The following is a 56,183-nucleotide window of genomic DNA, read 5'->3' as shown; positions in this document are numbered from 1 at the left end:
AACCAGAGCCAGGTCGTCAAGATCGACAAGGACGTGCCTTTCGAACTCGCCGCCCTCGTCGGATGCGGTGTCCCGACCGGCTGGGGTTCGGCCACCCACATCGCCGACGTCAAGCCGGGCGATTCGGTTGCGATCATCGGCGTCGGCGGCGTGGGCATGAGTGCGCTGCAGGGTGCGGTCGCGTCCGGTGCCCGCCACATTTTCGCCATCGATCCGGTGCCGTGGAAGCGCGAGCAGGCGATGAAATTCGGTGCCACCCACACCTATGCCTCGATCGAAGAAGCAATCGTGCCGATCATGGAGGTCACCTGGGGACGCATGTGCCAGGAGACGATCATCACTGTCGGCGAGATGAAGGGTGACCTCGTCGATCCGGCGCTCACGCTCACCGCAAAGGGCGGCAAGTGTGTCGTCACGGCCATGGGCTTCATGTCCGACATGGACGTCAAGCTGAACTCGTTCCTCTTCTCCATGCTGCAGAAGGACCTCAAGGGCAACATCTTCGGTGGCTGCAATGCACGCGTCGACATCCCGCAGCTGTTGGACCTCTACAAGTCCGGTCAGCTCAACCTGGCCGACATGGTGACGCGCACCTACACGCTCGAGCAGATCAATGACGGTTACCGGGACATGCTCGACGGCAAGAACATCCGCGGCGTGATCCGCTACACAGAGGCCGACTGGTGACCTCGGGTCATCCGGCATCTCGTACCCTGGATCGGTGCGCAGTCTGGAATTGATCTCCGAATGGCCCGTCGATCACGCCGCCGCCGCAATCGTCACCCGCGGGGGTGGCGTGATCGCGTCCGAGGGGGAGCAGACAGCGGTCTACGAGCTGGCCTCGGTGACCAAGCCCCTCGTCGCGTACGCGGCGCTCGTGGCGATCGAGGAGGGGGCGATCGAGCTGGATCAGCCCGCCGGACCACCCGGCTCGACCGTGCGGCATCTGCTCGCCCACGCGTCGGGTCTTGCCTTCGGCGACCGCACAGTGAAAGCCGAACCGGGCCGCAAGCGGATCTACTCGAGCGCCGGATTCGAGATCCTCGCCGAGTTCATCGCCGGCGAGACCGACATCCCGTTCCCGGAGTACCTGGCGCAGGCCGTCTTCGAGCCACTCGGGATGCGCGACTCCAGCCTGCCCGGACCGGCGGGCCACGGTGGCCGTTCGTCGGCGGCCGACCTCGCGGTGTTCGCGGGAGAGTTGCTGACCCCTACGCTCGTCTCCGACCCCCTCTTCGCGGAAGCTACCGGAGTGCAGTTTCCGGGCTTGAACGGACTGGTGCCCGGCTACGGAATGTTCAAGCCCAACGACTGGGGTTTGGGATTCGAAATTCGCGGCGAGAAGAATCCACATTGGACCGGGACGACGAATTCACCGCGAACATTCGGGCATTTCGGCCAATCCGGAACATTTCTCTGGGTAGATCCCGAATTCGGTGGCGCATGTGTCGTACTCACCGACAAGGGCTTCGGAGACTGGGCAAAACCGCTCTGGCCTGCACTGAGTGACGCGGTGCTGACCGAAATCACATAAACCTCTTTCGTTTCCCGGCGAAACACTGGCAACAGGCGCACACTTGTTACCACGCCGCATGTAGACACCTTTCGGACAGAGGTCGTTGGGGAAGACGTCCTCGTCGAATCGGAGGTGAATGTATGCGCGTATCCAATCAGTTCGCGGATGCGACAACCGGGGTGATCTATATCCACTCTTCGCCCGCCGCGGTCTGTCCACATATCGAATGGGCGCTGGCTGCCACACTGAACAGTCGCCCGGAACTGACGTGGACGGGGCAGCCCGCCGACGTGGGTGTGCTGCGAACCTCCGTCGACTGGGTCGGTCCTGTGGGCACCGCCGGTCGCCTCGCGGACGCCCTGCTCGTCTGGCCCATGCTGCGTTTCGAGATCACCGAGAACCCCAGCGAGGGTGTCGACGGCGAACGCTACAGCTATGTGCCACGGCTGGGACTCTGGCGCGGTTGCACCAGCGCCAACGGCGACATCGTCGTCGGCGAAATGCGGCTGCGCGCGATGCTCGCGTCCTCCGACACCGCAGCCGACCTTCATCGTGCCCTCGGCACCGCATGGGACGAAGAACTCGAGCCCTACCGCAGCGGCGACGAGGGGGCCGAGGTGACGTGGCTCCGGCGCGACGTCGGCTGATCCACCCGCGACGCCCCGCACGAACCGAATACCGTACGCGCTGACCTCCGCACGACGCCGGCGCCGCCACCTTTGAGGAAAGGTGGCGGCGCCGGCGTCGTCGATGGAAGGGCCGGTCAGCCCGTCACAACGGGATGTTCTTGTGGCGCCCACGTGTCGCGGGCGCTGCGGCCAGTGCGGCCGCGAGAGTGCTGCGTGTCTGCGCCGGGTCGATCATCTCGTCGACCACACCGATCGAGATGGCCCGCCCGACGCCTCCCGCGATGGCCTCGTGCTCGGACGCGAGCCGGTCGTGGAGAGCTTCGCGCTCCTCCTCCGGTGCCGCGGCCAGAGCGCGTTTGTGCAGGATCCCGACGGCGGCCTTCGCTCCCATCACCGCGACCTCGGACTCGGGCCACGCGAACACCGCTGTCGCCCCGAGAGCACGCGAGTTCATCGCGATGTACGCGCCGCCGTAGATCTTGCGGGTCACGAGGGTCACGCGCGGAACGCGGGCCTCGGCGAAGGCGTGGAGCAGTTTCGCGCCTCGCCGCACGACGCCTTCCCACTCCTGGCTGACGCCGGGAAGATAGCCGGGTACGTCGACGATCACCACGAGCGGAACACCGAAGGCATTGCACATGCGCACGAAACGTGCGGCTTTCTCCGCACTCTCGGAATTCAGGCACCCGCCGAGACGAAGGGGATTGTTGGCGATGACGCCGACGGTGCGGCCACCGAGACGGCCGAAACCGGTGACGATGTTGCGGGCCCACCCGCCCTGGAGTTCCTCGAAGCTGGAGTCGCCTTCGACGTTGTCGAGCAACTCGTGGACGATCGGACGCACGTCGTAGGCGCGGCGCGGCGATTCCGGCATGAGCGCGCGCAAGTCGGTGTCGCCGAGAGCGGCGGCAGCGACGTCGAACTCACCCTGCTCGGCGAGCATCGACACCAGGCGTCGCGCGCGATACAGAGCGTCGTCCTCGTCGTGGGCGGCGATGTGGGCGACACCCGACTTCTTGGTGTGGGTGTCCGGTCCGCCGAGGGACTCCATGTCCACCTGCTCGCCGGTGACGCTGCGCACCACGTCGGGGCCGGTGACGAACACGCGTCCTTCGGGGGCCATGATCACGATGTCGGTGAGGGCGGGGCCGTAGGCCGCACCGCCCGCGGCGAACCCGAGGACGACGGAGATCTGGGGGATGGTGCCGGATGCACGCACCATCGCCTCGAAGACGAGGCCGACGGCGTGCAGGGCTTCGACACCCTCTGCGAGGCGGGCTCCACCGGAGTGGAAGAGCCCGATGATGGGGGCCTCGAGTTCGAGGGCGGTATCGATGGCCGCGACGATGTGCCTGCAACCCTCGACGCCCATCGCGCCACCCATGACGGTCGCGTCGGAGCAGTAGGCGACCGTGCGCACTCCGTCGATGGATCCGATCGCGGCGAGAACGCCCGACTTGTCGCGGGGATGGAGCAATTCCGTGCTGCCCGAGTCGAAGAGTGCCTCGAGTCGGCGCAGGGGATCGCGCGGATCCGCCGCGAGACCGCGTTGTTTTGCCGGATCCAGGATGGTCATCGAGTGCTCCTCGGTCGAGCGCGGTGGTGGTGGGCTGCGGTGGAGGCTCCGGGGAGCCTCCACCGCAACGGTGGGATGAGCGTGTCGGCTCAGGCCCGACCGAACGCGAGTGCCACGTTGTGCCCACCGAAACCGAACGAGTTGTTCAGCGCGAAATCGATCTGTCCGTAGCGGGCTTCGCCCTTGACCACGTCGAGGTCGATCTCTGGATCCTGGTTCTCGAGATTCAGCGTGGGCGGAACGACTCCGTCACGCAGACTCAGGACCGTGAGTACTGCTTCGAGCGCACCGACAGCGCCGATCGAATGTCCGAGTGCGGACTTCGGGGCGTAGATCGCTGCATGGTTGCCCACAGCGGCGTTGATCGCCCTCGCCTCGGCGATGTCGCCGATGGGAGTGGCCGTCGCGTGTGCGTTGACGTGCCCGATGTCGGCCTTGGTGAGGCCGGCACTTTCGATCGCCCGCGTCATCGCGCGGGCCGCGCCTGTGCCTTCCGGATGCGGCGCCACGATGTGGTAGCCGTCGGAGGTGATACCCGCGCCGAGGATCCGGGCGTGGATGGTCGCCCCACGCGCCTTGGCGTGTTCTTCGGACTCGAGGACCATCAAGGCCCCGGCCTCGCCGAAGACGAATCCGTCCCGGTCCTTGTCGAACGGCCGCGACGCACCCTGGGGATCGTCGTTGCGAGTGCTCAACGCCCGCATCATTGCGAAGCTCGCGAGACCGACCGCCTCGAGCTGACTCTCGACACCGCCGGTGACAGCGATGTCGGCGTCACCGTTCGAGATCATGCGGAACGCGTTGGCGATCGCCTCGGAGCCGGACGAGCATGCCGAGACCGGCGTGATGACACCGGCGCGTGCGCCGAGTTCGAGGCCCACCGTGGCCGCCGGGCCGTTCGGCATGATCATCTGCACCGCGAACGGCGACACCTTGCGGTAGCCGCCGCTGCGCAGCTTGTCGACCGAGTCGATGAGCGTCTCGCCGCCGCCGAGTCCGGTGCCGATGACGACGGCGAGCCGGTCCTTGTCGACCTCCGGGCTACCGGCGTTCTCCCACACCGTGCGGCCGAGAGTGAGGGCGAGGCGCTCGGCGAAGCTCATCCGCCGGACCTCGACCCGGCTCAGAAACTCGTCGGGACTCACCTTCAGCTTGCCGCCGATACGGACCGGCAGGTCGAATTCGTCGACGAAGCCGTCGAGCACTCCGATCCCACTCTCACCGGCCAGCAGTGCCTTCCAGCTGGCATCCACATCGCCGGCGATCGACGTCGAAGCCGCAAGGCTCGTGACGACGACGTTGCGCAACGTCCGAGGAGAAGGGGAGGTCACGGTTGAGCTCACTCGTTGTCGTTCGTGGCCTGAACGCCCTCGGCCTCGAGCTTCTGGATGTAGTTCACGGCGTCGCCGACGGTGCGCAGGCTGGCGAGATCCTCGTCGGGGATCTTCACGCCGTACTTGTCCTCGGTCTGCACAGCGATCTCGACCATGGACAGCGAGTCGATGTCGAGGTCGTCGACGAAGGACTTGTCGACGGTCACCTCGGAGGGCTCGATGCCGGTGACTTCTTCGATGATCTCCGCGAGACCGGCGATGATTTCTTCCTGAGTGGCCACGTCGTGGCTCCCTTCGTGATGTACCGACTATGTCGTGTGAAACCGGCCGAATGTTTCCGGCCGGGCCCGGAATGTTCCCGGGATGTGCCCGTGCTACGCGACGGATGCGCGCAGCAACCTAACCGAGTTCGAGTGTTTCGGCCAGAGCGGAGATATCCGCGGGTGTTTTGAGGGCCGCGGTGGGCGTGCCGCGCATCTCGCGCTTGGCGATGCCCACGAGCGTGCCGGCGGGGGGAAGTTCCACCACGGTCGAAACCGGGGCGGAACGCAGGTGTGCCGTGCACAGGTCCCACCGCACAGGGCGGGTGACCTGCGCCGCGAGCCGCTCGAGCGCCTCGGCGCCCGAGGTGGCCGGTGCACCGTCGAAGTTGGACAACAGGGTGCGGGTGGGATCGCTCGGGGCGATCTTCGCCGCGGCAGCGGCCACCGCATCCTGCGCGGGGGCCATGAACCGGGTGTGGAACGCGCCTGCGACCGGCAGGGCGCGGACACGAGCCTTGGCGGGCGCGTCCGCGGCGAGTGCCGCGAGCGCGTCGAGACGTCCGGCAGCAACGATCTGGCCGGCCGCGTTCATGTTGGCCGGCGTCAGGTCGAGTTCTTCGAGGCGCGCGAGCACCTCGTCCTCTGCGCCGCCGAGCACTGCGGACATGCCGGTGGGTTCGAGGGCGCACGCCTTCGCCATTTCGCGGCCGCGAATCGCCGCCAGGCTCACGGCCTCGTCGGTGCTGATGACTCCTGCCATTGCGGCGGCGGCCAGTTCGCCGACCGAGTGGCCCGCGACGATCACGTCTGCGGGCACGAGGCCCAGCCGCTCGAGTTCTTCGAAGGCGAGCAGCGCGGTCGCCACCACCAGTGGCTGGGTGACGGAGGTATCGGTGATCTCGTCTGCGGTGGCGACGGTGCCGAGGCGCTCGAGGTCGAGACCGGAAGCCTTCGACCACAGCGCTATGCGGTCGGCAGCACCGGCCTGCTCCAGCCACGGAGCAAGCATGCCGGGTGTCTGGGATCCCTGGCCGGGGGCAAGCAGCGCAATCACGAAGATCAGCGAACACCCTGTGAGCACCCTTGCGAGATGTCGGTGGGAATGAAAGGTCGCGCCAGGATTTGTAGGGTTCTTACAAATTCCCACGTCGTCGTCCGCCATCGGTCGAGCATCCCGCCGTGTTACATGTCCGATTCGCGGATTGTGAACCGTGTGACCGGTGGTGCTGGAGATTTCAGTTCGTTATGGCTTCGAGCCAGACGACCTACCGTTGCCGCGATGCGCAACACGTACGCATCGCGCGGATTTGTGGGATCCCGACCGGTGACTTCTGTGATCCGCTTGAGCCGATACCGCACGGTATTTGGATGAACAAACAGCTTCCTTGCACACGCCTCGACCGCTCCTCCGCTGTCGAGATACGCGTCGAGAGTGTCCGCGAGTGCCGATCCGGCCGCCGCGAGAGGCGCGACGATGTAGTCGTCGAGCGCGGTGATCGCCGCCGGATCGCCCAGCAGCGCCCGCTCGGGTAGGAGTTCGGCCGCGTGGACCGGTCGGGGCGCACCGGGCCAGCCGCCGACCGCTTCCATGCCTGCCAGTGCTTCGACAGCGGAGACGTGGGCCGCACCGAGGGTGGCGGTAGTCGGACCGATCACCACGGGATCGTCCGAAAACGCCCGCATCAGTTCTTCGAGAAAACCCGCAGCCTCGGTCGTGCCGTGCAGATCGCCGCTGACGACCATCACCAGACGCTCACCCTGCACCACGGCGAGCGCAGCACGCCCGTGTCGCTGCGCGATCGTATGGACCGTCGTCACCACCGACACACCCTCTTCGGGCGGGGGCGTGCCCACCACGACCGTCGCGGGAGCCGTGGCGACCCAATTGAGGGTCGCGGCCCGCGACTGCATGTCGGCACCTGTGTCACCGCGCACCACCGCGTCGACGACCAGCGCCTCGAGCCGGGTATCCCACGCGCCGCGGGACTCGGCTGCCGTCGCGTACACCGCCGCCGCCGCGAAGCCCAGCTCGCGGCCGTAGCGCAGGATGGCCTCGGTCAGCGCGACAAGTTGCTCCTCGTTCCGCGCCAGAGCAGGCAGCCACTGCTCGAAGAACTCCATGGCCGCCCGCACCATGTCGACCGTCTGGAGAAGTGTCAGACGGTTCGCCAGATCCTGAGGGATCATCTGGAACGCGTCGAGGCTGAACCTCGGATCGTTGTCGGGGTTGCGCACCCATTCGAGGAAGTCCACCACCGACGTCTGGATCACCAGCTGAACCGTCGCGCGCTGTGAGGCGTCGAGGTCGGAGAAGAAAGGCAGTTGTTCCTGCAGGACGTGCACGGCCTCGGTGGACATACGCCCCGAGAACTGCTTGACGCGACGCAGGAGCGCGTCGGGCAGGGGTGCGCGGTCGGGCCGCGCAGGCGGTACCGGGCGCCCCGATGGGACGCCCGGTACCCGCGATTTCGGACCCGATGAGGGCTCGTCGACCATGCCAACGAACCTACCCGGGGATCACCCGGTCACCGTGACCGAACCGCATGAGCTGCCGCGATCAGGCGACGCCCGGGTCCGAGGTCTGCTCGGGAGCCGCGGTCACGTCGTCGATCCGGTACATCTTCGCCGCCTCGACGGCGCGTGCACGATCGATCGTGCCCTCGCGGCCGAGCGCTTCGAGCACCGCGACCACCGTGGACTCGGCATCGATGTTGAACACCCGGCGTGCGGCCGGGCGGGTGTCGGAGAACCCGAACCCGTCGGCGCCGAGGACGGTGTAGTCGCCCGGCACCCACTTGCGGATCTGATCGGGCACCGCGCGCATCCAGTCGGACACGGCGACGAACGGTCCGGCGGCGTCGTTGAGCACCGATGCGACGTACGGAACCTTCGGTTCGGCGCCCGGATCGAGCAGAGCCTGACGGTCGCACTCGACGCCGTCGCGGCGGAGTTCGCCCCACGAGGTGACCGACCACAGGTCGGCCGACACGCCCCACTCCTCTTCGAGCAGTTGCTGTGCGCGCAGGGCCTCCGTCATGATCACGCCGGAGACGAGGATCTGCGCCTTCGGGCCGGACTGCGGACCCGGCTTGTACAGGTACAGGCCCTTGAGCAGTCCCTCCACGTCGAGGTTTTCGGGTTCGGCCGGCTGTGCGTACGGCTCGTTGTAGACGGTGATGTAGTAGAAGATGTTCTCTCCACCGAATCCGTCTTCGCCCTCGGTTCCGCCGTACATCCGGCGAAGACCGTCGCGGAAGATGTGCGCGATCTCGTAGGAGAAGGCGGGGTCGTATGTCACCACAGCCGGGTTGGTCGACGCGAGGAGCAGCGAGTGCCCGTCGGCGTGCTGCAGTCCCTCACCGGTGAGCGTGGTGCGGCCGGCGGTCGCGCCGAGCAGGAATCCGCGGGCCATCTGGTCCGCGGCGGCCCACAGGCCGTCGCCGGTGCGCTGGAACCCGAACATCGAATAGAAGATGTAGACGGGGATCATCGGCTCGCCGTGAGTGGCATACGACGTACCGACCGCGGTGAACGACGCGGTCGAGCCCGCTTCGTTGATCCCTTCATGCAGGATCTGGCCGACAGAACTCTCCTTGTAGGCGAGCATCAGTTCGGCGTCGACGGACGTGTACAACTGGCCGTTGCGGTTGTAGATCTTCAGCGACGGGAACCACGAGTCCATACCGAACGTGCGAGCCTCGTCGGGGATGATCGGCACGATGCGCTTGCCGATCTCCTTGTCGCGCAACAGTTCCTTGAGCACACGCACCGCAGCCATGGTGGTGGCGACTTCCTGCTTGCCCGACCCCTTGCGGACCACGTCGTACGTCTTCTCCGGTGGCAGTGCGAGCGGCTTGGCGGTGGCGCGACGTTCCGGCAGGAAGCCTCCCAGCGCGCGACGGCGCTCGAGCATGTACTCGATTTCGGGGGCATCGAAGCCGGGGTGGTAGTACGGCGGCATCTTCGGGTTCTTCTCGAGCTCGGCGTCCGAGATGGGGATGCGCTGGATATCGCGGAAGTACTTGAGATCCTCGAGGGTGAGCTTCTTCATCTGGTGGGTCGCGTTGCGGCCCTCGAAGTGCTTACCCAGGGTGTAGCCCTTGATGGTGTGGGCGAGGATCACTGTGGGCTGGCCCTTGTGCTCCATCGCGGCCCGGTAGGCGGCGTGGATCTTGCGGTAGTCGTGGCCACCGCGCTTGAGGTTCCAGATCTCCTGGTCGCTGAGATTCTTGACCAGTTCCTTCGTCCGGGGGTCGCGGCCGAAGAAGTGCTCGCGGACGAACGCGCCGTCGTTCGCCTTGTACGTCTGGTAGTCGCCGTCCGGGGTGACGTTCATCAGGTTGACGAGCGCACCGTCTTTGTCTGCGTGGAGCAGGGAATCCCACTCGCGACCCCACACGACCTTGATGACGTTCCAACCGGCACCGCGGAAGAACGACTCGAGTTCCTGGATGATCTTGCCGTTGCCGCGGACGGGCCCGTCGAGACGCTGCAGGTTGCAGTTGATCACGAAGGTGAGGTTGTCGAGACCCTCGGTCGCCGCGACGTGCGCCAGACCACGCGACTCCGGCTCGTCCATCTCGCCGTCACCGAGGAACGCCCACACGTGCTGGTCCGACGTGTCCTTGATGCCGCGATCGTGCAGGTAATGGTTGAACCTGGCCTGATAGATGGCGTTCATGGGTCCGAGACCCATGGAGACCGTGGGGAACTCCCAGAAGTTCGGAAGCAGGCGCGGGTGCGGGTACGACGGCAGACCGCCGCCCTTCGTGGCATGGCTGTGCTCCTGGCGGAACCCGTCGAGCTGTTCCGCGGGGATGCGGCCCTCGAGGTACGCGCGGGCATAGATGCCGGGGGAGGCGTGGCCCTGGATGAAGACCTGGTCGCCGCCGCCGGGATGGTCCTTGCCGCGGAAGAAGTGGTTGAAGCCCACCTCGTAGAGGGCAGCGGACGACGCATAGGTGGAGATGTGGCCACCGACGCCGACACCGGGGCGCTGCGCACGGGTGACCATGATCGCGGCGTTCCAGCGGATGTATGCGCGGAAGCGGCGCTCGACCTCTTCGTCACCGGGGAACCACGGTTCGTTCTCGGTCGGGATGGTGTTGACGTAGTCGGTGGACGTCAATGCCGGGAGCGACACCTTGCGCTCGTTCGCGCGCTCCAGCATGCGGAGCAGCAGGTAACGGGCGCGGGTCGGACCCGCAGCTTCGAGCATGCCGTCGAACGATTCGAGCCATTCGTCGGTTTCTGCCGGATCGATGTCGGGCAGGTAGGAAGCCACGCCCTCGCGGATGACCCGGACACGGTTGTCCTTGGTCGATGCCGTTTCATTCGAGGGGCCCTTACCCGCGGAGCCTTGTGCGGCGTCCTTTTGCGAGTCGGGTCCGTGGATCAGGTCTGTCAACGTCTGCTCCTCATCGTGGTAGAGCGCGCAGGTGGGGCGCCCATTCAGAAGGTCGGCTCTTGTGGGGGCCGGCCCAATCGACATCTGAACATGATGCTGGTCTCATTCTCCCCCATCTTGTGGCGGAAGAGGCGAGATGCCCTCTGATCGGGACCTGCGAGAGTGTGTGCTGCGGCACCGCACCGCGGGTATCCGGCGGTGACCGCGTAGCGTCCGGGGAAAGATTCTTGCTGTTTCCCAGCGATTCGGGTTGCGTTGAGCCTCCCGACCATGTTCGCTTTGACCATTGATCGTCACACACCGGTACGCCGAAGCGATTCGCGCACCACTACCGTTAGGAGGAGCCACCGTGGTCGCCGCGGCGGATGCCAAGAACTACGTTTCCAAGCTCGGTATCACTCACGACCATGTGGTGCAGGAACTCGGGTGGGACGAGGACACCGACGACGAGCTGAGGTCGGCGATCGAAGAGATCACCGGAACCGAGCTCCTCGACGAAGAGTCCGACGAAGTCGTCGATGTCGTGCTGCTGTGGTGGCGCGAGAGCGACGGTGACCTGGTGGACACGCTGATGGATGCGGTGAGCCCTCTTGCCGACGACGGTGTCGTCTGGGTCCTGACCCCGAAGAACGGTCGCGTCGACCACGTCGAGCCCAGTGAGATCGCCGAGTCCGCCACCACCGCCGGATTGACCCAGACCTCGGCGGCGAACCTCGGGGACTGGATCGGTAGCCGTCTCGTGCAGCCGAAGACCGGCCGTCCGCGTCGCTGACCGGCTCTCCCGAACGAAGGACCAGTACCGCATGGCGATCGCAGTGGGCACCGAGGCGCCCGACTTCACCCTCAAGGATCAGAACAACCAGGAAGTCTCTCTCTCGAGCTTCCGGGGCAAGAAGAACGTTCTGCTGATCTTCTACCCCCTCGCGTTCACGGGCGTATGCCAGGGCGAGTTGTGCGCGGTGCGCGACGACCTGCCGACCTTCGACAACGACGACACCGCGATCCTCGCGGTGTCGGTCGGGCCGTCGCCCACGCACAAGATCTGGGCGGCCGAGCAGGGATACCTGTTCCCCCTGCTGTCGGATTTCTGGCCGCACGGTGAAGTGGCTCAGGCGTACGGCGTCTTCAACGACAAGTTCGGGTTCGCGAATCGCGGCACCTTCGTTATCGACAAGGCCGGCATCGTGCAATTCGCTGAGGAGAACCAGCCCGGAGAGCCCCGTGACCAGGGAGCTTGGGTCAGAGCGCTCGCCGCGCTAGAGTCCTGATGCGACGTCGGCGGCTTCGGCCGCCGACTTTCGGGCGTGTAGCTCAGTGGTAGAGCTCTGGTTTTACACACCAGCGGTCGGGGGTTCGAAACCCTCCGCGCCCACCATGTAGGTGGCGGTGAAAGTCCTGGTCAGGGCTTTCCTGCTCGCCTGTTTGATGCGTTCTTTGCCCACATTTTGCCCACACTGGCTTTCGCTCGAGCTTCCGAAAGGGCATTGGCCACCGCATCAAGATCCTCATCGAAGAGGTCGGCGTAGGTGTCGAGAGTCATCGCAGCGCTCGCGTGCCCGAGCATCCGTTGCAACGCCTTCACATTGACTCCCGCGGAGACCGCCAGGCTCGTGCGCGGTAATCGATCTCCACCACTGGGCGCAGTCCCCCTCCACTACGACCTCGAGGTCGAGCCGGTCGTCGGCGCACATGTTCTGAATCGATGTGCCCTGGAAGTACAGTCGGCCCCACGCTCGAACGAGCCGTTGAAGATTCGGCGAATGATCGGCGTGCGCAGCCTCCGACCGCGGTGAAGGATTCGTAGGTCGGTAAGGCTCTCATTGATCCGCAGGACGTCGCGCCGCATCGCCTCGGTCGCGATGGTGTCGAGGTAGTCGAGCAGCTTTTTGCCGCCGCTGTCGCGGAGCACGATCGTCTCGGAGCGTGCCTCGAGCGCTCGACCTTCCGAGACATCGATATGGGAACCGACCAGGGCCATCAACTCATCGGTCGCATACGCCACGGACTGCCTGCTCGAGGATTGAAGTGGTTCTTCCTCCGCTGTCGCGCCGAGCTTGCGCACTCGGGTTTGTGTCTGATGAAGCTGTCTGCAGCGGCACCGAGCCTCGTCGCCGAACTGCAACACTGAGCACCTGCCCCTCCGCTCTTATGTGACAGGGCTCAGGGAGCCGGCATGTATTGCTGGACTGTGATCGTCACATCGGTAAGGGTCGATCCGTCGGCGTTCTCGAGGAGCTGGAATGCGGGGGTGTGGCACTGGTCGAGGTCCATCCAGCCGGCGTTTCCGGTGACCTGCATCCCCGGCGTGCCGACGGCATCGACGTAGGTAGCGACGAGCTGGCTGTTGTCGTTGACGGCTCGCCAACGCACCAGGAACCGGCTCGAGTCGCAACCGTTCATCGTGGCGGGGAAAGCTGCATAGTCCGGGCCAGGAGCTTTCGCCCATGGCGAGTCGGTGAAGTAGCGGGGCAGCACAGTCCATGACCTCGTCGAAGTCCACCGTGGCAGTGAAGTCGGAAACTCCGGTGACGGCGCGAGTCCCACAGAGTTCGGCCCAGGCCACTCCGATCGATTGTCTTCCGGCGATGCCTCTTCCGTCACCGGCGTAGAGGTGGTGGGTCCGGTCGCCGCGGGTAGCGGGGTAGTCGCTCGAGCGCCGTCGAGTGGGGCGGGCACCACCTGTGTCGTACTGGCCTCGCCGCCCCCGGCTCGGGGAGTTGCCGCGGTCTCGGAGGCGCGGTCTTGACTGCGGAGCAGGAACAGGCTGAGCACCACGATGAGCACACCGGCCAACACCGCTACAGCGGTCCCCAGCATCCAGATCGTGCGGGTGCGTGGGTCCGGGCTTTGTTGAGGAGAATGCGGCTCGCGGGGGTCAGGGACCTCAGGATCCATACTGCTCTACTCCGATCGGTCAGATGGTATTGGCGGCGTATCACCGAATTAGATCCAGACAACCATAAGAGTCACGTCGAGGGCGATAACGGTGTCGCGTGGTTGTGCAGGGTCGCCGGCTTGTCGCCGAGAGCAGGGCGTCGCATGCAGGGCGAGGTTGTGGCGGTCGACGATTGAGTTCCTGTGCCTTCGGAGGGCTCAGGTGAGGGGTCCCGCAGAAGCTGTCGCGCGACGCGGTGAGGTCATCGGGTGGCCGGTGCGATAGTCGACGAGGGACGGCACCCGTTCTTAGTGCCCAGTTTCACTGCAGGAGATATCGACGCGACGTCCTCCGCCTCTGTGAAACGCTCGGGGTCGTATGCAGGCCAGCCGGAATGTGAACCGACGAGACCCGAGTTCACAAGCGCCGTATGGGTTCACCCGCACTAGATGACCGTGATTGATGAGCGTGATCGATCGAGGGCAACGGAGCGCCGTTCGCGGTGCCTCGATGCGACTGCGCCAGTGATCTGATGACCTCGGACGCGACGACGGCGTGTCCGGCCATCGTCAGGTGGATGTGGTCTTGGCTCAGCCAGTTCTGCCGGAATCTGGCCGGGTGATCCCACAGGTCGGTGAGGATCGCGTCGTGGCGTGCGGCCACCCGTCGTACGGCCTCCGCGAAAGCAATGAAGCGGGGACGCAGTGCGCGCAGCCGACCGGTGAATGCATCGGCCAGGGTGAACATCGACAACTGCGCTCCGCTCGTGGCGATGGTGGTGCAGAGTTCCTCGAGGTCGCGCTCGACCGATCGAGGGTCGGCGTCGAAGAGGAACAGATCGTTGCCGCCGCAACTGATGTGCACCAGGTCCGGCTCGAAGTCGAGGGCGGAGCGCGCCTGCTCGGCGCGGACCTGGCCGATCGTGGCGCCGATCTTGCCCGTATTGAGATAGGCGAAATCCGGGTGCGTCGCCGTCATGGTTGCCGCAAGCCGGTCGGCCCACGGCACCTCGTCGTATCCCGGCCACGGATCACCGGTGCCTGCGGCGGTCGAATCGCCGATCACCGCGAACCGGCGCCAGGGTGTGCCGGCCAGCAATTCCCGTGCTGTCGCGGGAGGCAGCAGCATCGGATCGGTTGCTTCTGTATGTCCCTCGGTGTCGCGAATATCGTTGTCGGTCATCGAAGAACCCTCCTGGGGCGAGGTGGGGTGGTCGCGCATGCCACGAGTGCGATCCCGGCGCGTACGGGTCTGTCATGGGCTGCCCGCGGGTGTATGCGGGGAAGCCGACTCGGGAAAAGCGAACGGACGATCGTGCGTGTTCTTATGAAAGTACGACCGATCGTTCGTCTTTGCAAGACTTCAATGCCAGAATGAGCGGGTGGCTGAGATAGAGCAGATTTCGGATCAGCGGTTGATCAAGGGCGCGCGCGCTCGGGCGACGATCGCGCGCCGTGCCGCCGATGTGGCATCGGTCGAGGGTCTGACGGGCTTGAGTCTCGGTCGGCTCGCCGGCGATCTGGGCCTGAGCAAGAGCGGGGTCGCCACGCTGTTCGGCACCAAGGAGAATCTGCAGCTCGCTGCGGTGCGTGCGGCTCGGGAGATATTCGTCGAGCATGTCGTGAAGCCGGCGCTGGCCGAGCCGGAGGGTATGGCGCGGCTGCGTGCGATCGTCGACAACTGGTTCGACTACATCAGCGAACCGGTCCTGCCGGGCGGTTGTTTTCGAGTCGCCACCACCGCGGAGTTCGACAGCCGGCCCGGTCCGATTCGTGACGCGATCGACGCCGACCGCCGGGATTGGTTCGCCCTGCTGGAGAAGGAAATCTCTCGCGCTCAGAGTCAGGGCCGACTCGCCGGAGGCGACGCACGTGCCTTGGCCTTCCAGCTGGATGCCATCGTGGCTGCGGCGAACACGGGGGCCCGGCTGGGCGACGAGGCTGCGGTGCCAACCGCGCGAACGATCGTCGAAGGCCTGCTGGGTTGACGGCAGACGCGCGGCTGCGTCGACAGCGCGGCGTGCGCGTCGCGAAGCTGTCGGCATGCGGGGGTGGGATGAGCCCTGCCCGCACGTGCTGGTTATTATGAAAGCCTAACCTTAGTCCTGACTATGCTGACGAGCGTCCCGCGCTCTCCGAACCGGAAGAGTCCTGTGCCAGCACCAGACCCCTCTCTAGTTTCCATGCCTACCCCCCGCGACGGTGGGCTGCCCTCGGTCGTCGCTCCCGCTCTGCACGTCACCATGGGCGCCGAGGGGCCCACCGAAGATCCGCGCCTCGCACGTGTCGACATCTACCGTCTTCCCGACACGGACCTCTCCGCGATCCGCGGACTCATTATCGGCGGCGGCGCCGACCAGATCTTCCTCGAGCGCAACAAAGATCTGCTCACCGAGTTCGTCACCTCCGGCGGACGGATCGCGGTGATGGGCCACGTGCTCACAGATTTCCTTCCGGGACTTGGCGTATGGCGCAAGCTCGCCTACACCGGACCCAAGGACCTGGCGATCACCCTCGGTGACCCGCATCCGGTGTGGGAGGGCGTCGAACCGGTCGACCTGAGCACCCGCAAGGGTGTCACGGGCTTCTACGGCCGTGGATACATCGACAAGATCCCGGAAGATGCCATCGTGACGACCCGCATCGGGCGACACGCTCTTCCGTTCGACTACGTCTACCCGCTCGGAGAAGGCCAGGTGCTCGCCCACGGCGGCAACGATCTCCTCGGCTGGAAAAACGATCCGAATACTTCCTCGTTGCTGGCCGTCCAGCTCGTCGATTGGTTGGTGCAGCGATGACGATCGTCGAACCGTTCACCCGTTCAGACCGCGCACCCAAGCGCGCTCGCACGCTCGCCATCGTCCACGGCGGCACGTACTTTCACCTCCAGATGATGAAGGACCCGGCGGTCCTCGCCCACCAGCCGGACTTTCTCTACCTACCGGACCTGCTGCCCGGCGACCTGGACGGGTACGACACCGTCATCGTCGGCGACCGCCTGCACCCCGACCTGGTTGCCAAGAATGCGGCGCAGTTCTACTCCGTCGCCCAGCGTGGTGGCACCGTGGTCGCGCTTGGCGAAAGCGGCGCCCACACCTGGCTTCCCGGCGTCACGTGGGAACCGCGACCGACGAACTTCTGGTGGTGGCTCACCAAGGAGGATCCGATGATCCGGACCCGCAGCCACGACCACGAATCCTGGCAGTACCTCACCACGAAGGCCGTGATCTGGCACCACCACGGCATCTACAACATCGACGCCGACGTAGTGCCTCTGCTGGTGTCGGAAGAGCCTGACTCCGAAGGTGTTCCGCGCGACGCCGGCATGATGCTGTACGAGGACACCGTCACCACCCCCGGACGGATCATCGCGACCACACTGGACCCGATGTACCACCACGGCAGCAACTTCATGCCGGGAGCGACCCGCTTCCTGTATGCGCTGCTGCGCTGGATAGACAACACCTGACGGAGTGCGTTCCGCACCGTAGCGGCCCGGCGCGTGAATGTTGCCACGCGCCGGGCTCAGCTCGCGGCGTCTTCCTTCAGGGTGTGAGCCACAATCGCATTGGCGTGCCCGTGGCCCATTCCGTTCCTGTGGTCCCTGCGCCTGTCACCCATGATCGAAAAGCAGCAGTGACCGCCGACATGTCGGTTGGGCTTGTCGTCGCTCAGGCGCGTCGACGGAGGACCGCGTCCCGCACGAGCCGGGTCAGTACCGCGACGACGGCCAACCCGGCAACCGCGCCGACCACCAGGAAGACCAGCCCTACTGCCCACAATCCGGTCTCGTCCCGGGACGCCGCATCCCGTGCCCATACCGCCGCGAAGGAGACGGTCGCACAGGCGATCACGGCTGCGCTTGTGCGCGCCGCGCAACGCAGTGTGAGACATCCCGCGACGACGATGCCGGCGATCGTCACGGCGCAGCCGACGACTTGCACCGTCGAATACGGACCCGTGACCGTGCCGTCCGGCAGCGTCCGGTACCCCGCCTCCCACCCGAGCCACCCGAACCAGGCGACGACCGTCGTCGCAGCAACGGCGAGCAGAACGAGGGCGGTGCGTGCGGGACTCGGCATGGAGGCACCCTACGGCTAGCCGACGATGTCGTAGACCTCGGTGGCCGGAGCAGCGAGGAGCCGATCCGCCATTTCCTGCTTGAGGGCGGTCAGCCGCTCGTCCTCGTCCTCGGTGCGATCGGCTTTGCGGCCGAGGGCGATGAATTCGTCGGTGACGAACCCTTCGCGGATCTCGAGCCTGACCGTCTTTCCCCGATAGGTGAGTTCGAATACGTACCGCTCGAGCGTCTCTCCTCGCTCGGGGCGTTCCAGGGCCGAGTCGACGGTGAAGCGACCTTCCGTGACGCCACGGGTGACGGCCTCGAACGTGTCGCGGACCCCCGGCCCGCGGTGGGCGGTGACCGCCGAGATGTCCCGGCGCTCGGCCGGTGCATCGGGGCTCAGGACCGGCAGGGCACGTTCGAGCACCTTGACGGCGTGCGCGACGCCACCGGGAAACCCGGGGCCGTGGTACTTCATGATGTCGTCGATGTCGAAACCGATGACGGTTCCGTTGTCGACGACCTCGAGCAGTGCAGACATGATCGATCCTCCTGTATTACAACTGTTTCCGTGTTCGGTCAGTGGGCGCCGGACGCCGCCGCGACAAGCGCTGCGGTGTAGGCGTGGCGGGGACGTGCGAGAACCTCTTTCGCACAACCTGTTTCCACGATGCGTCCGGCCTGCATCACGGCGATGTTCTCGCAACTCCGCTCTGCGAGAGCCAGATCGTGCGTGATGTGCACGACCGCGAGATGTGCGGTGCCGGCGAGTTCGGTCATCAGGTCGACGATCCCGATGCGGAGCGACGCGTCGAGGCCGCTGGTCGGTTCGTCGGCGAGCAAGAGGCGCGGACGCGTCACCAGCGCCCGCGCGAAGGCCACTCGCTGGCGCTGGCCACCGGACAACTCGTGAGGAAATCGGTCCAGGTACCGGTCCGTGGGAGTCAGGTGCACGGCGTCGAGAGCAGCGACTGTCGCATCTCGTCGCTCGGCACGGTCACCGAGTCCGTGGATCACCATGGGTTCGGCGACGATGTCCCGCACCCGCAGTCCGGGTGGCAGCGACGCGTACGGGTCCTGGAAGACCATGTGCATGTCGCGGCGGACCTGGCGCCGTTGCCGTCCGCGAGCAGTCGTCACGTCGATACCGTCGAATACGATGCTGCCGGCTGTCGGGGTGACCAGCCCGGCCACCGCCCGCGCCACCGTGGACTTACCGGCACCGGAACCGCCCACCAGCGCGATGGATTCGCCTGCCTCGACCCGCAGGGACACGTCCGACACTGCGGGCACACCGTCGAACGCAACCGACAGCGAACGGATGTCGAGCAGCGGGTTCACCGTGCGACCTCGAGCAGCGCGGGCCGGAGCCTCGGAGCGGACTCGACGAGGTGGCGGGTGTAGGGATGCTCGGGTGCTCCGGTGATCTGCGTGACCGGGCCGATCTCCACCAATTCTCCGTCCTTCATCACCGCGATACGGTCGGCGATCCGCTCGATGACCGGGAGGTTGTGGGTGACGACCAGCAGTGCGAGCGAATAACGGGTCCGCAGGTCGTCGAGCAGTGCGAGCACTTCGGCTTCGCGGAGCACGTCGAGACCGCTGGTGGGCTCGTCGGCGATCAGAACGTCCGGATCGTTCGCCAATGCCATCGCGATGACGACACGCTGGCGCATACCGCCGGACAGTTGGTGCGGGTAGGCGTCGGCCCGATCGGCACCGAGATCCACCTGGGCCAGCAGGTCGAGCGTGCGTGCCCGCGCGTCGGCACGGCTGCAGGAACGGTGCGCTCTGACGGCTTCGTCCAGTTGGGAGCCGATGGTCATCACCGGGTTCAGTGCGCTGAGAGCCTCCTGCGGAACGAGAGCGATGCGGTTGCCGCGCATGGCGCGCAGTTCCGCCGGCGTCATGGCCGCGACGTCCCGGCCGGACACCATCACGCGTCCGGACGCGATCTGCGCCGCGGGCGGCAGCAAACCCACTGCGGCAGCGGCGACGGTGGACTTGCCGCTGCCCGATTCCCCGACCAGTCCGACGAGTTCGCCCGGTGCGACCGAGAAAGACACGCCGGTCGCTCCGCGTCCGTCCGTGCCATAGCGGACGGTGAGATCGTCGATCACCAGGGGGTGCTGCACGTCGCCGGTCACCGTTTCGGAGTTGGTGCGCAGACGCGTCCGGCGAGAAAGTGTGCGCGGCAGAAGAATCGGTCGGGATCGCTCTTCGATCGCGTTGCCGAGCAAAGCGAACCCGAGCACCGTGACGGCGATCGCGATGCCGGGCGGAAGGACCCACCACAGCCACGCATCGGTGAGGAACGCATTGCGCGCGTGTGCCATCGACAGCATCGACCCCCAGCTGGCCGCCGAGATGTCGCCGAGGCCGAGGAACGACAGAGATGCTTCGAGGAGGATCGCGGTCTTGACGGTGAGGACGAATTGCGGGACGACGAGGGGGAGCATCGCGGGTGCGATGTGGCGGCGCAGCACATGGATCGAGCTCGCTCCCATCGCGCGCTCGGCCTGGATGTGGTCGCGTTCGCGCAGGGTCAGTACCTGCGCGCGCAGTTCACGGGCCATGCCTGCCCAGAGGACGGCGGAGATGACCAGGATCTGGGTGCGCAGACCGGGGCCGGCGAACACACCGATCACGATCGTCAGCGGCAGCACCGGGAGCGAGAGCACGACGTCGACCACACGCATGAGCACGGTGCCGACGACACCACGTGCGTACCCCGCGACGACACCGACGAGCGTGCCGATCGCGGTGGCGACGCTTGCGGCGACGACACCGACGAACAGCGAGACGCGAGCACCGTGCAGCAGCATCGAGAACAGGTCGTGCCCGACGTCGTCGGCGCCGAGCCAGTGCTGCCAGGACGGCGACGCGAACGGTCGTGTCGCGCGCTCGGCAGGATCGAACGGGGACAACCACGGTGCGGCGAGTGCGCACACCAGCAAGATCCCGAGGATTACAGCCCCGGCGAGCGCGAGGCGTTGCGACCGTGTCTTCGTGCCGATGATGCTCACACGGTCACCTCTTCGCGGGTCGTGGTGGAGGTCCGATCGCGGCGGACCCGGGGGTCGAGCAGGGGATACGTCAGGTCGGCGACGATGTTCGCCGCGACGATGCCGACGGTGGCGAGCAGGAACGCGCCCTGCAGCAGCGGGTAGTCCCGCGCGGTGACCGCGTCGAAGGTGAGCTTGCCCAACCCGGGGTAGGCGAAGACGGACTCGACGACCACCGCACCGGATAGCAGCGCGCCGACGGTCAAGCTGAGCGTGGTGTAGACGGGCAACAGGGCGTTGCGCAGGGCGTGTCCGACGGCGACGCGGAACTCGCTCGCCCCTTTCGCGCGGGCGAGGCGCACGAACGGCTCGTCGAGCACCCCGACCATCGACGCCCGGGTCATGAGGAAGAACCCGCCGACACCGGCGATCGTGAGCGTGGCGACTGGAAGGGCCATGCGCGAGACGACTTCGAGCAACCATTCCCCACCGGTGGAGGTGATGGCCGCTGCCCCGTAGGACGGGAACCATCCCAGGGTCACGGAGAACACCGCGATGAGGATCATTCCGATGAAGAAACCGGGCATGGAATCGAGAACGAGAACGCCGACGACAGTTCCGGTTTCCTTGGCCGTGCCGCGGCGCCAAGCCGCCCAGGCTCCGAGCAGGGTTCCGATGCAGAACGCCAGGAGAGTGCCGATACCCACCAGCGCGACCGTCCAGGGCAGCTTGTCCCACAGGACATCGACCACGGGCCGGTTGTGCTGCACGGAGATTCCGAGATCTCCGTGCAGCAGACCGGACCAGAACGAAAGGTATTGCTCGAGGATCGGCCGGTCGAGTCCGTACTCGGCGCGCATCTGCGCGATGTACTTCGGATCGAGGGCCTGCTGGTCGCCTCCATAGAGGTATTCGACGGGATCGCCGGGCGCCAAGTAGGGCAACGCGAAGTTCAGCGTCACCGCCGCCCACAACACGAGCGCGTATTGCCCTGCTCGACGCACGACGGTCATGGATCAGTCCTGCGGCGCTTGTGCGTTGGCGGCCTCGACGACATCCGCGGGCAGGAACGACCACTTGTGGACGATGCCGTAACCGGGAGTTTCGATCCATCCACCGAACGTGTCGGCGCGGAAGGCCCAGTACTCGTCCGGGTAGTACAGCGCGATCGCGGTGGGCTGGCGGTTGAACAGCTTCTGCATGTCCTGCATGGCGGCGATGCGAGCGTCGTTGGTCTCGGTGACCTTCCACGCGTCGTACAGGGCGTCGAATTCCGGGTAGGCGATGTCGGGGTGCTTCCACAGATTGCCGGAGCGGTGCGACATGATGAACTGCGTCGAATCGGCCACTGCGTGTGGGCTGTTCGTGGTGACCATCATGTCGTAGGTCTTCTTGGACGCCGCATCGGAGAACGATCCGGAGTCGAGCGGAGTCACGGTGACGGCGATGCCGATCTCGGCGAAGTCTTCGACGAGCAGTTCGGCGGCGCGGACCTGCGGTGCGTTGCCCCCGTTGACGGCCAGGGTGAAGGTAGCCGGTTCACCGGCAGGGTTTTCCCGGGTGCCGTCGCCGTCGCGGTCGGCCCAGCCGAGGCGGTCGAGCAGCGCCGTGGCCTGCTCGGCGTCGTAGGGGGTCGAAGCGTCGGGGTCGGCGAACGGTGCGTCCGGGTGGATATAGCCCTGGGTGCCGGGACGGCCCTGGCCGAGTCCGACGACCTCGAGCAGCTCGTCGCGATCAACGGCGAGGTTCAGTGCCGCGCGGAAGTCGGCCTGTGCGAACGGTTCCCGGGTGAAGTTCAGTTTGAGTTCCGGGTAGCTCAGCGGCGCGACAGTGATCACGCCGATGTCGTTCGAGGCGGTGAACCGGTCGACGAGTTCGGGTGTGAGCGCGCGGTCGGCGGCGTCGATCTGGCCGGAGCTGAGCGCGGTGAAGGCGGCGGCGTTGTCCTCGATGACCGGCATGACGAGTTCGTCGACGGTCGGGGTGCCTGCGAAGTAGTCGGCGTTCGCCTCGAAGCGGTACCCGCTGGTGGGGCTGTAGTCGACGAGCACGAAGGGGCCGGTGCCGATCGGAAGGTCGGTGACCGCCTTGGCCTCGGCAGGGTCGACCTTCGACCACACGTGCTCGGGAATGATCGGGAGGTCTGCGAGTGTGACCGGACCCAGTTCGGGGCACGAGTAGTCGCACACGAAGCGGACCGAGTCCTCACCCACGGCGTCGACCGTGGAGATGGACGGTGTGTCGTTGACGTGGTGGGTGTATCGACCGGTGGGGGCGGCGTGCATGTAATGGAAGCTGAAGACGACGTCGTCCGCTGTGAACGCCTCACCGTCGTGCCAGGTGACGTCGTCGCGGAGGTCGACCTCCCACGTGGTCGCGTCGACCTGGCGGACATCGGTGGCCAGCCAGGGCTGCGGGTCGGCGACGTACGGGGACGGCGACAGGAGCTTGTCGTAGATCAGCTCGGTCATCTGGTCGGTCTGCCCGGCGAAGATGTTGAGGGGGCCGGAGTCCTTGGAGGCGGCAACGGTCAGCGATCGGGCGGTCGAGGGTCCCGAAGCCGAGTCCGTCGTGTCGCCCGAACCGCCGCATGCTGCAACGAGGAGTACCGGCGCGAGGACCAGGGGTACGACGTGAGAACGCCGGAGTATGCGCGTCAACTGAGTTCACATTCTGCTGAGAGGGTGCACGGCACTGCCCAAAGAACAAGAGGTTAGGCAATCCTTATTGCGGTAAGGCTACCTTAATACGAACTCCCGCATAAACGGCAAACCACCCCTCGGAGAGGGGTGGTTTCGCAGTGGAGAGGGTGACTCGAGAGTGGACTAGCGGCGCGGCTCCGCGGCCGTCGCGTACGCCTCGTGCAGCAGTTCCGTCAGGTGGTCGTCGAAGTCGTCGGCCGCGACGAGACTCAAGCGATGCGTAGTGATGGGCCCGGTCGGGAAGGCTTCACGCAGCGCCGCGTGATGGACGCGCCGGGGAAGATCGAGAGCCACCTCGAGCTTCGATGCGTACACGAACGCGGCCGCGAATACGCGGTCACGGCTCCACGAGACCTCCGACGCGTGAACGCGTTCCTCGACGTCGTCGCCGAGCGCAAGCACCATGGTTCGGAACCGCAGGAACGCGTCGACCGCGGCCGGATCCTTGTCCGCCAGGTAGTCGTCGACCGTGGCGTACATCAGGGCTCCTCGGAAGTACGGTCCGCGCAGCCCGTCACCGGGAACGTCCGTAGCGGTCGGCGAGCTTGTCCGCGGGAGACGGCGACGCAGCGCGCGGTGCCTGCGCGTCGCTGCCGGGCACGGTTCCGTCGGAAAGAGCGCTGTCGGGCACCCGGGTGTCCGGCACACCGTCGCCCGGGGCGTCGGCGTCCGGCGCGGCGGAGTTCACGGCCTTCGTCTTCCGGCGTTCGCGGATTTCCGCCCACGCGAAGTAGCCGAGGCCGAGCGGCGCCATGATGCCGAACGCGAGCCACTGGAGACCGTAGGAAAGGTACGGACCCGCATCGAGCTGAGGCAGCGGGATGGTGCCGAGCCCGCCCGGCTGCCCGTCGTCGAGCTGCAGGTACACGTCCTCGAGGGGGAGCCCGGTGACCTGAGCGACCTGCGGGGCGTCGATGAAGTAGACCTGCTGGTAGCCCGCGTCGGTGAACGGATCCTTGCCGGCGACCGTGCCCTCCGACATCCGGATCCGGGCATCGAGGGAGACCTCCCCGGTCGGTGCAGCGGGAACCTCGGGAACCGCGGTGCCCTGGACCGGGCGCACGAAACCACGATTGACGAGGATCATCCGTCCGTCGTCGAACTCGAACGGAGTGAGGACTTCGTAGGCGGGCCGGCCGTCGATGTTGCGCAGTCGCACGAGCACGTCGGAGTCGGGGAGATACGACCCCTGGGCCACGACCCGTCGCCACTCGTCGTCCACCGTCGGACCGGGGCCGGCGAGAAGGTCACCGACGGGCACAGGATCCTCGGACATGGACGCGGCGAGACGATCGTTACGTTCCTCGGTGCTCGTGTTCTTACCCAGCTGCCACGGGGCGAGGACGGTGAAGCACGCGTAAGCGAAGCCGCCCACCACCAGGGCCAGGACCAGCCAGCTGGGACGGAGGAGAAACGTCAATCGGCGCACGTGTCCCACGGTAGACGGTGAGGTAGGTCTCACTGCCGCCGCACCCAGTCGAGCAGCGCGGGAATCGCACCCTCGATCTGGCCGCGGACCTGCTCGAACTCGGGGAGCCCACCGTAGTACGGATCGGGCACCGAATCGCCGTCGGCATCCGGGTCCAGCGCACGAAGCAGGACACGCCGTTCCGCCGGCACACCCAGGTGCGCCAGCGTCCGATCGTGATCGGTCGTCATCGCCACGACGAGGTCTGCGGAGAGGTGCGACGGACCGAGTTCTGCCGCGACGTGCCCGGTGGGATATCCGTGCCGCTGGAGCACGGCGTTCGTCCGCGGGTCGGCCTCGGAGCCGATGTGCCAGCCGTGGGTTCCGGCGCTGCTCACCCGTACCCGGTGGTCGAGTCCTTCCCGCCGTACGTGCTCGGCGAAGATCTTCTCGGCCATCGGAGACCGGCAGATGTTGCCGGTGCAGACGAACGTCACGTGGAGCACCCGGTCAGCGGCCACCCGTGAGCACCTCGCGCAATTCGTCGACGCTGCTCGCGACGCGAGCGGCGGCCTGCGCCTCGATGTCGTCGCCGTAACCCCATTCGACGAAGACCGTCGGGACGCCCCAGCGTCCCGCACCGTGAATGTCGTGCTCGCGGTCGCCGACCATCACCACCCCCGTGGTGCCGCCCTCGACGGGCCGGATGCCCAGGGCCTCGAGGCTGTGTGCGACGACGTCGGACTTCGTGCGGCGCGTTCCGTCCTCGCTCGCCCCGCCGATGAATTCGAAGTAGGAGGCGAGGCCGAAGTGCTCGAGGATGCGCTCGGCGAACATCTGCGATTTCGAGGTGGCCACCGCGAGCCGGCTGCCCGCGTCGCGCACCGTCTCGAGCAGGGGTTCCATGCCCTCGAACACGGCGTTCTCGGCCCAGCCGGTCGCCGAGTAGTACTCGCGGTAGGCCGCAATACCTGCGACGATCTGGTGCTCGTCGAGTCCGAGTTCGATGAGGCTGTCGCGCATGGGTGGACCCAGCAGCCGGTGGAGGTTGCCCGTGGGAGGGGCGAATCCGACCGTGTCGGCGGCGTGGAGGAATCCCTTGATCACACCCGTCGCGGAGTCTGTGAGCGTTCCGTCGAGATCGAACAGGACAACCGGGGCGGGCAGAAGCAGCGGCTGTGGTTCGACGAGAATGGTCACGCAGACATTGTGCCCACTTCGGCGGAATCGTGCCGCGTAGGGTCATCGGAACAGCCACCACAACCCAGGAGGACACGTGACTGCGCCGTCGCTGCGTGAGGTGATCGACGTACTCGATACGGCGTACCCGCCGTCGCTCGCCGAGGGATGGGATTCTGTCGGACTGGTGGCGGGCGACCCCGCCGACCCGGTCCGCAAGGTGCTGCTCGCAGTCGACGCGACCGAGGCGGTCGTCGACGAAGCACTCGAGTGGGGCGCGCAGTTGCTTCTCGTCCACCATCCGTTGTTGTTGCGCGGGGTGGACACGGTCGGTGCGCACACACCGAAGGGCGCGCTGATCCATCGCCTCATCCGCGGCGGATGCGCACTGTTCACCGCCCACACCAACGCCGACCGTGCGAATCCGGGCGTATCCGACGCTCTGGCCGACGCGCTCGGACTCACCGGCCTGCGACCGCTCGAGCCCAAGCCCGAGGCTGCCACCGACAAATGGGTGGTGATGGTGCCGTCCGACTCCGCCGACACCGTCCGGCAAGCCCTGTTCGATGCAGGGGCGGGAGCGCTCGGCAACTACACGGAATGCTCCTGGACCACCTCGGGAACCGGTCAGTTCCGTCCCGGCGGAGCTGCCGACCCCACCGTCGGAGAACTCGGTGAACTCGAACGCGTCGAAGAAGCCCGCATCGAGGTGATCGCGCCGCGCCGGTCCCGCTCCCGGGTGCTCGCGGCTCTGCGCACCGCGCATCCGTACGAGGAACCTGCTTTCGACGTGCTCGAACTCGCCGAACTGCCCAGTGCTCGCGGGCTGGGACGAGTGGGGGAGCTTCCCGAGACGGTGACGCTTGCCGAGTTCGCCGAATCGGTGGCGGCGGCACTGCCCGCAACCGTGTGGGGTGTGCGCGCCGCGGGCGACCCGGAACGCCCGATCCGGACCGTCGCGGTGTGCGGAGGGTCGGGCGACTCGTTCCTCGATACGGCTGCGGCGCTGGGCGTGGACGCGTACCTGACCGCCGACCTGCGACACCATCCGGCCGACGAGCATCTGCGTGCGGGTGGACCTGCGCTCGTCGACGTCGCGCACTGGGCGAGCGAGTATCCGTGGTGTGCCCAGGCACAGGAGGTTCTCGACGCGTCGTTCGCGGCTCGTGACGGCTGGGAGACGCGGGTGAGCCTGCTGCGGACCGATCCGTGGACGACCGCGGCGGTGCGCGCGGTACCGTAATCAGCTACGACCCGTCTCCGGGGCTGTCCGTCATCCCCGCCCATCGATGCCCCACCGAAAGCAGGAACCACCCGAGTGAACGTCGAATCCGCAGTGCAGGCCAAGCTTCTGTCTCTCGCCGCCGTGGACGCCGAGCTGAATCGCCATGCGCACCGCCGTCGTACGCTGCCCGAACAGCAGACGGTGGACCGGCTCCAGTCCGACCGCAATGCGCGCAAGGATGCGGCCGTGGCTGTCGAGATCATCATGGACGACCTCGACCGCGACATCCGCAAGCTCGAGGGTGAGATCGAAGCGGTGCGCATGCGCGCCCAGCGTGATCGGACGATGCTCGAGAGCGGGTCGGTCGGCTCGAAGCAGCTCACGGAACTGCAGCACGAACTGGGAAGCCTCGAACGGCGCCAGGGTGCGCTCGAGGACGACCTGCTCGAGGTGATGGAACGCCGCGAGGCGTCGAAGGGCGATCACGATCACGCCGGGGCGCAGGTGTCGCAGATCGACGACCAGCTCGCCGACGCGACCCGCGCCCGGGACGAGGCTCTCGCCGACATCGACGTGGCGGAACAGCGGTGCCGGAGCGACCGCGCGGCGCTGATCGCAGTGCTGCCCGAGGATCTCGTCGCGTTGTACGAGAAGCAGCGCGAACAGACCGGGATCGGTGCGGCATTGCTGCAGGGGCGTCGCTGTGGAGCGTGCCGTCTCGAGCTCGACCGCGGCGAGATCGCCCGGATCGCGTCCGCACCCGCCGACGCGCTCGTGCGCTGCCCCGAGTGCAACTCGATCTTGGTGCGCACCAAGGAATCCGGACTGTGACCCGGGTCGTCGTCGAAGCGGACGGCGGCTCGAGAGGTAACCCGGGGCCGGCCGGCTACGGAGCGGTCGTGTTCGACGGCGACCACCGGACCGTTCTCGCCGAGCGGCACGCGAGCATCGGGCGGGCCACCAACAATGTCGCCGAATACCGGGGACTGATCGCCGGGCTGACCGCCGCCGCGGAACTCGGAGCGGACGAAGCGGACGTCCGCATGGATTCCAAGCTCGTCGTGGAGCAGATGTCGGGGCGCTGGAAAGTCAAGCATCCCGACATGATTCCGCTCGCGGCGGCAGCGCGGGACGTGGCTTCGAGGTTCCGCCGAGTCGAATACACGTGGATTCCCCGCGCCGAGAACGCGTACGCCGATCGTCTCGCGAACGTGGCCATGGACGCTGCTGCCGAAGCGCTCGTCGCCGGAACGGACGCACCTGCCGCCGCGGAGTCGCCGGTCCCGGCAGAGTCGTCGCCGCCGGTCCCCGCCACACCCGCGACGCCGTCGCCGGGCTGGACCGGGGCAACGGGTTCGCCGACTCGCCTGCTGCTCCTGCGGCACGGCCAGACTCCGCTGTCGGTGGAACGCCGGTACTCCGGTCGGGGCAATCCGCCTCTCACCGAACTCGGCCGGGACCAGGCCACGGCCGCTGCTCGTCGGATCGGGGCGCGCGGAGGCGTCGCCGCCGTGGTGTCGTCACCACTCGGGCGCACCCGCGAAACCGCCACCGCGGTCGCCGATGCGCTGGACCTGCCGGTGACGGTGCACAGCGGTCTCATCGAAACCGACTTCGGGCAGTGGGAGGGCCTCACGTTCGGCGAAGCAGCCGAACGCGACCCGGACATCCATCGCGCGTGGCTCGGTGACACCTCGGTGCGTCCGCCCGGTGGGGAGAGTTTCGACGAGGTGCACGCCCGGATCGTCGGCGTGCGAGATGATCTCGTCGCCGAGTTCGGTGGTGCCACGGTGCTGGTCGTCTCGCATGTCACCCCGATCAAGACGTTCCTGCGCCTTGCGCTGGATTCGGGTCCGTCCCTGCTCTACCGCCTGCATCTCGATCTTGCGTCGCTGAGCATCGCGGAGTTCTACCCGGACGGCGGGTCCTCGGTGCGACTGGTCAACGACACCTCGCATCTGTGACATTCGACGTCGGCATCCGACGTCCCGGTACAGGAATGAAAAGTGGCCGCGCAGGCATGTCGGGGGATGCTTGCGTGGCCACTCACATCATGTATCGCTGCGATCGGCGGGGTGTTACCGATCACACGAGCTTTTTCCCGAACTTTTCTCAGGGGGTGCAGTTCGACGCGGCAGGCGCCCCGGCAAACCGCTGATCGAGCCAGTCGATGCCCTCTACCAGAGCCGGGAAGAGCCCGACGACGTGACCGAAACCGGTCTTGGTGAGCATCGGAGGCACGTCGTACCGCTGGTAGGTGACGGTCGCTCCGGCTGCACACCACTTGCCGACCATTGTGTCGACGCCGGAGACGAGAACGAAGTCGTCGCCGGTGGCCTGTGCCACGAAGACGGGGGCGGACGGAGTCCGATTGCCGAGTTCCTGTTCGGCGACGAGCGAAGCCCACGGCTCGTCGGAGAGATACTCGACGATGGGGCGGCCGTCGGCGGTGTACCGGGTCGTCGAGGAGAACGGGTCCAGCAACGGGGCGTCGAACACGCACGAGCGTTCGGCGCGGGCGAGAATGTCGATCCCCGCCGGATTGAACACGCTCAGCATCTCGTCGGCATGTTCCGGGTACGCGGCGATGAACCCGTTGACCACCCATCCGATGCCGCCGGACAGGAACGAACCGTCGCCGGCGACCGCCAGATCCCTCAGCGACGCGGGCGGCGATCCCGCGACCGAGCCGGCGACCGGCAGTTCCGGGGCGTAGGTGGAGGCGAGTTCGGCGGCCGAGGCCGCGGCCATGCCGCCCTGGGAGTAGCCCCAGAACGCGATCGGGCCGCCCTCGTCGACGCCGAGTTCTCCGAGCGACCGGGTGGCGCGGGCGAGGTCGAGCATCGCGTGGCCCTGCGAGGCCCGGTTGAGATAGGGGTGGACGCCGGCGGTGCCGAGTCCCTCGTAATCGGTGACGGCGACTGCGTAGCCGCGCGCGAGGAGCGGGCCGATCTGCAGGTGCTCGTACTCCTGCCCGAAGGTCATCAGTTTGGAGGGGGCGCACTGGTCGCCCATGCCCTGGGTGCCGGGACCGACCACGACCGTCGGGCGGGGGCCGTCGCCCGACCATGGCAACGAGGGCACGAGCACGGTGCCGACGACGGCGACGGGCGTGCCGGTAGCGCTCTCGCTGCGATACATCACGCGGGTCACCGACGCGTCGAGTATTGCGGGGGTGCCGGGGATGATCGCGGCGACCGACGGAGCGGTACGCACGACGTCGCCGGGGGACCCGGATCCCAGGTCGGGGGTGGCGTAGAAGTCGTCGGCCGGCGCGGTGCTGCCGGGCGGAACCGGCTGGGCGGTTGCCGTAGCGGGCACAGTGAGGACAAGTCCTGAAACGGCGGCTGCGGCGAGCAGTCCTGCGGCAATCCGCATGTACATCCTTCGAGTCCGAAATGGGTTGCCGCGTCCGCGGCCACCGCGGAGGGTAATCGGACTTATGGGGGTGCCGGGGGTAGAGCTGGCTTGTGGTGAGAAGTCACAGAAGCTTGCGGAGGGTTTTCAGATTCCGAGCAGTGGTGACGGACTTGTAGCGGCCGTCCCCGCTTCGCTTGCCCACATTACTGTCGAGCGTGCGTCCCTTTTCGACCTGCCAGTACAGGACGCCGTCTCCCCGCTGTACGCGTTCGACCCCGTCGCCGAGGCTCTCGGCGCCCGCCAGTGCGTCGAGCACACCGGGATCGGACACGAAGACCACGTAGGAATGGTGGTCGTCACGATCGTCGAACGGGTAGGCGGCGACCAGGTCCGCGACCCGCGACTGTTCGACGACGAAAGTGTAGGCGTCGTAGCCGAAACGGTCGGTCAGCGCGGCTTCTAGGGCGGCTTCGAGTGCCGTGGCGTCGTCGTCGGAGTCGAACAGCACATTCCCCGACGCGAGAACGGTGCGGACGTCGCGATGTCCGGCCGCGGAGAACACCTCGGCCAGATCGGCCATCCTGATCCGGATTCCGCCGACGTTGATCCCGCGCAGCAGGGCGACATAGCGAGTCATGGCGTTCACGGTAATGCTCCGGGTGCAGGCTGTGCGGCTGATCGGGTCGCTCCCGAAGGGTCGACGGGAAGGGTCTGTGCGGCCGGAACCGGGGGAGGCGCTACGCTGTCCGGGCGGACGAGTTGGCCGGGCGACCGCGGAACAGGGAACCGGCACCGGACGGTGTCAGGCCCTGCGTCGAGGAAAGTCCGGACTCCACAGAGCAGGGCGGTTGTTAACGGCAACCCGAGGCAACTCGCGGGACAGTGCCACAGAAAACAGACCGCCTGCCCTCACGGGCAGGTAAGGGTGAAACGGTGCGGTAAGAGCGCACCAGCACCCCGGGTGACCGGGGTGGCTAGGTAAACCCCGCCCGGAGCAAGGTTGAAGGTCGCATCGCTTTGCGGTGCGTCTGCGCAGGTGTTCGAGGGCTGCTCGCCCGAGCCTGCGGGTGAACCGCTCGAGGTACCCGGCGACGGTGTGCCCAGATGGATGGTCGCCACCCCGCCTCGGCGGGGGACAGGATCCGGCTTACAGGCCGACTCGTCCGCCCTGCGGTTCCTGTTCCCGTTCGATCACCGGCCGCGCCGGCGGATTCGCCGGCGCGACCCTGCGGGTCAGAGCGGTCCGACGACCAGCAGGTGAGCCCAGTACGAAGCGGCTTCGGGGCCGACGTAGGGCAGCAGTGCATCGAAAAGGATGTACGACATATGTGATCTCCTTCGGTATGTGACGATCTTGGCGTCGCGCAGACGCTACCAGTCCCCGGCGAGCCCGAGTTTCGCCGAAACCGCGCCCGATATACCGGGTATCGCGGCGCACTTCGGGCAGACTGGGGTCATGAGTGACGACGGTTGGTATTTCGACGTGAAGACCGGCAAGGTGACCCAGGGCAAAGACCCCAACGCTCTCAATCGCATGGGTCCCTACCCTGACCGGGAGACCGCGATGCGTGCCCTCGAAATCGCCGCGGCCCGCAACAAGGCCGCCGACGATGCCGACGAGGAATGGAACAACTGACCGTGCGAGGAGCGCCACGGCCTTGGTGACCAGACCCGTCGTCGTCGCACCGGAGATCGATTTCGCCGGTGTGCGAGCAGAATTCGACCTCGTCGACGATTTCCCCGAAGACGCTCTCGCGGAAGCGCGGGCGGCAACGGACCGATTCGCGTCGCTGCGCGAGGACCGCACTGATCTGCCTCTGGTGACACTCGACCCGCCCGGGTCGATGGATCTCGATCAGGCCCTCCATCTCGAGCGCACCGACACCGGTTTCGTCCTGCACTACGCGATCGCCGATGTGTACGCAGTCGTCGAGCCCGGTGGCGCTCTCGATCGGGAGACGCACCGCCGCGCCCAGACGTTCTATCTGCCCGACGGCTCGATCCCGTTGCACCCGCGGGAGTTGTCGGAGGGAACGGCCAGCCTGCTCCCCGACGAGGTGCGGCCGGCGGTGTTGTGGCGAATCGAGATGGACGAACGCGCCGAACCCGCGGCGGTGTCCGTCTCGCGTGCCCGGGTGCGTTCGGTCGCACGCCTCGCCTACGCCGGGGTGCAGCGCGATGCGGAGGCGGGCACCCTCCATCCATCGATCGCGGCATTGCCCGAGTTCGGCCGGTTACGCGAGGCAGCGGCCCGGGAACGCGGTGCGATCGAACTCCGCTTGCCCGAACAGGATGTGGTCGCCGACGGCGACGGCTGGCGACTCGAGATCGAACCGCGCACCGAAGCGGACGACTGGAATTCGCAGGTGTCGCTGCTGACCGGCATGTGCGCGGCGAACATCATGATCGACGCGGAGATCGGCTTGCTGCGTACGTTGCCGCCGGCCGACCCTGATGCGGTCGCCTCCCTGCGCCGCACCGCCCGGTCGCTGGGCGTCGAGTGGCCCGCCGAGATGTCGGTGGGCGCCTTCCTTGCCGGTCTCGACGCGAACCTGCCGACCACCCTCGTGCTGATGAGCGAGGCGCCGACCCTGCTCCGCGGCGCGTCGTACGTCGCTTTCGACGGAGAACTGCCGGAACTCACCGTGCACGGCGCGATCGGTGCACCGTACGCGCACGTCACGGCACCACTGCGCCGGTTGTCCGACCGCTACGCCACGGAGGTGTGCCTTGCCGTGTCGTCGGGTGCGGCGGTGCCCGGCGACGTGCGGGACATGCTCGGCTCGCTACCGAAGATCATGTCGTCGTCCGATTCGCTTGCGGGCAAGGTCGGGCGCGCGTGCATCGACCTCTCGGAGGCCGTCGTGCTGTCGTCGCGTGTGGGGGAGACCTTCGAGGCCACCGTCCTGCGAGGTGCCACCGAGCGGCGCGATGCCGAGATATTCGTTCCGTCCGAGACGGTGATCGGGGCGTGCGCCGGCGCCCCAGCGGAAAGTGAGCGCATCACGGTCCGCCTGGTGCTCTCCGACCCGCAGTCGCGCACAGTGCAGTTCGCCCATGAACCCTGATCGCTCCGTCACGCGCCGGCCGGCCACGCTCGTCACGACAGCCGTCGTGCTCGCGGTTGCGCTCGTCGCCGCATCGGTGTGGTGGCTCGCCCCGAACCGGTTGTTCCCCTGGGACAGTGCGTCGTTCCCGGATGTGGACACGTCGGCGTTGTCTCCGACGCAGGTGCAGATCGTCGAACTGCTCGAGGATCAGCACCGCGAGCAGCGACCCGGGACCTTCTATTCCGAAGGCATCAGGGAACCGTGGTGCGCGGACTTCGTAAGCTGGATCATGCGCGAAGCCGGTGTGCCCCTGTCGAATCCGCATTCCGGACACTGGCGCATCCCGGGGGTCTACACGCTCGGGGAGTACTACGAATCGACCGGCCGTTTCGAACCGGCAGGATCCGGCTACCGCCCGAGCGTGGGTGACGTGGTGCTCTACCACAGCTCGCTCGGATTCGGGCAGCGCGAACACACCAATATCGTCGTCGCGGTCGACGGCGAGACCGCGACCACCGTGGGCGGCAACGAGTTCGGGAAGATCCGAGTCCACACCGTCGACTGGGCAGCCGACGATGCGGTGGTCGGATTCGGACGGCTACCCGGCTGAACCCGGACGCGGGCTACCGGAAACGATCGGTGGCCCCCACGAGTTCGTGGACGATCCCAGGTTCGGTCGCGGCATGGCCCGCGTCGTCTACGATCCGCAGATCGGATTCCGGCCACGCCCGGTGCAGATCCCACGCACTGCGCGCCGGGCACACCACGTCGTACCGGCCCTGCACGATCACCCCGGGGATGTCGCCGAGCAGATGCGCGTCGCGCAGCAGACGCCCGTCCTCGAAGAACCCCCGGTGGAAGAAGTAGTGGTTCTCGATCCGCGCGAAGGCGAGCGCGAAACGCGGTTCGGACGTTTCGGTGACCCGGTCGGGATGAGGAAGGAGCGTGCTGGTGGCACCCTCCCACGACGACCAGGCGATCGCGGCCTCGAGCGCTACGTCCGGGTCGGGAGAATGCAGCAGACGCCGGTAGGTGTCGACGGGATGCTCCCCGGGTTCCGCAGCGACGAGCGGCGCGGTGAACTCCTCCCACAGATCGGGAAACATCTGTCCCGCACCACCGTTGTAGTACCAGTCGATTTCGCTGCGCCGCAACAGGAAGATCCCGCGCAGCACGAGTTCGGTGACGCGGTCCGGATGTCGCTGGCTGTAGGCGAGCGCGAGCGTCGAGCCCCACGATCCGCCGAACACCAGCCACCGCTCGACTCCGAGATGGGTACGCAGGCGCTCGATGTCGTCGATCAGATGATCGGTCGTGTTCACCGACAGGTCGGCTCCGTCGGCGACATGCGGCCGCGACTTTCCGCAGCCACGCTGGTCGAAAAGCACGATGCGGTAGGCGTCGGGATCGAAGAACCGGCGCTGCGTCGGTGCCACGCCGCCGCCGGGTCCTCCGTGCAGGAACACCGCCGGCTTGCCGGCAGGATTGCCGCTGACCTCCCAGTACAGTTGCTGTCCGTCGCCGACGTCGAGCATGCCCTGCTCGTACGGTTCGACGGGCGGATACAGTTCGCGACGCTCGCTCATCAGAAACCGACGAGACCGGATGCGAGGTCGGGGATCTCGAGTGCCGTGATCGCTTCCTCGCGCACCTCGGGGCATTGCTCGGAGGTGATCGTGTCGATCCGGGCCCGGTCACCCGCGACTGCGAGAAAATCCAGTCCGTTTGCCCCGGCCCACTCGGCGACCAGGATGTTCAGTCCACCGCGCCCGACCGACGGGGTGTAGGTGCGCCAAGGCGACAGTTGCGCTTCCATCCGGGTGCACAAGTCCTCTGCCTGGGCGTCTGTGACATCGGCACCGGACTGCGGAGCCCGCGTCGCCGACGTGGTCGCCTCGGCGGACGACAGTTCCGAGCTGGAACCGGTCTGTCCGGACTCGGGAGCCGGAGCGCACGCCCCGAGAACGCCGATCATGGCGGCCGCGACGGCGGCCGCTGCCGGTACCTGACGGAATCGGTTCATAGGTGGTGCACCTCGCGGGTCGGGGTCGTTGTCGCCGTCGAGTGTGCCACCGAATTGCGATGTGGCGGTGAGGCTGCCCCGTCCGGAGCGGGGGACGCACATCACAGTGAGAAGCCCTTCCCCCCATACGCTGGGGGAAGGGCTTCTCGCTTCTGTGGTTCGGGAGCTCAGAAGGAATGCTCGGGGCCGGGGAACGTACCCGCGGCGACCTCTTCCGCGTACTGCCCCGCGGCGCGCCGCAGTTCGTCGCCCACGGCACCGAACTTCTTGACGAACTTCGCGGTCTTTCCACTCGTGTAGCCGGCCATGTCCTGCCACACGAGAACCTGGGCGTCGCATTCGTTTCCGGCGCCGATACCGACCGTCGGGATGGTCAGCTTGCTCGTGACCTGACCGGCCAGCTGGGCGGGCACCATCTCCATCACCACGGAGAAGGCGCCGGCTTCCTGGACTGCGATCGCGTCCGCGATGAGCTGCTCGGCGCCGTCGCCGCGGCCCTGCACGCGGAAACCGCCGAGCGAGTTGACGGACTGAGGAGTGAAACCGATGTGCGCCTGCACCGGAATGCCGGCCGCAGTGATCGCGGCGATCTGCGGGGCGACCCGTTCTCCGCCTTCGAGCTTGACCGCGTGCGCGCCACCTTCCTTCATGAACCGGATGGAGGTCGCGAGCGCCTGCTCGGGGGACGCCTCGTACGAGCCGAACGGCAGATCGGCGATGACGAGCGCGTGGGGGGCGCCGCGCACCACACCACGGACCAAGGGGAGCAGTTCGTCGATGGTGACCGGAACGGTGGTGTCGTAGCCGTAGACGACATTCGCGGCGGAGTCGCCGACGAGAAGAACCGGAATGCCGGCTTCTTCGAAGATTCGCGCCGAGGAGTAGTCGTAGGCGGTCAGTTCTGCCCAGCGGCGGCCTTCGGCCTTCATCGCGAGCAGGTGCTGGACTCGAGTCTTGCGCTTGGGTGCATCGGCGGCGGGAGCGGAACCGCCGTACACGGGCGTCATGTTTTCGGACATCGCTGTCCCTTTCTGCCTCGAGGCCCTAGGGGTCCCCGGGTTGGGTGATGACCGTCTCAGTCTGCCACCGTCGGTCGGTGCCCGAAGACCACCCGGCGGTGCGTTTGGTCACAGCGCAGGCGATATATCGGCTCGTGGGACGATCGGCGTGTGTCGAAATCTTCCCGAATGCGCCTGTTCCGTCCGGTCGCGGTGGCCTTCGTCGCAGCGCTGACCGTCCTGGGGTGCTCGGCGCCGGCTGCCGTGCAACCACCGTCGGATGCCGGGGTGCCGGCGGAACTCGAGCAGTTCTACCGACAGAGCGTGCGCTGGGAGTCGTGCGCGGGATACGGAACCGACGGCCCCGTGCTCGCCCGGAACGGCGTGGAGTGCGCGCGCATCTCCGTCCCGCTCGATTACGGCGACCCCGCGGGAGAGACCGTCTCGATCGCATTGTCGCGGTCTCGGGCCGGTGGGGAGCGGATCGGGTCACTGCTGACCAATCCGGGTGGCCCGGGCGCATCGGGATTGTCGGTCGCGCTGGTCGCGGACGGAACTCCGGTCGCCGAGCGCTTCGACGTCATCGGGATGGACCCGCGCGGGATCGGCTCCTCCGAACCGGGGATCGTGTGCCGCACGGCCGCGGAAACCGACGCCGACCGCGCCCTCGACCCGGGCGACACCAGCCCCGCGGGCATCGCAGAGGCGGAAAAGCTCAACCGGGAGTACGCAGATCTGTGCGCCGAGCGCACGGGTGTGGACGTGCTGGCGCACGTCGGCACCCGTGAGGTGGTGCGCGACATGGACGTCGTGCGCGGCGTACTCGGCGACGACCGGCTGAACTACCTCGGCTTCTCGTACGGCACCCGGATCGGTGCCGAGTACGCCCAAAAGTTTCCCGACCGGGTGCGCGCGATGGTGCTCGACGGCGCGATCGATCCGGATCAGGATCCGGTCGAGGAGATGTTGCTGCAGGCGGAGGGCTTCCAACGCGCCTTCGAGGACTTCGCGAACTACTGCGCGGGCTACGACGGATGTCCGCTCGGCACGGACCCCTCCCAGGCCGTGGAGCGGTTCCGCGCCCTCGTCGGGCCGCTGCTCGAAACACCCGCTCCCACAACCGACCCGCGCGGCCTGAGCTACGGCGACGCCATCACCGGGGTCCAGCAAGCCCTGTACTCGCCGGCCCTGTGGGGGTCGCTGCGCGGCGGGCTGGAGTCCCTGGCGACCAGCGGCACCGGGGACACCCTCCTGCTGCTCGCCGACCTGTACGAAGGTCGCGGTGACGACGGCAGCTACAGCAACATCACGGCCGCGTTCGACGCGGTTCGATGCGTCGACGACGAGCCCGTGACCGACCGGGCGCTCGCCGGGGAAATCGACACCCGCTTCCGGGAGGCTGCCCCGTTCCTCGACGACGGGCGCGGCAACGGATCCGCCGCACTCGACGTGTGTGCGTTCTGGCCCGTCCCGCCGACATCCGGCACGGAGGTGGCCGACCTTTCCGGGCTCGCGCCCGTGCTGGTGGTGTCCACGACCGCCGATCCGGCCACCCCCTATCTCGCCGGTGTGGAACTTGCCGAGTATCTGGGTGGCGCGCTGGTGACTTTCGAGGGAACCCAGCACACCGTCGTGTTCGACGGTGAGGAATGCGTCGACAGCGCTGTGACCAGGTATTTGATCGATCTCGAGGTCCCCGGAAGCGACCCTCACTGCTGAGTGCGGCAAGATGTGAGCAACACGCCATGGGCACGAAGGCATGTATGTAACACGGAATTAACGGATGATGCCTACTCTCGCGGATATGGATCGCCAGAAGGAGTTCGTGCTCCGCACCCTCGAAGAGCGCGACATTCGGTTCGTTCGCCTGTGGTTCACCGACGTGGTCGGCACCTTGAAATCCGTGGCGATTGCCCCGGCCGAACTCGAGGGGGCCTTCGAGGAGGGCATCGGCTTCGACGGCTCGGCCATCGAGGGGTTCTCCCGCATCTCGGAAGCGGACATGGTCGCCCGACCCGACGCGACGACCTTCCAGGTGCTGCCGTGGACCGACGACCGGGGTCACCAGTACTCCGCGCGCATGTTCTGCGACATCACCATGCCGGGCGGCACGCCCAGCTGGGCCGACCCGCGGCATGTCCTGCGACGTCAGCTCAACAAGGCGTCCGATCTCGGCTTCAGCTGCTACGTGCACCCCGAGATCGAGTTCTTCCTGGTGGAGAACGGCGAAGAAGGCGCTGCGCCCGTCCCCGCCGACATGGGTGGGTACTTCGACCAATCCGTCCATCGGTCCGCACCGCACTTCCGCCGGCATGCCATCGACGCGCTCGAGTCCATGGGGATCTCGGTCGAGTTCAGCCACCACGAGACGGCTCCCGGCCAGCAGGAGATCGACCTGCGGTACGCCGACGCGCTGTCCATGGCAGACAACGTCATGACCTTCCGCTACGTGGTCAAGGAGATCGCGATGCAGGAAGGTGTGCGCGCGACCTTCATGCCGAAGCCCTTCCGCGACCATGCGGGGTCGGCCATGCACACCCACATGTCGCTGTTCGAGGGCGAAACCAACGCGTTCCACGATCCCGACGACCCGCTGCAGCTCTCGGCGACCGGGAAGGCGTTCATCGCCGGTATCCTCGAGCACTCCAACGAGATCAGCGCGGTCACCAACCAGTGGGTCAACTCCTACAAGCGCCTCGTGCACGGCGGTGAAGCGCCGACCGCAGCGAGCTGGGGTCCGTCGAACCGTTCGGCCCTCGTCCGTGTCCCGATGTACACGCCGAACAAGGCGTCGTCGCGTCGCGTAGAGATCCGCACGCCGGACTCGGCCTGCAACCCGTACCTCGCGTTCGCGGTCCTGCTCGCAGCCGGGTTGCGCGGCATCGAGAAGGGGTACGAACTCCCGCCCGAGTCCGAGGACGACGTGTGGTCGCTGACGTCGGCGGAGCGTCGCGCGATGGGCTATCGCGAGCTGCCCACCGACCTCGACATCGCGCTCCGCGAGATGGAGAAGTCCGAGTTGGTCGCCGAGACACTCGGCGAGCACGTGTTCGATTATTTCCTGCGCAACAAGTGGCGGGAATGGGAGAACTACCGTAGTCAGGTCACGCCGTTCGAGCTCGAGCAGTACTTGGGGCTGTAATAGTTCGGCGATGGCGGATGATGTGGTGGTGAAACCGCCGACTTCTCGTTCCACTGTCCCGGCTCCCGGTCGGCTCGGCCTCGTCGAGCCGACCGCCCCCGAAGAGTTGCAACGGCTCGGCTGGAACGACGCGGAGAGCGTCGAACTGCTGTGGGCGTTGTCTCGGGCCGCCAACGCGGATCTGGCGCTGCGTACCCTCGCCCGCCTCGCCGACAGCCTCGGCGAGGAGGGCTGGGCCGAACTCGACTCCGCGCTGCGCGTGGACAAGGGCCTGCGTGGTCGGCTGTTCGGCCTGTTCGGGGCGTCCTCCGCATTCGGTGACCACGTGGTCGCCAATCCGGCCGGCTGGCGGCTGCTCGAAGGTTCCCTGGACCTGCCCGACAAGCACACCTTCACCGCGAGGATGCTCGACAGCGTCCAGGCGTACCCGGAGCCCGGTGGGAGCGCCGGCCGGTTGCTCTACCGCGCCGAGATCACCGGCCCTGCCGCAGTCGCGGCGCTGCGGACCGCGTATCGCGACCAGCTCATGATCATCGCGGCCGCCGACCTCGCCGCGACCGTGGAGAACGAACCGGTCCTGCCGTACCTCGAGGTGGGCGCGCTGCTCGCAGACCTCGCCGACGCGGCGCTGACGGCAGCGCTCGCGGTCGCCGTGTCGACGGTCGTCCCCGACGGGCCCTGCCCGATCCACCTCGCCGTGATCGCCATGGGCAAATGCGGTGCGCGGGAACTGAACTATGTCAGCGACGTCGACGTGGTCTTCGTCGCCGAGCCCGCCGATTCGCGGGCGAGCCGGATCGCCGGCGAAATGATGCGGATCGGCACCTCCGCGTTCTTCGAGGTGGACGCTGCGCTGCGCCCGGAGGGCAAGCGTGGCGAGCTGGTCCGCACCCTCGAGTCGCACGTCGCCTACTACAACCGGTGGGCCAAGACCTGGGAGTTCCAGGCGCTTCTCAAGGCCCGGCCGATGGCGGGGGATCTGGACCTCGGCCGGCGGTACATCGAGGCACTGAGCCCGATGGTGTGGACGGCGTCCGAGCGTGAGGACTTCGTGCCGGAGGTGCAGGCGATGCGCCGCCGCGTCGAAGACCTGGTGCCCCCCGAGTTGCAGGAACGTGAACTCAAACTCGGTCGCGGAAGCATCCGCGACGTGGAGTTCGCGGTGCAGTTGCTCCAGCTGGTCCACGGCCGCGTCGACGAATCGCTGCGGGTCCCCAATACGGTCGAGGCGCTCGGGGCACTCGCCGACGGTGGCTACATCGGCCGCGACGACGCGGCGAACCTCCGCGCGTCCTACGAATTCCTCCGTCTGCTCGAGCACCGGCTCCAGTTGCAGCGGCTCAAGCGCACCCACACGCTGCCGCCCGCCGACGACCGGGAAGCCCTGCGCTGGCTCGCCCGTGCGTCGCACATGCGTGCGGACGGGCGCAAGGACGCCCTGGGTGTGCTCGAATCCGAGATCAAACGCAACTCGTCGCGGGTCCGGAAACTGCACGCGAAACTGTTCTACCGGCCACTCCTCGAGTCGGTGAGCAAGCTTGACAAGGAAGCCGTCCGGCTCTCCCCGGACGCCGCCGTCCGCCAACTCGCCGCGCTCGGCTACAGCGCGCCCGGGCATGCGCTCGACCATCTCACGGCCCTGTCCGGCGGCGCGTCCCGTAAGGCGCGCATCCAGGCGATGTTGCTACCGCAACTGCTCGAATATCTCGCCGACACAGTCGATCCCGATGCCGGGTTGCTGGCGTATCGTCGTCTGTCCGATGCGCTGTACGACACCGTGTGGTTCCTGCGAGTGCTGCGTGACGAACCGGCGGTGGCAGAACGCCTCATGACGGTGCTCGGATCATCGGCATATGTAGCGGATCTGCTCGTGAAGTCGCCGGAGGTGCTCCGGTTGTACGCCGACGGCCCGAACGGTCCGCGGTTGCTCGAACCGAAACCCGCCGAGGTCGCCCGCGCGCTGGTCGCGTCGTCGTCGCGGTACGGCGATCCGGCGCGCGCAATCCTTGCCGCCCGCTCGTTGCGCCGCGCCGAACTCGCCCGGATCGCGAGCGCGGACATCCTCGGCATGCTCGACGTGCCCGCGGTGTGCGAAGCGCTGTCGACGGTGTGGGCCGGGGTACTCGAAGCCGCGCTTACCGCAGTGATCCGCGCGTCGGAAAGTTCACGCGGACCGGCGCCCGCGCGGATCGCGGTGATCGGGATGGGGCGTCTCGGGGGCGCCGAACTCGGCTACGGCTCCGACGCCGACGTGCTGTTCGTCTGCGAACCGCACGCGGACGCCGACGACACCGACGCCGTGAAATGGGCGACGACCGTCGCCGAGCAGGTGCGGAAGTTCCTTGGTGCGCCGAGCACGGATCCGCCCCTCGAGGTCGACCTGAACCTGCGGCCGGAGGGCCGCAGCGGGCCTCTGGTGCGGACCCTCACGTCGTACGAGGCGTACTACACCCAGTGGGCAGAGGTGTGGGAGGTGCAGGCGCTGCTGCGTGCGCACGCCGTCGCCGGCGACCCGGAACTGGGAACGCGCTTCCTGCGCATGATCGACAAGGTGCGCTATCCGGAGGGTGGCCTGTCGCAGGAGGGAGTGCGGGAGATCCGCCGGATCAAGGCGCGCGTCGATTCGGAACGTCTGCCCCGCGGAGCCGATCCCGCGACCCACACGAAACTGGGCCGCGGTGCGCTGGCAGACATCGAATGGACCGTGCAGTTGCTCCAGTTGCTGTACGCCCACCGCATCGAGGCGCTGCACAACACGTCGACGCTCGAAACCCTCGACGCGATCGGCGCGGCGGAGTTGATCAGCGCCTCGGATGTCGAGTTGCTGCGCGACGCATGGATCACCGCCACCAGTGCGCGCAACGCGCTGGTGCTGGTCCGGGGTAAACGCACCGACCAATTGCCCGGTCCGGGAAGGCTTCTCACAGCGGTTGCGAGAGTGACCGGGTGGCAGGGCGAAGACGCCTCGGAGTATCTCGACCACTATCTGCGCGTCACCCGTCGTGCGCGAGCAGTGGTCGAGCGGGTGTTCGGTGCCTGACGGCGGCTGAGGGTCAGTCGCAGAAAACGACCAGGGCGACGCCACGCCAGACCAGCGTCTCGGTCTTGTCCCACTCCTGGTCGTCGGCGTCCCACGAGTATTCGACCTCGGTGTCGTAGCCGCGGTCGCGCTGCTCGGTCACGTTGCAGTTCTGTAGGGTGCTGCCCGAGCGGCTGAGGATGATGTACTCGACGCCGGCCTCCGACAGCGTGGCCTCGGCCTGTTCCTGGGACATTCCCACGGTCGAGATATCTGTCTGGGCACCCGCAACGCCGGCGCCGAGACTGCTTACGAGCAGGGCAGCGGAACAAGCCGCAGCCCCGAGGATGATTCTGCGCATCACGGTCTCCTCCAGGAGACATGTCGTTCGGCGTACTCGGCCGGGCACGAGCCCGGGTTCGACTGGGCCGAACGCGCAGGCGTTCTCGCACGACGACCGGATACGCAACGACAGGCGTCGCGTCGGCAACGGACGCGGCGACCGGAGAATCGGGTGCCGTGACGCAGGCGGCGTATCCCTGTCTTTGCCCCGACGCAAAGAAATGTTCTCCATCGCCATCGGCGTGATCGAGGTCACCGTCAATGGCACTACAACAGTACGCCGGTGCGTCGGATTCCGGGGGCCTTCGACTCAGCCGGCGCACGACCGTCCACACACGACGAAGCCACCCGCCGACGTGCGACGGGTGGCTTCGGTGTCGCGGTGCCGGTTCGCGGCACCGTTCCCGGACGGATCAGGCCAGATCGAACCGGTCCAGATTCATCACCTTGGTCCACGCCTTGACGAAGTCCTGAACGAACTGAGGCTGCGCATCGTCGGTGCCGTACGCCTCCGACAACGCCCGCAACTGGGCGTTCGCACCGAAGACCAGATCGACGGCGGTCGCCGTCCATTTGACCTCGCTGTTGCCGCGAGCGCGACCTTCGTACACGCCCTCCGACGATTCCGACACCTTCCACTCCGTGCCCATGTCGAGCAGATTGCGGAAGAAGTCGTTGGTCAGCACCTGCGGCCGGTCGGTGAGCACACCGTGGGTGCTGCCTCCGTGATTTGTTCCGAGAGCCCGGAAGCCCCCGACGAGTACCGTCATTTCCGGCGCGGTCAGCGTCAGGAGATTCGCACGGTCGAGCAGCAGCTTCTCGGGAGGAAGCTTCTCGCCGCCCTGCAGGAAATTGCGGAACCCGTCGCTCTTCGGCTCGAGCACCGAGAACGACTCGACATCGGTCATCTCCTGAGTCGCATCGGTCCGGCCGGGCGAGAACGGCACCGTGATGTCGTGCCCGGCGTCTTTGGCCGCCTTCTCGACCGCGGCGCTGCCGGCGAGCACGATGAGGTCCGCGAGCGAGATCTTCTTGCTGCCGCCCGAAGAGTTGAACTCGTCCCGGATCCGCTCGAGTACGGGCAAAACCGCGTTGAGCTGGGCAGGCTCGTTGGCCTCCCAATTCTTCTGCGGCTCGAGCCGCACCCGCGCGCCGTTCGCGCCGCCGCGCATGTCGGTGCCGCGGAAGCTCGCCGCCGACGCCCACGCGGTCGCCACCAACTGTGGGACGGTCAGCCCCGAGTCGAGCACGGTGCTCTTGAGCGACGCGATGTCGGCGTCACCGACGAGTTCGTGGTCGACCTCCGGGACGGGGTCCTGCCACAATTGTGGCTCCGGAATCCACGGTCCGAGGTACCGCGAGAGCGGCCCCATGTCGCGATGCAGCAGCTTGTACCAAGCCTTGGCGAACTCCGCTTCGAGTTCTTCGGGGTGGTCGAGCCAGCGGCGGGTGATCTCGCCGTAGACGGGGTCGTACCGCAGCGCGAGGTCGCTCGTCAGCATCCCGGGGGCGTGCTTCTTCGACGAGTCGAACGGGTCGGGCACGATATCCGACCCGGCGTTGTCCTTCGGCGTCCATTGCCAGGCACCCGCGGGACTCTTGGTCTTCTCCCATTCGAAGCCGTACAGCATCTCGAGGAAGCTGTTGTCCCACTTCGTGGGCGTGGGTGTCCAGGTGACCTCGATGCCGCTGGTGATTGCATCCGGCCCGGCACCGGTGCCGTACGAGTTCTTCCAGCCGAGACCCTGTTGTTCGAGGGGCGCTGCCTCCGGTTCGGGACCGAGATTGTCGGCGGGCGCGGCACCGTGCGTCTTGCCGACGGTGTGGCCGCCGACGATCAATGCGGCGGTTTCGACGTCGTTCATCGCCATGCGGGCGAACGTCTCGCGAATGTCGCGACCCGACGCGAGGATCTCCGGATTACCGTTCGGGCCTTCCGGATTGACGTAGATCAGGCCCATCTGGACGGCGCCCAGGGGGCCCTGCAATTCGCGCTCGCCGGCATAGCGCTCGTCGCCGAGCCAGGTGTCCTCGGGACCCCAGAACACCTCGTCGGCTTCCCAGATGTCCTCGCGACCGAATGCGAAGCCGAACGTCTTGAATCCCATCGATTCGTATGCGACGTTGCCGGCGAAGACGATCAGATCTGCCCAGGAGAGGCTCCGGCCGTACTTCTGCTTGATCGGCCAGAGCAGGCGACGGGCCTTGTCGAGACTGACGTTGTCAGGCCAGCTGTTCAACGGTGCGAACCGCTGGGCGCCTTTACCGCCGCCGCCTCGGCCGTCGGCGATGCGGTAGGTACCGGCCGAATGCCAGCTCATGCGGATGAACAGCCCGCCGTAGTGCCCGAAGTCAGCGGGCCACCACTCCTGCGAGTCGGTCATCAGTGCCACGAGGTCCTGACGGAGTGCTTCGACGTCGAGTTTCTCGAACTCTTTGCGGTAGTCGAAGTCCGGTGACATGGGGTTCGCCATGGGCGAATGCTGGTGCAGTACCTGGAGGTTGAGCTGATCCGGCCACCAGTCCAGCGTCGTCCTCGGTCGATGAGGTTGGGGCTTGGGGGCGGGGACTGCCGGGTTTTCGCTTTCGGACACTGCGGTTCCTTCCGGATCTGGGTGGATCGGACCTATCAGGGCTGCGGTCGAGAAGCTTCCGATGGTGAGCATGCGGCGCACAGGCCCCAGAAGACGACTTCGGTCTCGTCTATCGCGAAACCGGCACCGTCGTACCCGGTGAGGCACGGGGCCTCACCGGTCGCGTGGTTCACGTCTGCAATGACGCCACAGGACCGGCAGACGAGGTGATGATGGTTGTCGACGCGGCGCTCGTAACGCGCTGAGGACCCGGACGGCTCGATCCGCCGGAGGATGCCCCGCGAGGTCAGCGCACTGAGAATGTCGTAGACGGTGTGCCGTGAAACTCCCGGAAGCGCGATGCGGACCGCGCCGAAGATCGTCTCGGCATCGGTGTGCGGATACGTAGCAACCGCGTCGAGAACGGCGACCCGCTGCCGCGTCACGCGAAGATCTGCTGCGCGCAACTGCTGTGCTGCTTCCCTGGAGGTGGGCACCACCCCACTATGACTCACCTTTCTGGAATGAGTCGTGATTTCGGCCGATCCGTCGCCTGCGTTCGGAGCGAGCTGCACAGCGATGAGTGGCGTCCGGGCCGTGCGCGCGGTGCCCGACGGCGCCGCAGCGTGCACTGTTCATCGGGCTGGCTGTCGGGCGGGCTCGGAAGGCCCGGACCATGGGACGACGCTTGCCTGGGCATGTACGCGGAGGGAGTAGCAACCGGCCATTCGGCGCAAATCACCACACCACTACGCGAAGTCGGCCGACACCTTCTGAATGCCGATCGTTCCGAGTAAGGCGAGCTTGCTGTCGGATTCGCTGCCAGGTTCAGCGGTGTACATCATGATCCGCAGGTCGTGGCGTTGGGTGGTGAGAATGTCGCAGTCCAGATCGAGGGTTCCGACCTCGGAGTGCACGATCCGCTTGATCGTCGGCCCATGTTCATCGATCTGATGTCGCGACCAGAGTTCGCGGAACTGCACGCTCGCCTCGTTCAGCCGTGCGACGAGCTGCTTCAACTCGGGATCATCGGGGTAACGCCCGGCGCTGCGACGCAGATCACCGACCAGAGACGCATCGAGAGCTTCGGCACTGTCGGGGCCGTACATATGGCAATCCGACGCGCCGGTGAAGTGAAGCCACAACAGGTTCCGGTCGGCTGCCCGCAACGAGGAGGGGTCGCCGGTCAGGGCCGCCCACATCGGGTTCCAGAGCAGGAGGTTCCACATCGCGTCGAAGACGGCCACCGGACGTTCGCCCGTGCGTTCCACCAGCCGACGGATGCTCGAGGGCACCAGTCGGCTGATACGTCGACAACCGGCGGCGTGCCCGGCAAGACGGAACAGGTGTTCCTGTTCGGTGTCGCTGAGCTGCAATGCCTGGGCAAGAGCGACACACACCTGCACCGAAGGAGCCGAGGAGCGCCCCTGCTCGAGTCGCACGATGTAGTCGGCGGACACGGACGCCAGCACCGCAAGTTCTTCGCGTCGCAGACCCTTCGTGCGTCGAGCCGTGTTCGCAGGGAGGCCGGCCATCTGTGGCGTCAGGCGTTCGCGCCACACCCTCAGTACCGCTGCCAACTCGTCCGACGAACTCATGACTCCATTGTCCCAGTGGTCGGTGCGGCGCGGCTGGTACTGCTGTTCCCACCCACAACACAGCCTGGGAAGGGGAGTACCAGGAAGATCCTTCTCTGGTCCCCGCCGCATGTGCACCGTAGTCTCGACACGATAGTCATCAGGGCCGGTGCCATGGACGAAAGTCCGGGACCGGGAATCCATATCTCCCAGGAACAAGCGAGCCGCTCAGGCTTCGTGCTCGGTCGCAGACCGAGGAGACGACGACGTCGTCGATTCTCCGAATCGGCAAACGGATCGACGTGCCTGGTGGCTGCACCTGCACCATCCGTTTACCAGAAAGAACGAATTCATGATCGTCGTCACCGGAGCCACAGGTCAACTGGGGCACCAGGTCATCAGCCACCTCCTCGAGCGGGGAGTCCCGGCCGACCGAATCGTCGCGGCGGGTCGCGACTCGTCCGGATCCGCGGAGTTCGATGCGTCGGGTGTCGAGTTCCGCCGAGCCGACTACGACCTGCCCGAGACGCTGCCGGCTGCTTTTGAGGGTGCCGACAAGGTCTTGTTGGTCTCGACTCCTGCGGGGGCAGACGCGAAGCGTATCCAGCAGCACCAGGCCGTCATCGACGCCGCGACGGAGGCCGGTGTGAGTCTTCTCGCCTACACGTCTGTCACGAACGCTCCCACCAACACGATGGGATTGGCCCGCGTACACCGCGCCACCGAACAGGCCATCGCTGCCTCCGGGCTGCCCGCCGTCATATTGCGAAACGGCTGGTACGCCGAAAACCACACGGCAGCTATCGGGAACGCCGTCCAGTACGGCGCACTCATCGGAAGCGCGGGTAACGGCCGGATGGCCTCGGCCAGCCGCGCCGACCTTGCGGAAGCGGCCGCGATCATCCTGACCCTCGACGATCAGGCCGGGAAGATCTACGACCTGACCGGCGACACCGCGTGGACTCTGTCCGAACTGGCGGCCGAGGTGGCGGCACAGTCGGGCGTGCCCGTCACGTACACCGACGTCCCCGCCGAGCAGTACAGAGGGATCCTGCAGCAGGCAGGGCTGCCCGACCATGTCGTCGAATTGATCGTCGACGCCGATGTCGCGATCTCGCAGGGTGCCTTGGACTACGTCACCAACGATTTGCGCAGCGTGCTGGGTCGTCCCACCACCCCGATGGCGACCAGTGTCACGTCGGCACTGAAGGGCTGACCACCACCCGCTACAACGCCAGGCCCGGCCCACAGCGACAGTCGCTGTGGGCCGGGCCTGTCGAGGTCGACCGGTGGATGCACCCCTTGTCGACGCGACAGGGGTCCGCATGCAGACGAGTCCACCCGCCCGGCGATTGTCATCGCGGAGCGGGTGGACTCGGTGGATCTACTGCGTACCGGCTGCAAAGCAGTGCGACGGGACGAAGTCCCGCATGCCGGCTCGACCGGGTGACGAAATCAGCAGTCGAAGTACAGCTGGAACTCGTACGGGTGCGGGCGCAGGTTGACCGGAGCGATTTCCTGCTCACGCTTGAGCGAGATCCAGGTCTCGATCAGGTCGGTGGTGAACACGCCACCCTCGGTGAGGTACTCGTGGTCGGACTCGAGGCGGTCGATGACCGCGCTGAGCGACGTCGGAGCCTGCGGGATGTTGCGGGCCTCCTCCGGAGGAAGCTCGTAGAGGTCCTTGTCGACCGGAGCCATCGGCTCGATCTTCTTCTTGATGCCGTCCAGGCCGGCCATCATCTGCGCGGCGAAGTTCAGGTACGGGTTACCCGAGGAGTCGGGCGCGCGGAACTCGAGGCGCTTGGCCTTCGGGTTGTTGCCCGTGATCGGGATACGGACCGCGGCCGAACGGTTGCGCTGGCTGTAGACGAGGTTGATCGGCGCCTCGTAGCCCGGAACCAGACGGTGGTACGAGTTGATCGTCGGGTTGGTGAAGGCGAGCAGCGACGGCGCGTGGTGCAGGATGCCGCCGATGTACCAGCGGGCGAGGTCGGACAGACCCGCGTAGCCGGACTCGTCGTGGAACAGCGGCTTGCCGTCCTTCCACAGCGACTGGTGGACGTGCATGCCCGAGCCGTTGTCACCGAAGAGGGGCTTCGGCATGAAGGTGGCGGTCTTGCCGTTCTTCCACGCGGTGTTCTTGACGATGTACTTGAACAGCTGCAGGTCGTCGGCTGCCGAGAGCAGCGTGTTGAACTTGTAGTTGATCTCGGCCTGTCCGCCGGTGCCGACCTCGTGGTGGGCGCGCTCGAGCTCGAAGCCCGCGAGCTGCAGGTTGGTGGAGATCTCGTCGCGCAGGTCCACGTAGTGGTCGTACGGAGCGACGGGGAAGTAGCCGCCCTTCGGGCGAACCTTGTAACCGCGGTTCGGGGTGCCGTCGGCGTTGTAGTCCACGCCGGTGTTCCAGGCGCCGGAGATCGAATCGACCTCGTAGAACGAGCCGTTCATCTTCGAGTCGTAGGAGACGGAATCGAAGATGTAGAACTCGGCCTCGGCACCGAAGTACGCGGTGTCGGCGATGCCGGTGCTGACCAGGTACTCCTCGGCCTTGCGCGCAACGTTGCGGGGGTCGCGGGAGTACGACTCGCGGGTGAAGGGGTCGTGGACGAAGAAGCTCACGTTGAGCGTCTTGGCAGCACGGAAGGGATCGATACGCGCGGTGGTCACGTCCGGAAGCAAAAGCATGTCCGACTCGTGGATGGACTGGAAGCCACGCACGGACGAGCCGTCGAAGGCCAGGCCGTCCTCGAAGACGTCCTGATTGAACGCCTTCGCCGGGATCGAGAAGTGCTGCTCGATGCCGGGCAGGTCGGTGAAGCGGATATCCACGTACTCGACGTTTTCGTCCGCGATGTACTTGATGACCTCTTCGGCCGTGGTGAACGCCACGCTTGTGCTCCTTCAGTCGGTGCGCGCCATGGTGCTGGGGCGCCTGCGTCGGATCAGACGGTATGGACCTGGTGTTGCCCGCCCATCAAACCTATGTTTCGGCAGTGTTACGGCTCGCATTGCCCCTGCTGTCAGGGCAGAAACGTGGTAGAGGTCACCGCCGGTGCATGGGATCGTGGTGATCCGCAGCGACCAGCCTATCCTGGACGTATGGCACGTATGACGGGCAGTTGGCTTTCCGGACCTTCTGCAGCGCTCCCGAAGGGGCAACAGCAGGAGCAGGCCTACACAGGGGAACTGCTCGGTCTTCCGGAGCACGGGCCGGGGTCCCTCGTCTCGACCGCACGGCGTGCGCTTGCCCTCTGTCTCGACTGGTTCCTGTCGATGGCGATCGCGGCGAGCCTGGTCGGCGAGAATCCGCTCGAAAGCTCTCGGCTCTCGGCGTACACGCTGATCATCTGGTTCGTCGTCGGTGTCGTCACCGTCACGCTGTTCTCGTTCACCCCCGGCCAGTTCATCGCCGGGCTGCGCGTCGCCCGGGTGGACGCACCGGTGCGGGTGGGTATCGTCCGGGCGCTCGCCCGCCAGTTGCTCATCGTCTTCGTCGTCCCCGCCACCGTCACCGATGTCGACGGGCGCGGCCTGCACGACCGCGCGACCGGTACCGCCATCGTCCGCGCACGCTAGGGCATATCCGTCGAATCCGAGGCCGGCCGGGACGCAACAGCGGCCATCGCGTGGTCAGGGAGTAAAGATCCTCTCGGCCTGGTCACGCTCGATATGCAGGTCCCAGTACAGCGGGGAGATCCGGTCCGCGGAGGCGCTGGGCGTGCCCTCCGGAGCGCGGTCACCGATCCACGCCCCGATCGCCACGTGCGCGGCCTGAATGCCCTCGGGTTCGAGCTCTTTGTGGAGGTTCAGCACCCATGAGCGAAGGGCCGCGCCGGCGGTGTTGATGTCACCGAGCATCGGGGTGGGATCCACCGAGCCCGCGCCGGTGGTGAACAGCAGGGTGCCGGTGCCGGCCTGCCGCATCGCGGGCAGCACTACACCGGTGGCGGCGATCGCGCCGTAGAGCAGGTACCGCATCTGCAGGTCCACATCCGCGACGGTGAGTCTGCTGGGCGTAACGAACTTGGGGTCGGGTCCACCCGGGGAATACTCGAGCACGTCGATCCCGCCGAAGTGCTCCGCCGCGGCCTCGAGGGCCCCGGTCAAAGAACCGGTGTCCAGGACATCGGCCGCGAACCCTTTGGCGGTGATGCCCTCGGCAGTGAGGGTCGCGGCGTGGGTATCGAGGTTGTCCTGGCTGCGCGAGAGCAGTGCCACATCGAAGCCGTGGGATCCGAAAGTGCGGGCGATGGCCAGGCCCATGCCGGGGCCGGCGCCGACGACAGCAACAGTAGACATGGTGAGCTCCTTCTGAACGGCATCTTCGTCCCTGGGGTGGGAAGTGAAGCCTGTCGGTTATCAATGGTTCCTTGGTAACTTTGGGTAACCGACTTAGGGTCGTCAAGAAGGCACTTTCGAGTGCCGTCGTTCCCCGGAGGTAACCATGCAGGCCAAAGACGCATTCGACCCGATCTGCGGGCAAGGCGGAACCCGAGCCAGGGAGGTCCTCGACCTGGTCTCGGACAAGTGGTCGCTCTATGTCGTAGCCGCATTGGGCCAAGGCCCGCTGCGATTCAGCCAGGCCCGGAGGGTCGTGGTGGGTATCAGTCAGCGCATGCTCACCGTGACTCTGCGTCGTCTCGTGCGTGACGGCTTGGTCTCGCGCACGGTGGCGCCCACGGTCCCCCCGCAGGTCACATATGCGCTGACCGAGACCGGAGAGAGTCTGCGCCTGGCCGTCCAGCCCTTGATCGAATGGGCATTTTCCAACGTCGATGACATCGACGCCGCCCGTGCAGCCCACGACGCGCGGGTCGAAGGCCGGACATGACCCACAACCGGGTGCATTGCCGGAAGTCGGAAGGCACGCTTCCGGTGCTCCGTCGGCGAGGGCCACTCGGGCCACCCGGCCGTACAACGAAGACCGCCTCCGATTCGTCGTGAATCGGAGGCGGTCTTCGCGGAGCGTGGGTCGGTCGGGGACCGCAGGGTCAGCGGCGGCGGATCGTGCGCTGCACGCTGCGCATCTTCGCGCCGGCCGGCAACGGACCCTTCGGCATGGCCGGACCGGTCTTCTTGGTGCTGAGCGCCGACAGACGGCCTTCGATGGTGTCCATGCGCTTGGTGTCGATGTTTCGGGGCAGCTTCGACAGATGCTTCTGCAGCTGCGACAGCTTCACCTGGCCTTCTTCGTTGCCGACGACCACCTCGTAGATCGGGGTGTCGCCGACGAGGCGGGAGACCCGCTTCTTCTCCTGCGCCATCAGGCCCCTGACGCGACCGGGGTTGCCCTCACCGACGAGGATGACGCCCGGACGGCCGATGACGCGATGGACCGCGTCGAGCTGCGTCGTCCCGGCGACAGCCTGGGTGACGCGCCACGCGCCCTGAAGATTGTCGAGTGCCCACGCGGCCGCACCGGCTTGTCCGTCGGCCTTCGTGTACACCGATTTCTGGACCCGGCGTCCGAAGATGATGAACGCGAGCAGCACGCCGACGAGGATGCCGATCGGCAACAGGAACCACTGGATCCCGAAGATCAGCCCGATGAGGAAGAACACCACGATCGATGCGACGAGCGCCCCGATCATCCACGGAAGGAGGAACTTGTCTTCCTTGCGCTGAATCTGGAACGCCTGCCACAACTGGCCGCGACGCTCCTTCGACGCCTGCTTCCGTGCGGCTTTCGCCGCAGCCTTCGCTTCCTTGTCGCTGCTACTGCCCTTCGCCATACCGTCAAGGATACGGCCCCGGCGGAGGCGTATTCGCCACCACCGGGGCCGACCGGGAACCCTGTGCCGTTACGGAGCGTCAGCTACCGAATCGGGCGAGCACGGAGCCCGCTTCCTGCGACGCGGTGCCCTCCTCGGCGAGATGTGCCTGGGCCGCGGGGAGTTCGCGGCCGTGGTGTGCCATCGCCTGTGCGTAGAGACGCCCTGCGCGGTACGACGACCGCACCAGCGGTCCGGCCATCACACCGGCGAAACCGATCGAACGGGCCGTGTCGGAGTGCTCGACGAACTCCTCGGGCTTGACCCACCGCTCGACGGGATGGTGCCGCGGCGACGGCCGCAGGTACTGGGTGATGGTGATGATGTCGCATCCGGCGTCGTGGAGATCGTGCAGCGCTTCGGTGACCTCTTCGGGGGTCTCGCCCATGCCCAGGATGAGGTTCGACTTCGTGACGAGGCCGAACTCGCGGGCGGCGGTGATCACGTCGAGCGAGCGCTGGTAGCGGAAGGCCGGGCGGATCCGCTTGAAGATCCGCGGCACCGTCTCGAGGTTGTGGGCGAGCACCTCGGGGCGGGATTCGAACACCTCGCGCAGCAGGTCGGGCTTGCCGTTGAAGTCCGGGATGAGATTCTCGACACCCGTGCCCGGGTTGAGTTCGTGGATCTGGCGCACGGTCTCGGCGTACAGCCACGCACCGCCGTCGGGCAGGTCGTCGCGGGCGACACCGGTGATCGTCGAGTAGCGAAGACCCATCGCCTGAACGGATTCGGCGACACGGCGCGGCTCGTCACGGTCGAGTGCCGCGGGCTTGCCGGTGTCGATCTGGCAGAAGTCGCAGCGCCGCGTGCACTGTTCACCACCGATCAGGAACGTCGCCTCACGGTCTTCCCAGCACTCGTAGATGTTGGGACACCCGGCCTCTTCGCAGACCGTGTGCAGACCCTCACGTCGTACGAGGCCTTTGAGCTCGGTGTATTCCGGGCCCATCTTCGCCCGGGTCTTGATCCAGTTCGGTTTACGTTCGATCGGCGTCTGAGCGTTTCGGGTCTCGATCCGCAGCAGTTTGCGTCCTTCTGGGGCCACAGTCACGTCCTCGATCGTACGCCCGCGCTCGCGCCGGGATCCGGTCGGGGAGCGCGGCAGGTCAGAACCTCAGAGTGGTGAATTCCGGGGCGGTGGAAGAGCCTTCGGAGGCGGCGACCGCCTCATCGAAGGTGACTCGGTCGATGTCCGCGTCGGTGACGGGGATGCCTCCGTCGAGTGCATCGAGCACAGCCTCGGTCACCGCCGGCGTGACGTCGTCGATCGTGATTTCCCGGCCGAGTTCTCCCGTCAGCGACGCGACACCGGCGTCGCGGATCCCGCACGGCACGATCGAGTCGAACGCGTCGAGCGCCGAATTGCAGTTGAGGGAGAAGCCGTGCATCGTGACGCCACGTTGCACGCGGATTCCGATCGCCGCGATCTTCCGCTCAGGTACCCACTGGCCGTCGCGCAGTTCCGCGGGCAGCCAGACCCCGGACCGGCCCTCGATGCGCCCGCACGTCAGACCCAGGTCCGTGCACACCGTGATGAGCGCCTGCTCGATCCGGCGGACGTAACCGACCACGTCGATGGGCTCGGCGAGCTTGACGATCGGATACCCGACAAGCTGGCCGGGACCGTGCCAGGTGATCTTTCCACCCCGGTCGACGTCGATCACGGGAGTGCCGTCGGTGGGACGGTCGCCGTCCTCGGTGCGCCGGCCCGCGGTGTACACGGGCGGATGCTCGAGGAGGAGCAGGGTATCGGAGCAGGTGCCGTCGGCGCGCGCATCGAGGATCTCGCGCTGCCGCTCCCACGCCTCGAGGTACCCGATCGACCCGAGATGCACCACGGTGACCGGTGCGTTGTCGGAACGGGCGGACGCGGTGGGGTTGCTCATGTACCCGGACTTTACGCCGGTCGGGTCGGGGCGGAACGACCCCTACCGGGGCCGGACAGCAGCAAGCGGGGGCCCCGTCGTGACGACGGAGCCCCCGCTTATGCGGAGCGCGGCTGTGGCGGTCAGGCCGTCACAGGCCGAGTTCTGCCTCGAACGCGGCTTCCTCGAGACGATGCTTGATCGTCGTCAGGAATCGACCGGCGTCGGCGCCGTCGATGAGCCGGTGATCGTAGGTGAGCGGCAGGTAGCACATCGACCGGACGCCGATCGATTCGTTACCGGTCTCGTCGGTCACCACGACCGGGCGCTTGACGATCGCACCCGTGCCCAGCATCGCTGCCTGCGGCGGCACCAGGATCGGGGTGTCGAACAGGGCACCCTGGCTTCCGATGTTGGTGATCGTGAACGTGCCGCCGGCCAGCTCGTCGGGCTTGAGCCCGCCGCCGCGCGTGCGCTTGGCGAGGTCGGCGATGGCCCGTGCCAGGCCTGCCAGCGACAGGTCGCCGGCGTTGTGGATCACGGGGGAGAGCAGGCCCTGCTCGGTGTCCACGGCGATGCCGAGGTGCTCGGCCGCGTGGTACGTGATCTCCTTCTTGCTTTCGTCGAACGACGCGTTGACGTTCGGGTGGGCCCGAAGCGCCTCGACGACCGCCTTCGCGAAGAACGGCAGGAAGGTGAGGTTCACGCCTTCGCGCTCGGCGAACGACTTCTTCGCCTGCGCGCGCAGCTGAGCGATCTTGGTCATGTCGACCTCGAAGGTCTGCGTGAGCTGTGCTGTGGTCTGCAGCGACTCGACGGTCTTCTTGGCCGTGATCTGCCGGATCCGGTTGACCCTCTGCGTGGTTCCGCGCAGATCTGCCAGTTCGGGGCGCACGCCCGGTGCGGCACCGGACGGAGCGGCCGCCTTGGCGGGAGCCTTCTCCTCGGCAGCGGGGGCCTTCCTGGCTTCGGCTGCGGCCAGCACGTCCTGCTTACGGATGCGGCCGCCGACACCGGTGCCCTTGACGCTGGCGAGGTCGACGTCGTTCTCCGCGGCGAGCTTGCGCACGAGGGGAGTGACGTACGGGCTGGAGCCGTTGGACGAGGCCGACGAGGCGACAGCCTGCGGAGCCGGAGCCGACGCAGCCTGCTCGACCTTCGGAGCCGCGGCAGGCTTGCTCTCCGCGGGCTTCTCGGCCGGCTTGGGTGCTTCCTGCTTCGGAGCTTCCTTCTTCGGCTCTTCCTGCTTGGGAGCGGGCTTCGCTTCGGGCTCGGCGGG

General features: G+C 66.9%; 54 protein-coding genes, 1 tRNA gene, 1 other RNA gene and 1 pseudogene (1 of these 57 running past the window's edge). 22 read left to right on the top strand and 35 right to left on the bottom strand.

Annotated elements, in window-relative coordinates:
- The 3 genes from RDCOP1_RS06070 to RDCOP1_RS06060 all read left to right on the top strand — a co-directional run.
- Nucleotides 1-687 carry the 3' portion of an NDMA-dependent alcohol dehydrogenase gene (locus RDCOP1_RS06070; protein WP_072699233.1) on the top strand. Its footprint begins 441 nt before the window's first position, so 687 of the gene's 1,128 nt are visible here — the last part of the coding sequence; its start codon lies off the left edge, out of view; its stop codon occupies nt 685-687.
- A 34-nt stretch (nt 688-721) separates the two neighbouring features.
- Nucleotides 722-1,534, top strand: a complete 813-nt coding sequence (locus tag RDCOP1_RS06065; protein WP_072699232.1) for a serine hydrolase domain-containing protein — start codon at nt 722-724, stop codon at nt 1,532-1,534.
- Between the two features lie 122 nt (nt 1,535-1,656).
- On the top strand, nt 1,657-2,163 hold the full coding sequence (locus tag RDCOP1_RS06060; RefSeq protein WP_072699231.1) for a DUF3145 domain-containing protein: 507 nt from the start codon (nt 1,657-1,659) through the stop codon (nt 2,161-2,163).
- Between the two features lie 124 nt (nt 2,164-2,287).
- On the opposite strand, the gene RDCOP1_RS06055 is transcribed toward RDCOP1_RS06060, so the two are convergent.
- The 6 genes from RDCOP1_RS06055 to aceE form a co-directional block, all read right to left on the bottom strand.
- On the bottom strand, nt 2,288-3,721 hold the full coding sequence (locus tag RDCOP1_RS06055) for an acyl-CoA carboxylase subunit beta (protein ID WP_072699230.1): 1,434 nt from the start codon (nt 3,719-3,721) through the stop codon (nt 2,288-2,290).
- Nucleotides 3,722-3,810: 89 nt separating this feature from the next.
- Nucleotides 3,811-5,052, bottom strand: coding sequence for a KasA/KasB family beta-ketoacyl-ACP synthase (locus tag RDCOP1_RS06050; RefSeq protein ID WP_072699229.1), 1,242 nt, complete (start codon nt 5,050-5,052; stop codon nt 3,811-3,813).
- Nucleotides 5,053-5,060: 8 nt separating this feature from the next.
- On the bottom strand, nt 5,061-5,336 hold the full coding sequence (acpM, locus tag RDCOP1_RS06045; protein ID WP_072699228.1) for a meromycolate extension acyl carrier protein AcpM: 276 nt from the start codon (nt 5,334-5,336) through the stop codon (nt 5,061-5,063).
- A gap of 118 nt (nt 5,337-5,454) precedes the next feature.
- Nucleotides 5,455-6,372 (bottom strand): ACP S-malonyltransferase, encoded by a 918-nt coding sequence (locus RDCOP1_RS06040; RefSeq protein ID WP_072699626.1) that lies wholly within the window; start codon nt 6,370-6,372, stop codon nt 5,455-5,457.
- A 128-nt stretch (nt 6,373-6,500) separates the two neighbouring features.
- On the bottom strand, nt 6,501-7,814 hold the full coding sequence (locus tag RDCOP1_RS06035; RefSeq protein ID WP_084722457.1) for a PucR family transcriptional regulator: 1,314 nt from the start codon (nt 7,812-7,814) through the stop codon (nt 6,501-6,503).
- A gap of 61 nt (nt 7,815-7,875) precedes the next feature.
- Nucleotides 7,876-10,725: a pyruvate dehydrogenase (acetyl-transferring), homodimeric type gene (gene aceE / locus RDCOP1_RS06030; RefSeq protein WP_072699227.1), complete on the bottom strand. Its 2,850-nt coding sequence runs from the start codon at nt 10,723-10,725 to the stop codon at nt 7,876-7,878.
- Nucleotides 10,726-11,074: 349 nt separating this feature from the next.
- On the opposite strand from aceE, the gene RDCOP1_RS06025 reads away from it, so the two are divergent.
- The 3 genes from RDCOP1_RS06025 to RDCOP1_RS06015 all read left to right on the top strand — a co-directional run bounded on the left by RDCOP1_RS06025 (nt 11,075) and on the right by RDCOP1_RS06015 (nt 12,100).
- Nucleotides 11,075-11,497: a DUF3052 domain-containing protein gene (locus tag RDCOP1_RS06025; RefSeq protein WP_072699226.1), complete on the top strand. Its 423-nt coding sequence runs from the start codon at nt 11,075-11,077 to the stop codon at nt 11,495-11,497.
- 31 nt (nt 11,498-11,528) lie between these two features.
- Nucleotides 11,529-11,993 carry a peroxiredoxin gene (locus RDCOP1_RS06020; RefSeq protein WP_072699225.1) on the top strand — a complete coding sequence of 155 codons (465 nt, stop codon included), beginning with the start codon at nt 11,529-11,531 and terminating at the stop codon, nt 11,991-11,993.
- Between the two features lie 32 nt (nt 11,994-12,025).
- Nucleotides 12,026-12,100 (top strand) — tRNA-Val (locus tag RDCOP1_RS06015).
- Nucleotides 12,101-12,124: 24 nt separating this feature from the next.
- Here RDCOP1_RS06015 and RDCOP1_RS06010 read toward each other — a convergent pair.
- The 4 genes and pseudogenes from RDCOP1_RS06010 to RDCOP1_RS05995 form a co-directional block, all read right to left on the bottom strand.
- Nucleotides 12,125-12,334, bottom strand: a pseudogene (locus RDCOP1_RS06010) (site-specific integrase); the annotation flags it as partial.
- Between the two features lie 45 nt (nt 12,335-12,379).
- The gene (locus tag RDCOP1_RS06005; RefSeq protein ID WP_072699224.1) at nt 12,380-12,727 is read right to left on the bottom strand and encodes a hypothetical protein; all 348 of its coding nucleotides are present in this window, start codon (nt 12,725-12,727) and stop codon (nt 12,380-12,382) included.
- A gap of 158 nt (nt 12,728-12,885) precedes the next feature.
- Nucleotides 12,886-13,125: a hypothetical protein gene (locus tag RDCOP1_RS06000; protein ID WP_111731642.1), complete on the bottom strand. Its 240-nt coding sequence runs from the start codon at nt 13,123-13,125 to the stop codon at nt 12,886-12,888.
- 892 nt (nt 13,126-14,017) lie between these two features.
- On the bottom strand, nt 14,018-14,782 hold the full coding sequence (locus RDCOP1_RS05995; protein WP_084722501.1) for an SGNH/GDSL hydrolase family protein: 765 nt from the start codon (nt 14,780-14,782) through the stop codon (nt 14,018-14,020).
- Nucleotides 14,783-14,981: 199 nt separating this feature from the next.
- Between RDCOP1_RS05995 and RDCOP1_RS05990 the strand changes: the two genes are divergently transcribed.
- From RDCOP1_RS05990 to RDCOP1_RS05980, 3 genes are all read left to right on the top strand, one after another.
- Nucleotides 14,982-15,587, top strand: a complete 606-nt coding sequence (locus tag RDCOP1_RS05990) for a TetR/AcrR family transcriptional regulator (protein ID WP_072699222.1) — start codon at nt 14,982-14,984, stop codon at nt 15,585-15,587.
- Between the two features lie 195 nt (nt 15,588-15,782).
- The gene (locus tag RDCOP1_RS05985) at nt 15,783-16,397 is read left to right on the top strand and encodes a hypothetical protein (RefSeq protein WP_084722455.1); all 615 of its coding nucleotides are present in this window, start codon (nt 15,783-15,785) and stop codon (nt 16,395-16,397) included.
- Nucleotides 16,394-17,068, top strand: a complete 675-nt coding sequence (locus RDCOP1_RS05980; protein ID WP_072699220.1) for a hypothetical protein — start codon at nt 16,394-16,396, stop codon at nt 17,066-17,068. Before RDCOP1_RS05985 ends, RDCOP1_RS05980 begins: the two co-directional genes overlap by 4 nt.
- A gap of 202 nt (nt 17,069-17,270) precedes the next feature.
- Here RDCOP1_RS05980 and RDCOP1_RS05975 read toward each other — a convergent pair whose 3' ends face one another.
- The 10 genes from RDCOP1_RS05975 to RDCOP1_RS05930 all read right to left on the bottom strand — a co-directional run bounded on the left by RDCOP1_RS05975 (nt 17,271) and on the right by RDCOP1_RS05930 (nt 25,977).
- Complete coding sequence (locus tag RDCOP1_RS05975; RefSeq protein ID WP_072699219.1) at nt 17,271-17,681, bottom strand: hypothetical protein; 411 nt, start codon at nt 17,679-17,681, stop codon at nt 17,271-17,273.
- A 15-nt stretch (nt 17,682-17,696) separates the two neighbouring features.
- Nucleotides 17,697-18,203, bottom strand: coding sequence for a hypothetical protein (locus RDCOP1_RS05970; protein ID WP_072699218.1), 507 nt, complete (start codon nt 18,201-18,203; stop codon nt 17,697-17,699).
- Between the two features lie 38 nt (nt 18,204-18,241).
- Entirely contained in the window at nt 18,242-19,003 is a 762-nt protein-coding gene (locus RDCOP1_RS05965) for an ABC transporter ATP-binding protein (RefSeq protein ID WP_111731643.1), read from the bottom strand.
- On the bottom strand, nt 19,000-20,688 hold the full coding sequence (locus RDCOP1_RS05960; protein WP_072699217.1) for a dipeptide/oligopeptide/nickel ABC transporter permease/ATP-binding protein: 1,689 nt from the start codon (nt 20,686-20,688) through the stop codon (nt 19,000-19,002). The genes RDCOP1_RS05965 and RDCOP1_RS05960 overlap by 4 nt, the downstream gene beginning before the upstream one ends.
- Nucleotides 20,685-21,680: an ABC transporter permease gene (locus RDCOP1_RS05955; protein ID WP_072699216.1), complete on the bottom strand. Its 996-nt coding sequence runs from the start codon at nt 21,678-21,680 to the stop codon at nt 20,685-20,687. Before RDCOP1_RS05955 ends, RDCOP1_RS05960 begins: the two co-directional genes overlap by 4 nt.
- Before the next feature lie 3 nt (nt 21,681-21,683).
- Nucleotides 21,684-23,327: an ABC transporter substrate-binding protein gene (locus RDCOP1_RS05950; protein ID WP_072699215.1), complete on the bottom strand. Its 1,644-nt coding sequence runs from the start codon at nt 23,325-23,327 to the stop codon at nt 21,684-21,686.
- A 165-nt stretch (nt 23,328-23,492) separates the two neighbouring features.
- A complete protein-coding gene (locus RDCOP1_RS05945) occupies nt 23,493-23,849 on the bottom strand; it encodes a DUF5655 domain-containing protein (protein ID WP_072699214.1) in 357 nt (118 codons plus the stop codon).
- A gap of 34 nt (nt 23,850-23,883) precedes the next feature.
- Nucleotides 23,884-24,798: an SURF1 family cytochrome oxidase biogenesis protein gene (locus RDCOP1_RS05940; protein ID WP_072699213.1), complete on the bottom strand. Its 915-nt coding sequence runs from the start codon at nt 24,796-24,798 to the stop codon at nt 23,884-23,886.
- A 29-nt stretch (nt 24,799-24,827) separates the two neighbouring features.
- Nucleotides 24,828-25,298 carry a low molecular weight protein-tyrosine-phosphatase gene (locus RDCOP1_RS05935; RefSeq protein WP_084722454.1) on the bottom strand — a complete coding sequence of 157 codons (471 nt, stop codon included), beginning with the start codon at nt 25,296-25,298 and terminating at the stop codon, nt 24,828-24,830.
- Complete coding sequence (locus RDCOP1_RS05930) at nt 25,288-25,977, bottom strand: HAD-IA family hydrolase (RefSeq protein ID WP_072699212.1); 690 nt, start codon at nt 25,975-25,977, stop codon at nt 25,288-25,290. Before RDCOP1_RS05930 ends, RDCOP1_RS05935 begins: the two co-directional genes overlap by 11 nt.
- A gap of 76 nt (nt 25,978-26,053) precedes the next feature.
- Between RDCOP1_RS05930 and RDCOP1_RS05925 the strand changes: the two genes are divergently transcribed.
- From RDCOP1_RS05925 to RDCOP1_RS05915, 3 genes are all read left to right on the top strand, one after another.
- Nucleotides 26,054-27,199 (top strand): Nif3-like dinuclear metal center hexameric protein, encoded by a 1,146-nt coding sequence (locus tag RDCOP1_RS05925; RefSeq protein ID WP_072699211.1) that lies wholly within the window; start codon nt 26,054-26,056, stop codon nt 27,197-27,199.
- Between the two features lie 75 nt (nt 27,200-27,274).
- Nucleotides 27,275-28,012, top strand: coding sequence for a zinc ribbon domain-containing protein (locus tag RDCOP1_RS05920; RefSeq protein ID WP_072699210.1), 738 nt, complete (start codon nt 27,275-27,277; stop codon nt 28,010-28,012).
- Entirely contained in the window at nt 28,009-29,145 is a 1,137-nt protein-coding gene (locus RDCOP1_RS05915) for a bifunctional RNase H/acid phosphatase (RefSeq protein ID WP_072699209.1), read from the top strand. The genes RDCOP1_RS05920 and RDCOP1_RS05915 overlap by 4 nt, the downstream gene beginning before the upstream one ends.
- A 148-nt stretch (nt 29,146-29,293) precedes the next feature.
- Here the strand turns inward: RDCOP1_RS05915 and RDCOP1_RS05910 are convergent, their stop codons facing one another.
- On the bottom strand, nt 29,294-30,559 hold the full coding sequence (locus tag RDCOP1_RS05910; protein WP_072699623.1) for a lipase family protein: 1,266 nt from the start codon (nt 30,557-30,559) through the stop codon (nt 29,294-29,296).
- A 103-nt stretch (nt 30,560-30,662) separates the two neighbouring features.
- Nucleotides 30,663-31,178, bottom strand: coding sequence for a DUF1697 domain-containing protein (locus RDCOP1_RS05905; RefSeq protein WP_072699622.1), 516 nt, complete (start codon nt 31,176-31,178; stop codon nt 30,663-30,665).
- A 118-nt stretch (nt 31,179-31,296) separates the two neighbouring features.
- Between RDCOP1_RS05905 and rnpB the strand changes: the two genes are divergently transcribed.
- The 4 genes from rnpB to RDCOP1_RS05885 all read left to right on the top strand — a co-directional run bounded on the left by rnpB (nt 31,297) and on the right by RDCOP1_RS05885 (nt 34,201).
- An RNA gene (gene rnpB, locus RDCOP1_RS05900) (RNase P RNA component class A) lies at nt 31,297-31,707 on the top strand.
- Between the two features lie 290 nt (nt 31,708-31,997).
- Nucleotides 31,998-32,177 carry a hypothetical protein gene (locus RDCOP1_RS05895; RefSeq protein WP_072699621.1) on the top strand — a complete coding sequence of 60 codons (180 nt, stop codon included), beginning with the start codon at nt 31,998-32,000 and terminating at the stop codon, nt 32,175-32,177.
- Nucleotides 32,178-32,199: 22 nt separating this feature from the next.
- Complete coding sequence (locus RDCOP1_RS05890; protein WP_072699208.1) at nt 32,200-33,609, top strand: RNB domain-containing ribonuclease; 1,410 nt, start codon at nt 32,200-32,202, stop codon at nt 33,607-33,609.
- Nucleotides 33,599-34,201, top strand: a complete 603-nt coding sequence (locus tag RDCOP1_RS05885) for a CHAP domain-containing protein (RefSeq protein ID WP_072699207.1) — start codon at nt 33,599-33,601, stop codon at nt 34,199-34,201. Before RDCOP1_RS05890 ends, RDCOP1_RS05885 begins: the two co-directional genes overlap by 11 nt.
- A 13-nt stretch (nt 34,202-34,214) precedes the next feature.
- Here the strand turns inward: RDCOP1_RS05885 and pip are convergent, their stop codons facing one another.
- From pip to panB, 3 genes are all read right to left on the bottom strand, one after another.
- Nucleotides 34,215-35,177 (bottom strand): prolyl aminopeptidase, encoded by a 963-nt coding sequence (pip, locus tag RDCOP1_RS05880; protein WP_072699206.1) that lies wholly within the window; start codon nt 35,175-35,177, stop codon nt 34,215-34,217.
- Nucleotides 35,177-35,614, bottom strand: coding sequence for a hypothetical protein (locus RDCOP1_RS05875; RefSeq protein WP_072699205.1), 438 nt, complete (start codon nt 35,612-35,614; stop codon nt 35,177-35,179). The genes pip and RDCOP1_RS05875 overlap by 1 nt, the downstream gene beginning before the upstream one ends.
- A gap of 167 nt (nt 35,615-35,781) precedes the next feature.
- Complete coding sequence (gene panB, locus RDCOP1_RS05870; RefSeq protein WP_072699204.1) at nt 35,782-36,633, bottom strand: 3-methyl-2-oxobutanoate hydroxymethyltransferase; 852 nt, start codon at nt 36,631-36,633, stop codon at nt 35,782-35,784.
- A gap of 168 nt (nt 36,634-36,801) precedes the next feature.
- Here panB and RDCOP1_RS05865 point away from each other — a divergent pair, with 168 nt between their 5' ends.
- The 3 genes from RDCOP1_RS05865 (at nt 36,802) to RDCOP1_RS05855 (ending at nt 42,794) form a co-directional block, all read left to right on the top strand.
- Nucleotides 36,802-38,331: an alpha/beta hydrolase gene (locus RDCOP1_RS05865; RefSeq protein ID WP_072699203.1), complete on the top strand. Its 1,530-nt coding sequence runs from the start codon at nt 36,802-36,804 to the stop codon at nt 38,329-38,331.
- Nucleotides 38,332-38,416: 85 nt separating this feature from the next.
- Nucleotides 38,417-39,754 carry a type I glutamate--ammonia ligase gene (gene glnA, locus RDCOP1_RS05860; RefSeq protein WP_072699202.1) on the top strand — a complete coding sequence of 446 codons (1,338 nt, stop codon included), beginning with the start codon at nt 38,417-38,419 and terminating at the stop codon, nt 39,752-39,754.
- Between the two features lie 25 nt (nt 39,755-39,779).
- Nucleotides 39,780-42,794, top strand: a complete 3,015-nt coding sequence (locus RDCOP1_RS05855) for a bifunctional [glutamine synthetase] adenylyltransferase/[glutamine synthetase]-adenylyl-L-tyrosine phosphorylase (RefSeq protein ID WP_072699620.1) — start codon at nt 39,780-39,782, stop codon at nt 42,792-42,794.
- 13 nt (nt 42,795-42,807) lie between these two features.
- On the opposite strand, the gene RDCOP1_RS05850 is transcribed toward RDCOP1_RS05855, so the two are convergent.
- From RDCOP1_RS05850 to RDCOP1_RS05835, 4 genes are all read right to left on the bottom strand, one after another.
- Entirely contained in the window at nt 42,808-43,134 is a 327-nt protein-coding gene (locus tag RDCOP1_RS05850; protein WP_072699201.1) for a hypothetical protein, read from the bottom strand.
- A 394-nt stretch (nt 43,135-43,528) separates the two neighbouring features.
- Nucleotides 43,529-45,709 carry a catalase/peroxidase HPI gene (gene katG, locus RDCOP1_RS05845; protein WP_231922923.1) on the bottom strand — a complete coding sequence of 727 codons (2,181 nt, stop codon included), beginning with the start codon at nt 45,707-45,709 and terminating at the stop codon, nt 43,529-43,531.
- A 35-nt stretch (nt 45,710-45,744) separates the two neighbouring features.
- Nucleotides 45,745-46,185, bottom strand: coding sequence for a Fur family transcriptional regulator (locus RDCOP1_RS05840; protein ID WP_072699618.1), 441 nt, complete (start codon nt 46,183-46,185; stop codon nt 45,745-45,747).
- A 252-nt stretch (nt 46,186-46,437) separates the two neighbouring features.
- Nucleotides 46,438-47,286 carry a helix-turn-helix transcriptional regulator gene (locus tag RDCOP1_RS05835; RefSeq protein ID WP_072699200.1) on the bottom strand — a complete coding sequence of 283 codons (849 nt, stop codon included), beginning with the start codon at nt 47,284-47,286 and terminating at the stop codon, nt 46,438-46,440.
- Between the two features lie 331 nt (nt 47,287-47,617).
- Here RDCOP1_RS05835 and RDCOP1_RS05830 point away from each other — a divergent pair, with 331 nt between their 5' ends.
- Nucleotides 47,618-48,481 carry an SDR family oxidoreductase gene (locus RDCOP1_RS05830; protein WP_072699199.1) on the top strand — a complete coding sequence of 288 codons (864 nt, stop codon included), beginning with the start codon at nt 47,618-47,620 and terminating at the stop codon, nt 48,479-48,481.
- Nucleotides 48,482-48,720: 239 nt separating this feature from the next.
- Here RDCOP1_RS05830 and glnA (RDCOP1_RS05825) read toward each other — a convergent pair whose 3' ends face one another.
- The gene (glnA, locus tag RDCOP1_RS05825) at nt 48,721-50,157 is read right to left on the bottom strand and encodes a type I glutamate--ammonia ligase (RefSeq protein ID WP_072699198.1); all 1,437 of its coding nucleotides are present in this window, start codon (nt 50,155-50,157) and stop codon (nt 48,721-48,723) included.
- Between the two features lie 210 nt (nt 50,158-50,367).
- Here glnA (RDCOP1_RS05825) and RDCOP1_RS05820 point away from each other — a divergent pair, with 210 nt between their 5' ends.
- Nucleotides 50,368-50,844 carry an RDD family protein gene (locus tag RDCOP1_RS05820; protein ID WP_169848835.1) on the top strand — a complete coding sequence of 159 codons (477 nt, stop codon included), beginning with the start codon at nt 50,368-50,370 and terminating at the stop codon, nt 50,842-50,844.
- Nucleotides 50,845-50,898: 54 nt separating this feature from the next.
- On the opposite strand, the gene RDCOP1_RS05815 is transcribed toward RDCOP1_RS05820, so the two are convergent.
- Nucleotides 50,899-51,567 carry an SDR family NAD(P)-dependent oxidoreductase gene (locus RDCOP1_RS05815; protein ID WP_072699196.1) on the bottom strand — a complete coding sequence of 223 codons (669 nt, stop codon included), beginning with the start codon at nt 51,565-51,567 and terminating at the stop codon, nt 50,899-50,901.
- A 145-nt stretch (nt 51,568-51,712) separates the two neighbouring features.
- Between RDCOP1_RS05815 and RDCOP1_RS05810 the strand changes: the two genes are divergently transcribed.
- The gene (locus RDCOP1_RS05810) at nt 51,713-52,099 is read left to right on the top strand and encodes a winged helix-turn-helix transcriptional regulator (protein ID WP_072699195.1); all 387 of its coding nucleotides are present in this window, start codon (nt 51,713-51,715) and stop codon (nt 52,097-52,099) included.
- Nucleotides 52,100-52,259: 160 nt separating this feature from the next.
- Here RDCOP1_RS05810 and RDCOP1_RS05805 read toward each other — a convergent pair whose 3' ends face one another.
- From RDCOP1_RS05805 to sucB, 4 genes are all read right to left on the bottom strand, one after another.
- Entirely contained in the window at nt 52,260-53,000 is a 741-nt protein-coding gene (locus RDCOP1_RS05805; RefSeq protein WP_072699194.1) for a DUF4191 domain-containing protein, read from the bottom strand.
- A gap of 79 nt (nt 53,001-53,079) precedes the next feature.
- Nucleotides 53,080-54,090: a lipoyl synthase gene (gene lipA, locus RDCOP1_RS05800; RefSeq protein ID WP_072699193.1), complete on the bottom strand. Its 1,011-nt coding sequence runs from the start codon at nt 54,088-54,090 to the stop codon at nt 53,080-53,082.
- Between the two features lie 55 nt (nt 54,091-54,145).
- Nucleotides 54,146-54,925, bottom strand: a complete 780-nt coding sequence (lipB, locus tag RDCOP1_RS05795; RefSeq protein ID WP_072699192.1) for a lipoyl(octanoyl) transferase LipB — start codon at nt 54,923-54,925, stop codon at nt 54,146-54,148.
- A 130-nt stretch (nt 54,926-55,055) separates the two neighbouring features.
- The coding region (gene sucB, locus RDCOP1_RS05790; RefSeq protein WP_072699191.1) for a 2-oxoglutarate dehydrogenase, E2 component, dihydrolipoamide succinyltransferase at nt 55,056-56,183 on the bottom strand (1,128 nt) is incomplete at its 5' end.

This window comes from Rhodococcus coprophilus NBRC 100603, assembly GCF_001895045.1.
In the GTDB taxonomy this organism is placed as follows: domain Bacteria; phylum Actinomycetota; class Actinomycetes; order Mycobacteriales; family Mycobacteriaceae; genus Rhodococcus; species Rhodococcus coprophilus.
The sequence above is the reverse complement of the archived record's forward strand: the minus strand, read 5'-3'. Positions and strand labels throughout refer to the sequence as shown.

What these genes read in the sequence shown, in the direction of transcription:
- RDCOP1_RS06020 (WP_072699225.1), top strand. Translation starts at nt 11,529, where the DNA reads ATGGCGATCGCAGTGGGCACCGAGGCGCCCGACTTCACCCTCAAGGAT.
- RDCOP1_RS05980 (WP_072699220.1), top strand. Translation starts at nt 16,394, where the DNA reads ATGACGATCGTCGAACCGTTCACCCGTTCAGACCGCGCACCCAAGCGC.
- RDCOP1_RS05805 (WP_072699194.1), bottom strand. Translation starts at nt 53,000, where the DNA reads ATGGCGAAGGGCAGTAGCAGCGACAAGGAAGCGAAGGCTGCGGCGAAA.
- RDCOP1_RS06060 (WP_072699231.1), top strand. Translation starts at nt 1,657, where the DNA reads ATGCGCGTATCCAATCAGTTCGCGGATGCGACAACCGGGGTGATCTAT.
- RDCOP1_RS05910 (WP_072699623.1), bottom strand. Translation starts at nt 30,559, where the DNA reads ATGCGGATTGCCGCAGGACTGCTCGCCGCAGCCGCCGTTTCAGGACTT.
- RDCOP1_RS06035 (WP_084722457.1), bottom strand. Translation starts at nt 7,814, where the DNA reads ATGGTCGACGAGCCCTCATCGGGTCCGAAATCGCGGGTACCGGGCGTC.
- RDCOP1_RS05820 (WP_169848835.1), top strand. Translation starts at nt 50,368, where the DNA reads ATGGCACGTATGACGGGCAGTTGGCTTTCCGGACCTTCTGCAGCGCTC.
- glnA (WP_072699202.1), top strand. Translation starts at nt 38,417, where the DNA reads ATGGATCGCCAGAAGGAGTTCGTGCTCCGCACCCTCGAAGAGCGCGAC.
- RDCOP1_RS06055 (WP_072699230.1), bottom strand. Translation starts at nt 3,721, where the DNA reads ATGACCATCCTGGATCCGGCAAAACAACGCGGTCTCGCGGCGGATCCG.
- RDCOP1_RS05895 (WP_072699621.1), top strand. Translation starts at nt 31,998, where the DNA reads ATGAGTGACGACGGTTGGTATTTCGACGTGAAGACCGGCAAGGTGACC.
- RDCOP1_RS05885 (WP_072699207.1), top strand. Translation starts at nt 33,599, where the DNA reads ATGAACCCTGATCGCTCCGTCACGCGCCGGCCGGCCACGCTCGTCACG.
- pip (WP_072699206.1), bottom strand. Translation starts at nt 35,177, where the DNA reads ATGAGCGAGCGTCGCGAACTGTATCCGCCCGTCGAACCGTACGAGCAG.
- RDCOP1_RS05955 (WP_072699216.1), bottom strand. Translation starts at nt 21,680, where the DNA reads ATGACCGTCGTGCGTCGAGCAGGGCAATACGCGCTCGTGTTGTGGGCG.
- RDCOP1_RS05830 (WP_072699199.1), top strand. Translation starts at nt 47,618, where the DNA reads ATGATCGTCGTCACCGGAGCCACAGGTCAACTGGGGCACCAGGTCATC.
- RDCOP1_RS05815 (WP_072699196.1), bottom strand. Translation starts at nt 51,567, where the DNA reads ATGTCTACTGTTGCTGTCGTCGGCGCCGGCCCCGGCATGGGCCTGGCC.
- RDCOP1_RS05945 (WP_072699214.1), bottom strand. Translation starts at nt 23,849, where the DNA reads ATGTACGCCACGGTCGACGACTACCTGGCGGACAAGGATCCGGCCGCG.
- RDCOP1_RS05970 (WP_072699218.1), bottom strand. Translation starts at nt 18,203, where the DNA reads ATGTCTGCACTGCTCGAGGTCGTCGACAACGGAACCGTCATCGGTTTC.
- RDCOP1_RS05865 (WP_072699203.1), top strand. Translation starts at nt 36,802, where the DNA reads ATGCGCCTGTTCCGTCCGGTCGCGGTGGCCTTCGTCGCAGCGCTGACC.
- RDCOP1_RS05875 (WP_072699205.1), bottom strand. Translation starts at nt 35,614, where the DNA reads ATGAACCGATTCCGTCAGGTACCGGCAGCGGCCGCCGTCGCGGCCGCC.
- RDCOP1_RS05905 (WP_072699622.1), bottom strand. Translation starts at nt 31,178, where the DNA reads ATGACTCGCTATGTCGCCCTGCTGCGCGGGATCAACGTCGGCGGAATC.
- RDCOP1_RS05995 (WP_084722501.1), bottom strand. Translation starts at nt 14,782, where the DNA reads ATGACCGACAACGATATTCGCGACACCGAGGGACATACAGAAGCAACC.
- RDCOP1_RS05975 (WP_072699219.1), bottom strand. Translation starts at nt 17,681, where the DNA reads ATGCCGAGTCCCGCACGCACCGCCCTCGTTCTGCTCGCCGTTGCTGCG.
- RDCOP1_RS05850 (WP_072699201.1), bottom strand. Translation starts at nt 43,134, where the DNA reads ATGCGCAGAATCATCCTCGGGGCTGCGGCTTGTTCCGCTGCCCTGCTC.
- RDCOP1_RS05985 (WP_084722455.1), top strand. Translation starts at nt 15,783, where the DNA reads ATGCCTACCCCCCGCGACGGTGGGCTGCCCTCGGTCGTCGCTCCCGCT.
- lipB (WP_072699192.1), bottom strand. Translation starts at nt 54,925, where the DNA reads ATGAGCAACCCCACCGCGTCCGCCCGTTCCGACAACGCACCGGTCACC.
- RDCOP1_RS05810 (WP_072699195.1), top strand. Translation starts at nt 51,713, where the DNA reads ATGCAGGCCAAAGACGCATTCGACCCGATCTGCGGGCAAGGCGGAACC.
- panB (WP_072699204.1), bottom strand. Translation starts at nt 36,633, where the DNA reads ATGTCCGAAAACATGACGCCCGTGTACGGCGGTTCCGCTCCCGCCGCC.
- RDCOP1_RS06000 (WP_111731642.1), bottom strand. Translation starts at nt 13,125, where the DNA reads ATGAACGGTTGCGACTCGAGCCGGTTCCTGGTGCGTTGGCGAGCCGTC.
- RDCOP1_RS05835 (WP_072699200.1), bottom strand. Translation starts at nt 47,286, where the DNA reads ATGAGTTCGTCGGACGAGTTGGCAGCGGTACTGAGGGTGTGGCGCGAA.